General features: G+C 67.3%; 60 protein-coding genes and 1 pseudogene (1 of these 61 cut by a window edge). 25 read left to right on the plus strand and 36 right to left on the minus strand.

The window, feature by feature from the left end; genetic code table 11:
* Positions 1-537, minus strand: a 537-nt coding sequence (locus A5787_RS25470; RefSeq protein ID WP_156764137.1) for a PE family protein, incomplete at its 3' end; no start/stop codon positions are given.
* A 242-nt stretch (positions 538-779) separates the two neighbouring features.
* Here A5787_RS25470 and A5787_RS25475 point away from each other — a divergent pair.
* The gene (locus A5787_RS25475; protein WP_066972277.1) at positions 780-1457 is read left to right on the plus strand and encodes a DUF427 domain-containing protein; all 678 of its coding nucleotides are present in this window, start codon (positions 780-782) and stop codon (positions 1455-1457) included.
* 70 nt (positions 1458-1527) lie between these two features.
* Here A5787_RS25475 and A5787_RS25480 read toward each other — a convergent pair whose 3' ends face one another.
* From A5787_RS25480 to A5787_RS25490, 3 genes are read right to left on the minus strand one after another with little or no spacing between them, the layout of a single operon-like run.
* Positions 1528-2679 carry an acyl-CoA dehydrogenase family protein gene (locus A5787_RS25480; protein ID WP_066972280.1) on the minus strand — a complete coding sequence of 384 codons (1152 nt, stop codon included), beginning with the start codon at positions 2677-2679 and terminating at the stop codon, positions 1528-1530.
* Positions 2680-3594, minus strand: coding sequence for an LLM class F420-dependent oxidoreductase (locus tag A5787_RS25485; RefSeq protein ID WP_066972283.1), 915 nt, complete (start codon positions 3592-3594; stop codon positions 2680-2682).
* Between the two features lie 15 nt (positions 3595-3609).
* A complete protein-coding gene (locus tag A5787_RS25490) occupies positions 3610-4500 on the minus strand; it encodes an acyl-CoA thioesterase II (protein ID WP_066972286.1) in 891 nt (296 codons plus the stop codon).
* 97 nt (positions 4501-4597) lie between these two features.
* Here A5787_RS25490 and A5787_RS25495 point away from each other — a divergent pair, with 97 nt between their 5' ends.
* From A5787_RS25495 to A5787_RS25510, 4 genes are read left to right on the plus strand one after another with little or no spacing between them, the layout of a single operon-like run.
* The gene (locus A5787_RS25495) at positions 4598-5089 is read left to right on the plus strand and encodes an SRPBCC family protein (RefSeq protein WP_066972289.1); all 492 of its coding nucleotides are present in this window, start codon (positions 4598-4600) and stop codon (positions 5087-5089) included.
* A 51-nt stretch (positions 5090-5140) separates the two neighbouring features.
* Positions 5141-5968: an SMP-30/gluconolactonase/LRE family protein gene (locus tag A5787_RS25500; protein WP_066972292.1), complete on the plus strand. Its 828-nt coding sequence runs from the start codon at positions 5141-5143 to the stop codon at positions 5966-5968.
* A gap of 19 nt (positions 5969-5987) precedes the next feature.
* Positions 5988-6821 carry a thioesterase family protein gene (locus A5787_RS25505; RefSeq protein WP_066972295.1) on the plus strand — a complete coding sequence of 278 codons (834 nt, stop codon included), beginning with the start codon at positions 5988-5990 and terminating at the stop codon, positions 6819-6821.
* Positions 6822-6852: 31 nt separating this feature from the next.
* Entirely contained in the window at positions 6853-7392 is a 540-nt protein-coding gene (locus A5787_RS25510) for a TetR/AcrR family transcriptional regulator (RefSeq protein ID WP_066972298.1), read from the plus strand.
* An 82-nt stretch (positions 7393-7474) separates the two neighbouring features.
* On the opposite strand, the gene A5787_RS25515 is transcribed toward A5787_RS25510, so the two are convergent.
* The 4 genes and pseudogenes from A5787_RS25515 to A5787_RS25530 all read right to left on the minus strand — a co-directional run bounded on the left by A5787_RS25515 (position 7475) and on the right by A5787_RS25530 (position 11234).
* Positions 7475-8824: an FAD-binding oxidoreductase gene (locus A5787_RS25515; RefSeq protein ID WP_066972302.1), complete on the minus strand. Its 1350-nt coding sequence runs from the start codon at positions 8822-8824 to the stop codon at positions 7475-7477.
* A gap of 127 nt (positions 8825-8951) precedes the next feature.
* Positions 8952-9269: pseudogene (locus A5787_RS25520) on the minus strand (WhiB family transcriptional regulator); the annotation flags it as partial.
* Between the two features lie 106 nt (positions 9270-9375).
* A complete protein-coding gene (locus tag A5787_RS25525) occupies positions 9376-10116 on the minus strand; it encodes a glucose 1-dehydrogenase (protein ID WP_066972305.1) in 741 nt (246 codons plus the stop codon).
* Positions 10117-10133: 17 nt separating this feature from the next.
* Positions 10134-11234 carry a diacylglycerol kinase gene (locus A5787_RS25530; RefSeq protein WP_066972308.1) on the minus strand — a complete coding sequence of 367 codons (1101 nt, stop codon included), beginning with the start codon at positions 11232-11234 and terminating at the stop codon, positions 10134-10136.
* A 104-nt stretch (positions 11235-11338) separates the two neighbouring features.
* On the opposite strand from A5787_RS25530, the gene A5787_RS25535 reads away from it, so the two are divergent.
* A complete protein-coding gene (locus tag A5787_RS25535) occupies positions 11339-12238 on the plus strand; it encodes an alpha/beta hydrolase (protein ID WP_066972311.1) in 900 nt (299 codons plus the stop codon).
* A 133-nt stretch (positions 12239-12371) separates the two neighbouring features.
* A complete protein-coding gene (locus tag A5787_RS25540) occupies positions 12372-13838 on the plus strand; it encodes a PE-PPE domain-containing protein (protein ID WP_066972464.1) in 1467 nt (488 codons plus the stop codon).
* A gap of 12 nt (positions 13839-13850) precedes the next feature.
* Here A5787_RS25540 and A5787_RS25545 read toward each other — a convergent pair whose 3' ends face one another.
* Complete coding sequence (locus tag A5787_RS25545; RefSeq protein ID WP_066972314.1) at positions 13851-14474, minus strand: TetR/AcrR family transcriptional regulator; 624 nt, start codon at positions 14472-14474, stop codon at positions 13851-13853.
* Positions 14475-14635: 161 nt separating this feature from the next.
* On the opposite strand from A5787_RS25545, the gene A5787_RS27550 reads away from it, so the two are divergent.
* Positions 14636-14761, plus strand: a complete 126-nt coding sequence (locus A5787_RS27550; protein ID WP_108637325.1) for a hypothetical protein — start codon at positions 14636-14638, stop codon at positions 14759-14761.
* A 13-nt stretch (positions 14762-14774) separates the two neighbouring features.
* Here the strand turns inward: A5787_RS27550 and A5787_RS25550 are convergent, their stop codons facing one another.
* Genes A5787_RS25550 through A5787_RS25565 form a run of 4 tightly spaced genes read right to left on the minus strand, consistent with a single transcriptional unit; the run spans position 14775 to position 18150 of the window.
* Positions 14775-16199: an NAD(P)(+) transhydrogenase (Re/Si-specific) subunit beta gene (locus A5787_RS25550; RefSeq protein ID WP_066972317.1), complete on the minus strand. Its 1425-nt coding sequence runs from the start codon at positions 16197-16199 to the stop codon at positions 14775-14777.
* On the minus strand, positions 16196-16534 hold the full coding sequence (locus A5787_RS25555) for an NAD(P) transhydrogenase subunit alpha (protein WP_066972320.1): 339 nt from the start codon (positions 16532-16534) through the stop codon (positions 16196-16198). Before A5787_RS25555 ends, A5787_RS25550 begins: the two co-directional genes overlap by 4 nt.
* Before the next feature lie 2 nt (positions 16535-16536).
* Entirely contained in the window at positions 16537-17631 is a 1095-nt protein-coding gene (locus tag A5787_RS25560) for a Re/Si-specific NAD(P)(+) transhydrogenase subunit alpha (RefSeq protein ID WP_066972322.1), read from the minus strand.
* 57 nt (positions 17632-17688) lie between these two features.
* The gene (locus tag A5787_RS25565; protein WP_066972467.1) at positions 17689-18150 is read right to left on the minus strand and encodes a nuclear transport factor 2 family protein; all 462 of its coding nucleotides are present in this window, start codon (positions 18148-18150) and stop codon (positions 17689-17691) included.
* A 149-nt stretch (positions 18151-18299) separates the two neighbouring features.
* On the opposite strand from A5787_RS25565, the gene A5787_RS25570 reads away from it, so the two are divergent.
* The 4 genes from A5787_RS25570 to A5787_RS25585 all read left to right on the plus strand — a co-directional run bounded on the left by A5787_RS25570 (position 18300) and on the right by A5787_RS25585 (position 23972).
* Positions 18300-19520, plus strand: coding sequence for an acyl-CoA dehydrogenase family protein (locus A5787_RS25570; RefSeq protein WP_066972469.1), 1221 nt, complete (start codon positions 18300-18302; stop codon positions 19518-19520).
* A complete protein-coding gene (locus A5787_RS25575; RefSeq protein WP_066972325.1) occupies positions 19513-20346 on the plus strand; it encodes a tyrosine-protein phosphatase in 834 nt (277 codons plus the stop codon). Before A5787_RS25570 ends, A5787_RS25575 begins: the two co-directional genes overlap by 8 nt.
* Positions 20347-20447: 101 nt before the next feature.
* Positions 20448-22103 (plus strand): PE-PPE domain-containing protein, encoded by a 1656-nt coding sequence (locus A5787_RS25580; RefSeq protein ID WP_066972329.1) that lies wholly within the window; start codon positions 20448-20450, stop codon positions 22101-22103.
* A 171-nt stretch (positions 22104-22274) separates the two neighbouring features.
* Positions 22275-23972, plus strand: coding sequence for a PE-PPE domain-containing protein (locus A5787_RS25585; RefSeq protein WP_066972332.1), 1698 nt, complete (start codon positions 22275-22277; stop codon positions 23970-23972).
* A gap of 1 nt (position 23973) precedes the next feature.
* Here A5787_RS25585 and A5787_RS25590 read toward each other — a convergent pair whose 3' ends face one another.
* The 8 genes from A5787_RS25590 to A5787_RS25625 form a co-directional block, all read right to left on the minus strand.
* Positions 23974-24942 (minus strand): NADPH:quinone oxidoreductase family protein, encoded by a 969-nt coding sequence (locus A5787_RS25590; protein WP_066972336.1) that lies wholly within the window; start codon positions 24940-24942, stop codon positions 23974-23976.
* A 4-nt stretch (positions 24943-24946) separates the two neighbouring features.
* On the minus strand, positions 24947-25807 hold the full coding sequence (locus A5787_RS25595) for an SDR family oxidoreductase (RefSeq protein WP_066972339.1): 861 nt from the start codon (positions 25805-25807) through the stop codon (positions 24947-24949).
* 54 nt (positions 25808-25861) lie between these two features.
* The gene (locus A5787_RS25600) at positions 25862-27301 is read right to left on the minus strand and encodes an aldehyde dehydrogenase family protein (protein ID WP_066972342.1); all 1440 of its coding nucleotides are present in this window, start codon (positions 27299-27301) and stop codon (positions 25862-25864) included.
* Between the two features lie 146 nt (positions 27302-27447).
* On the minus strand, positions 27448-28374 hold the full coding sequence (locus A5787_RS25605) for an SAM-dependent methyltransferase (RefSeq protein WP_066972345.1): 927 nt from the start codon (positions 28372-28374) through the stop codon (positions 27448-27450).
* On the minus strand, positions 28375-29316 hold the full coding sequence (locus tag A5787_RS25610; RefSeq protein ID WP_066972348.1) for a class I SAM-dependent methyltransferase: 942 nt from the start codon (positions 29314-29316) through the stop codon (positions 28375-28377). It lies immediately after the preceding gene.
* Positions 29317-29335: 19 nt separating this feature from the next.
* The gene (locus A5787_RS25615; protein ID WP_066972352.1) at positions 29336-30277 is read right to left on the minus strand and encodes a class I SAM-dependent methyltransferase; all 942 of its coding nucleotides are present in this window, start codon (positions 30275-30277) and stop codon (positions 29336-29338) included.
* Between the two features lie 82 nt (positions 30278-30359).
* Entirely contained in the window at positions 30360-30995 is a 636-nt protein-coding gene (locus tag A5787_RS25620) for a TetR/AcrR family transcriptional regulator (protein WP_066972355.1), read from the minus strand.
* A 2-nt stretch (positions 30996-30997) separates the two neighbouring features.
* Positions 30998-31960, minus strand: a complete 963-nt coding sequence (locus tag A5787_RS25625) for a pirin family protein (protein WP_066972472.1) — start codon at positions 31958-31960, stop codon at positions 30998-31000.
* Between the two features lie 156 nt (positions 31961-32116).
* Here A5787_RS25625 and A5787_RS25630 point away from each other — a divergent pair, with 156 nt between their 5' ends.
* On the plus strand, positions 32117-33514 hold the full coding sequence (locus A5787_RS25630; protein ID WP_066972474.1) for a chloride channel protein: 1398 nt from the start codon (positions 32117-32119) through the stop codon (positions 33512-33514).
* Here the strand turns inward: A5787_RS25630 and A5787_RS25635 are convergent.
* Both A5787_RS25635 and A5787_RS25640 read right to left on the minus strand, forming a co-directional pair.
* Positions 33511-34059 carry a Dps family protein gene (locus tag A5787_RS25635; RefSeq protein ID WP_066972359.1) on the minus strand — a complete coding sequence of 183 codons (549 nt, stop codon included), beginning with the start codon at positions 34057-34059 and terminating at the stop codon, positions 33511-33513. The two genes, A5787_RS25630 and A5787_RS25635, sit on opposite strands and share 4 nt — an antisense overlap.
* Positions 34060-34133: 74 nt before the next feature.
* A complete protein-coding gene (locus A5787_RS25640; RefSeq protein WP_066972362.1) occupies positions 34134-35045 on the minus strand; it encodes a DNA-3-methyladenine glycosylase in 912 nt (303 codons plus the stop codon).
* A gap of 86 nt (positions 35046-35131) precedes the next feature.
* Here A5787_RS25640 and A5787_RS25645 point away from each other — a divergent pair, with 86 nt between their 5' ends.
* A complete protein-coding gene (locus A5787_RS25645) occupies positions 35132-35539 on the plus strand; it encodes a nuclear transport factor 2 family protein (RefSeq protein ID WP_066972366.1) in 408 nt (135 codons plus the stop codon).
* Positions 35540-35542: 3 nt separating this feature from the next.
* Here the strand turns inward: A5787_RS25645 and A5787_RS25650 are convergent, their stop codons facing one another.
* From A5787_RS25650 to A5787_RS25660, 3 genes are all read right to left on the minus strand, one after another.
* Positions 35543-35923 carry a DUF427 domain-containing protein gene (locus tag A5787_RS25650; protein WP_066972369.1) on the minus strand — a complete coding sequence of 127 codons (381 nt, stop codon included), beginning with the start codon at positions 35921-35923 and terminating at the stop codon, positions 35543-35545.
* Positions 35924-36084: 161 nt separating this feature from the next.
* The gene (locus A5787_RS25655) at positions 36085-37116 is read right to left on the minus strand and encodes an NAD-dependent epimerase/dehydratase family protein (protein ID WP_066972372.1); all 1032 of its coding nucleotides are present in this window, start codon (positions 37114-37116) and stop codon (positions 36085-36087) included.
* Positions 37113-37619, minus strand: a complete 507-nt coding sequence (locus tag A5787_RS25660; protein WP_066972477.1) for a nuclear transport factor 2 family protein — start codon at positions 37617-37619, stop codon at positions 37113-37115. The genes A5787_RS25655 and A5787_RS25660 overlap by 4 nt, the downstream gene beginning before the upstream one ends.
* Positions 37620-37702: 83 nt before the next feature.
* Here A5787_RS25660 and msrA point away from each other — a divergent pair, with 83 nt between their 5' ends.
* Positions 37703-38218 (plus strand): peptide-methionine (S)-S-oxide reductase MsrA, encoded by a 516-nt coding sequence (gene msrA, locus A5787_RS25665; protein ID WP_066972375.1) that lies wholly within the window; start codon positions 37703-37705, stop codon positions 38216-38218.
* A gap of 11 nt (positions 38219-38229) precedes the next feature.
* Here the strand turns inward: msrA and A5787_RS25670 are convergent, their stop codons facing one another.
* Positions 38230-39555, minus strand: coding sequence for a cytochrome P450 (locus A5787_RS25670; protein ID WP_066972480.1), 1326 nt, complete (start codon positions 39553-39555; stop codon positions 38230-38232).
* A 129-nt stretch (positions 39556-39684) separates the two neighbouring features.
* Here A5787_RS25670 and A5787_RS25675 point away from each other — a divergent pair, with 129 nt between their 5' ends.
* Entirely contained in the window at positions 39685-40302 is a 618-nt protein-coding gene (locus tag A5787_RS25675) for a TetR/AcrR family transcriptional regulator (RefSeq protein WP_066972378.1), read from the plus strand.
* A gap of 36 nt (positions 40303-40338) precedes the next feature.
* A complete protein-coding gene (locus A5787_RS25680) occupies positions 40339-40551 on the plus strand; it encodes a molybdopterin-binding protein (RefSeq protein WP_066972381.1) in 213 nt (70 codons plus the stop codon).
* A gap of 118 nt (positions 40552-40669) precedes the next feature.
* Here A5787_RS25680 and A5787_RS25685 read toward each other — a convergent pair whose 3' ends face one another.
* The gene (locus A5787_RS25685; protein ID WP_066972384.1) at positions 40670-41515 is read right to left on the minus strand and encodes a hypothetical protein; all 846 of its coding nucleotides are present in this window, start codon (positions 41513-41515) and stop codon (positions 40670-40672) included.
* A gap of 285 nt (positions 41516-41800) precedes the next feature.
* Here A5787_RS25685 and A5787_RS25690 point away from each other — a divergent pair, with 285 nt between their 5' ends.
* The 4 genes from A5787_RS25690 (at position 41801) to A5787_RS25705 (ending at position 44596) form a co-directional block, all read left to right on the plus strand.
* Entirely contained in the window at positions 41801-42220 is a 420-nt protein-coding gene (locus A5787_RS25690; RefSeq protein ID WP_066972387.1) for a hypothetical protein, read from the plus strand.
* 441 nt (positions 42221-42661) lie between these two features.
* Positions 42662-43498 (plus strand): SH3-like domain-containing protein, encoded by an 837-nt coding sequence (locus A5787_RS25695; protein ID WP_066972390.1) that lies wholly within the window; start codon positions 42662-42664, stop codon positions 43496-43498.
* A 64-nt stretch (positions 43499-43562) separates the two neighbouring features.
* Positions 43563-44228: a thiocyanate hydrolase subunit gamma gene (scnC, locus tag A5787_RS25700; RefSeq protein WP_066972483.1), complete on the plus strand. Its 666-nt coding sequence runs from the start codon at positions 43563-43565 to the stop codon at positions 44226-44228.
* Entirely contained in the window at positions 44225-44596 is a 372-nt protein-coding gene (locus tag A5787_RS25705; protein WP_066972393.1) for a thiocyanate hydrolase, read from the plus strand. Before scnC ends, A5787_RS25705 begins: the two co-directional genes overlap by 4 nt.
* A 131-nt stretch (positions 44597-44727) precedes the next feature.
* Here A5787_RS25705 and A5787_RS25710 read toward each other — a convergent pair whose 3' ends face one another.
* Positions 44728-45618: an alpha/beta fold hydrolase gene (locus A5787_RS25710; RefSeq protein WP_066972396.1), complete on the minus strand. Its 891-nt coding sequence runs from the start codon at positions 45616-45618 to the stop codon at positions 44728-44730.
* 33 nt (positions 45619-45651) lie between these two features.
* Positions 45652-46887, minus strand: a complete 1236-nt coding sequence (locus A5787_RS25715; RefSeq protein WP_066972399.1) for a sulfotransferase — start codon at positions 46885-46887, stop codon at positions 45652-45654.
* A 28-nt stretch (positions 46888-46915) separates the two neighbouring features.
* Between A5787_RS25715 and A5787_RS25720 the strand changes: the two genes are divergently transcribed.
* Together A5787_RS25720 and A5787_RS25725 are read left to right on the plus strand one after the other, a co-directional pair.
* The gene (locus A5787_RS25720; protein WP_066972402.1) at positions 46916-47491 is read left to right on the plus strand and encodes a TetR/AcrR family transcriptional regulator; all 576 of its coding nucleotides are present in this window, start codon (positions 46916-46918) and stop codon (positions 47489-47491) included.
* Positions 47488-48591, plus strand: a complete 1104-nt coding sequence (locus A5787_RS25725; RefSeq protein WP_066972405.1) for a DUF1214 domain-containing protein — start codon at positions 47488-47490, stop codon at positions 48589-48591. Before A5787_RS25720 ends, A5787_RS25725 begins: the two co-directional genes overlap by 4 nt.
* Here A5787_RS25725 and A5787_RS25730 read toward each other — a convergent pair.
* From A5787_RS25730 to A5787_RS25745, 4 genes are read right to left on the minus strand one after another with little or no spacing between them, the layout of a single operon-like run.
* Entirely contained in the window at positions 48588-49628 is a 1041-nt protein-coding gene (locus tag A5787_RS25730; RefSeq protein WP_066972408.1) for an LLM class flavin-dependent oxidoreductase, read from the minus strand. The two genes, A5787_RS25725 and A5787_RS25730, sit on opposite strands and share 4 nt — an antisense overlap.
* On the minus strand, positions 49628-50152 hold the full coding sequence (locus tag A5787_RS25735; RefSeq protein WP_197507408.1) for an SRPBCC family protein: 525 nt from the start codon (positions 50150-50152) through the stop codon (positions 49628-49630). The genes A5787_RS25730 and A5787_RS25735 overlap by 1 nt, the downstream gene beginning before the upstream one ends.
* Before the next feature lie 54 nt (positions 50153-50206).
* A complete protein-coding gene (locus tag A5787_RS25740) occupies positions 50207-51313 on the minus strand; it encodes an acyl-CoA desaturase (RefSeq protein ID WP_066972412.1) in 1107 nt (368 codons plus the stop codon).
* Between the two features lie 27 nt (positions 51314-51340).
* Complete coding sequence (locus tag A5787_RS25745; RefSeq protein WP_066972414.1) at positions 51341-52435, minus strand: flavin reductase family protein; 1095 nt, start codon at positions 52433-52435, stop codon at positions 51341-51343.
* Between the two features lie 70 nt (positions 52436-52505).
* Between A5787_RS25745 and A5787_RS25750 the strand changes: the two genes are divergently transcribed.
* The gene (locus tag A5787_RS25750) at positions 52506-53180 is read left to right on the plus strand and encodes a TetR family transcriptional regulator (protein WP_066972417.1); all 675 of its coding nucleotides are present in this window, start codon (positions 52506-52508) and stop codon (positions 53178-53180) included.
* A 31-nt stretch (positions 53181-53211) separates the two neighbouring features.
* Here A5787_RS25750 and A5787_RS25755 read toward each other — a convergent pair whose 3' ends face one another.
* On the minus strand, positions 53212-53568 hold the full coding sequence (locus A5787_RS25755) for a hypothetical protein (RefSeq protein ID WP_066972420.1): 357 nt from the start codon (positions 53566-53568) through the stop codon (positions 53212-53214).
* A 46-nt stretch (positions 53569-53614) separates the two neighbouring features.
* Positions 53615-54220: a GNAT family N-acetyltransferase gene (locus tag A5787_RS25760; protein ID WP_066972423.1), complete on the minus strand. Its 606-nt coding sequence runs from the start codon at positions 54218-54220 to the stop codon at positions 53615-53617.
* Positions 54221-54273: 53 nt separating this feature from the next.
* On the opposite strand from A5787_RS25760, the gene A5787_RS25765 reads away from it, so the two are divergent.
* Positions 54274-54964, plus strand: partial view of a F420-dependent hydroxymycolic acid dehydrogenase gene (locus A5787_RS25765; protein ID WP_066972426.1) — the 5' portion only. Its footprint extends 401 nt past the window's final position; only the first 691 of its 1092 coding nucleotides appear in the window; the start codon lies at positions 54274-54276; the stop codon falls past the right edge of the window.

Consider the following 54964-nt stretch of genomic DNA (forward strand, 5'->3'; position numbering starts at 1 on the left):
GGCGCCACCCGCCCCGCCGAGGCCGCCGTTGCCGACCAGCCCGGCGGCCCCGCCGGCACCGCCGGCGACCCCGGGGTTGTCCGTTTGCGAAAAGCCGTTGCCGCCGTTGCCGGTCAAAAACCCGCCGGGCGCACCGTTGGGGTTGGCCGCCGTCCCGTTGGCGCCGTCACCGATCAGCGGGCGCCCGAACAACAAATTGGTGGGTGTGTTGATAGCCGCCAAGATGTCTTGCTCCACGGTCTGCAACGACGGCACGTTGGCCGCCTCGGCCGCCGCATACGCCGCGCCCGCGCTGCTTAGTGCCCGCACGAACTCGGCATGAAACGCCGCGGCCTGGCTGCTGAGCGACTGAAAGGCCCGCGCCTGACCGGCGAACAACGACGTGATGGCGGCCGATATCTCGTCACCGGCAGCAGGCACCATGCCGGTAATTGGGGGCGTCGCAGCCGCATTCGCCGCAATCAGGTCCGAGCCGATGGTAGACAGATCCGTTGCCGCCCGGGCCAGGAACTCCGGAGCCGCCGCCAGATATGACATCGCTTCCTCCCACCGGGCCGTCGACACATCGACAAATCGGAGACATATCGGATGCATGTGAAGATACGTGGCTTTCCACCCGATATTTCAGCGTTCCGCCAAACGCGTGCGCCGCTAAATAAATAGCTGTTAGTTACACTATGCGAAGCACTTGTATTGCGAAGAGAACTAATGACGGAGCAGCGATCCGTGTCAGTGCTAAACGAACGGAAACCGTTGCGGCCCTTGGGAAGGTGGAGCCCATGAGCCTGGTAGCCGGACGCGGTCCGCTCAGCAGCGATCCGGCCGGGCGGTTTTCGCCCGCGATACCCTCCGAGGTCGTCTACATCGAGCCGCACCCGCGGCGCGTCCAGGCTTTCGTCGATAACCGCGCGGTGATCGACACCGAGCGGGCGCTGCTGGTGCACCGGCGGGGCTGCCCGCTCAGCTACGTCTTCCCAGCCGGCGAGGTGGGCGGCTTACCCGCCGCGCCGGAGCCCGAAGCCCCGGGCTTCGTCCACGTGCCCTGGGACGCCGTCGACACCTGGCTGGAGGAGGGCCGCGAACTCGTCCATTACCCGCCGAATCCCTACCACCGGGTCGACTGCCGATCGACGAGGCGCAGCCTGCACGTCAGCGTCGCCGGCACCGCGCTGGTGGATACCGACGACACGCTGATCCTGTTCGAAACCGCGCTCGAGCCCCGCCTTTACGTCGACCCGAAACACGTGCGCACCGATCTGCTGCGGCGTTCCGAGACGTCGAGCTACTGCAACTACAAGGGCTTCGCAACGTATTGGTCAGCCGTGCTTGACGACCTGGTCATCGACGATGTCGCGTGGAGTTATGAAGACCCGCCCCCGGAGAGTCTGCCCATCAAGGGGTTTCTGAGCTTCGACGCCGCCCGGGCGGCTGTGACGGCCCAACTACCGCCCGCCTAGTTCCGCGAAAGTGCAACTGGCGACACATTTCCCGAGTACCGCCGTCGGCAGTCACACTTTCGCGGTCAGGTCAGCCGCCGTAGCTAGGGCGGCCGAGCCCCAGGGCGTGCTGCGCGATCATGTTGCGGAACACCTCAAGGGTCCCGCCGTAGATCCCGAGCGGTAACGAAAGACGGTAAAGGTGTTCTGCCGCACCGTCGCTCGCGGCGCCCTGGGCGTCGGTGGGCAGCGCCGACGCCGCGCCCAGGATGTCCATCAGGTCCGGCGTGATGTCGCGCATCGTCTGCGCGATCGCCACACGCCCGAACATCCCGGGACTGGACAGCGCCGCCTCCATCCGCGCGACGGCGCGCCCGAGCCGATATTTCACCGATTCGTCGTCCACCTCCGAGACGATTGCCGCGACCGTGTCGACCACCTCGGCCATGAGGTCGCCGTGGCCCGCCATCGCCGCAACGTATTGCAGGCCATGGTCTTCCGGGTCCACCATGCCGTGCTCGGAGTCCAGCGCCGCGCGCATCACCGTCCAACCGCCGTTCACCTCGCCGATGCGGTGGAGGTCGTCGACGCGCACGTCGCTGTAGTAGACGATGTTGGTGCGGTCGCCGTCCAGCGTGCGGATGCCCTGGATCTCGATGCCCGGCGAATCCAGGGGGACCAGAAACATGGTCAGGTTCTTGTGTTTCGGGCCCTGCGGGTCGGTGTTGGTGAGCAGGAAGACGTACCGGGCGTTCTGCGCGTTCGAGGTGAACATCTTGGAGCCATTAATGATCCACGCGTCACCGTCCCGCACCGCACGGGTCTTGCAGGTGGCGACGTCGGAGCCGCCCTCCGGCTCGGTGTACCCCAGGCACAGCCGGATCTCGCCGGACAGCACGCCGGGCACGACTTTGCCGGCCAGCTCCGGCGCGCCGAATTGCTGGACCAGCCGCGCGACGACGGACGTGGTGCCCCAGTGGTACCACGGCGTGTGGGCCCGGGCGATCTCGAGCTGGAAGATGCGCCGGCGAACCGCGCTGAACCCACCGTCGGCCTCCGCCTGCCAATCCGAGGCCAGATACCCGGCCTCGCCGAGCGCCAAATGCACTTGCTCGTCGAAGTTTTCGCCGAATTCGAGCTGCCGGGCGAGCACCTCGTCGGTGACGTGCTTGGCGATGAAGGCCCGGGTCTCCTCAAGAAATTCCTGGTCCTGCGCGGAGAGTTCGACGTGCGAGAAGTCCATTTACATCGCATCGATGACTAGGGTGCGGAACCGGTCGAGGGTGTCGAGCGCATGGGCCACGCTGTCGCCGGGCAGCCCGACGCTCACCCACGTCACGCCCACTGCCGCAAGCTTTTCCAATCCATCGAGGTATGCTGCGGCGTTGAAATCGTCGGACGCGGGGCTGCCGCCTTCGAAGTTGGTGAAGGTGACGTCGATCGCGGACCAATCGCGGCCCGCCGCGTCGCAGCGCCGTCGCAGATCGTCGATGCCCTCGGTGAGGCGCTGCACGGAGTCGATCACCGCGGTGCCCGCGGTCTGGGCCAGCTGCGGCGGAGCGGGAAACGGGCACCAGCCGTCGCCGTACTGCGCGACGCGCTGGCGCGCGGCCGTGGTGTTGCCGCCGATCCAGATCGGCGGGCAGCTGGCCGGCCGCGGGTGCGCGGTGATGCCCCGGGCGGTGAAATGCTTTCCCTCGAAGGTGATGTCGTCACCCGTCCAGATCGCCCGGATCACCTGCAGCGCTTCGTCGAACAGCTCGGCGCGCTCGTCGTAGTTCACGCCCAGCGCCGCGAATTCACGCTTGAGGTAACCCACGCCGACGGCGAGCGTGAAGCGGCCGCCCGAAAGCAGGTCCAGCGAGGCCCCGGACTTGGCCACCACGAACGGGTTTCGATACGGCAGCACCACGATGTTGGGGATCAACCGCAGCGTCGTCGTCCTGGGGCCCGCATAGCCCAGCGCGACAAAAGGATCCAGCGCGTCGTGCCCGCCGGCCTCCAGCCATCGCTGCGACGGCGCCGGGTGGTCGGTGAAGCCGAACCCGTGAATCCCGGCCGCCTCGGTGGCCGCCGCGACCGTGGCGATGCCCTGCCCGCTCACCAGCTCCGGGTTGTACGGATGGCTGTGCATCGGGTGGGTGATGGTGAAGCGCATGAGGGCGACCAGACGCTAGAACCGCGCGCGGGAATCGATAGCGGTGTCGCTGGTGCGCAGCGGACGGATCAGCGCCTCCTGGGCAAACGAGCACAGCAGCTCGCCGTCCTCGGAGTGCACGGTGCCGCGCACGTACGACATTCCCGCGCCGACCTGGGTGCTCTCGTGGGTATAGAGCAGCCAACCCGCCCAGCGCACCGGCTCATGGAACGCGACGGAGATGCTCATCGGTGCGGTGGACACGGTCAGGTGCGCCTGGGCGGTGCCGATGCCCGGATGCGCGCGCATCGTGGTGGAAATCCCCAGGTGGCCGGTGAAGTACGCCAGCAGCGCCTTGGCCAGATCGTCCCGGCCGGGGATGGGTTCGTAGCGCAGCCACGCGTAGAGCTCCGGCGGCCCGACCTCCTCGGGGCTGTTCACGTCGACGACGTCGACGAGGCGCAGTTCACGTCCGACCATCGGCATCGGCGAGTGGTGGGCATCCGCGGGCCCGGCCACGTCGGGGCGCGGCAGGTGGTGGCGAATGACGTCGTCGGTCGGCACGTCGGCCAGCACGGTGATGCTCAGGCAGCGCCGACCGTTCTGCTGCACGGCGACCACCGCGGTCGCGGTCGACCGGCCCTCGGCCACCACGTCGAGCACCAATTCGATTGGCGCCCCAACGGTGACCGCGCGGGAAAACACCGCGTGCGCCGAGCGCACGGACTTGTCGGGGAATCGTTTGGCCACCGCGACGATCGCCTGGGCGAGCACCTGGGTGCCCTCCACCACCTGCCGTTCGTCGCCGACGGCGATACCGGTGTCACCGGTGAACCGATCTTGCCCGTCGGCCTGCACGTCGAAGAGATCCAGCAGGCCCTGCACCGTCCATTCGGTCTGCTCTGATTCCTCGGAAGCTTTAGTCAAGTCGGCTCCATTTCTCGCGCTGGCAGCTCACGGCTCAGCGTGACACTTTGAGTAGGATTTGTAAAGCTTGGCTAACAGACACAGGGAGGCAACGCAATTGGGCATCGTGACGAGCACCTCGGAGACCGCCTTCGGCCATCCCGCCGAGGCGGTGTACGACTTTGTGACCGATCCGGCGAATTGGACGAAGACCTACCCCGGCAGCGCGCACATCGACAAGTTGCCGGAGCTTCCGCTGAATGTCGGTGACACCTGGGAGGAGGCGGGTCCGGACGGCGAGCGGATCTTCAGCTGGCACCTGGCCATCGCCGACCGGCCCTCGCTGTTCGTGTTCAATTCGGTCGGCCGCCTCGGCCACGACCGCGACGGGAAGGGCGGGCTCGAGGGCCGGATCACCGTCACCTACCGGTTCACCAGGCCGGGCCGGGACATCACCCTGTTCTCCCGGACCATGACGATCGAGGCCCACAAGCACGCCCCGTTGCCCGACCAACTGTTCCAGCAGGCCAACCCGGCGCGCATCGACGCCTATCACGAGGCCGTGGCGCGCGAACTGGGCGAGATTGACACCGGCGCACGTCCTGCATGACACTTCTGCGATGTTTTGTAAGGCAGAAGGTTTGTCGAAGGGCCCGGCCGGATGATCCCGGAGCCCCTGGCCAACGGCTTCTGCTTCGGTGAGGGCCCACGCTGGTTCGAGGGACTGCTGTGGTTCTCCGACATGCTCGGCGAGGCCGTCCACACCGCCGACATCCGCGGCTCGCTCACCACGTTGCCTCTGCCCGGGCGCTCGCCGTCCGGCCTGGGGTTCCGTCCCGACGGTTCACTGCTGATCGCCTCGACCGAAGACCGGCAGGTGCTGCGCTACGACGGCGAAACCGTCGTCCCCATAGCTGATCTCGCGTATCTGACACCGGCAAATCTGGGTGACATGGTCGTCGACGACGTCGGGCGCGCCTACATCGGATGTCAGGCGTTCTCCGGCGGCGCGATCATCCGCCTCGATCCCGACGACGGACCCACCAGTGCCACTATTGTCGCCGAGAACCTGGACTTTCCCAACGGCATGGTGATCACCCCCGACCGAAAGACGTTGGTCGTCGCCGAGTCGACCGCCCGCCGGCTGACCGCGTTCACCATCGACGCGACCGGCGGGCTCGGCGACCGCCGGGTCTTCGCCGACGGCCTCGACGGGCCGCCCGACGGGATCGCACTCGACGCCGAGGGCGGGGTGTGGACGTCGATGACGCTGGCCCACCAGTTCGAGCGGATCACCCAAGGCGGCGTGGTGACCGACCGCATCGACATGGGCGAGCGGGTGGCCATCGCGTGCGCCCTCGGCGGCCCCTCGGGCCGCACGCTGTTCTTGCTGTCCAGCACCGACGCCTATCCCCGGCGCCTGATCGGCACCAAGCTGTCCCGGCTGGACGCCGTGACGGTACAGACGCCCGGCGCGGGCCTAACCTGACACCCCGAGAGGTGCACGAGTGACGGATTCCTATTACGAGCTGATCGACGACACCGACCCGCTGGGCGAAAAGTTCGGGGCCACCGACCTGGCGCGCGGCACCTGGTCGGCGGCGATCCAGCACGGCGGGCCGGTGTCGGCGCTGCTGGTCCGGGCGCTGGAACGGTGCGACCAGCGCGACGACACCCGGCTGTCCCGGGTCGTGATCGACCTGCTGGGCGGGGTGCCGGCCGAGGGTGACCTGTGGGTGTGCTCGCAAGTGCAACGCGGCGGCAAGCAGATCGAATTGGTCAGCGCCGAGATGCTCGCCCCGGGACCCGACGGCGAACCGCGCCCCGTGGCCCGCGCCAGCGGATGGCGCCTGCAGCAGCAGGACACGCGGGCGATTGCGCACGCCGCGGCCCCGCTGCCGCGACCGCGGACCGAGGCCCGCAACCGCAACCTCAAGGCGAGGGAGTGGGACCGCAACTACGTGCACAGCCTCGAGTGGCTCTGGCTGACCGAACCGCTGAGTGAGGGCCCGGGCGAATCCTGGATCAACCCGACCGTGGACCTCGTCAAAGGCGAGACCATGACGCCGCTGGAGAGGCTCTTCGCGGTGGCCGACTGCGCCAACGGCATCGGCAGCAAGCTGGACATCACCAAGTGGACGTTTCTCAACACCGATCTCGCCGTGCACGTGTTCCGGATCCCCGACGGCGACTGGATCGGCATTCGCGCGGAGACCAGCTACGGGCCGGACGGCATCGGGACGACGATCGGCACCCTGTTCGACGAGCGCGGCGCCGTCGGCGCGATCCAGCAGTCCGTGCTGGTTCGGGCGCGACCCGGCCGGGAAACGAAAAAACCGTGACACCTTGGCGATACTTCGTAAAGTTTCTGTTATGAGCCAACCGGCCCAAGCGGCAGAGGTCGACACCTCGACGCGCCAGCGCATCCTCGACGCCACCGCCGAAGTACTCGGCCGCAACGGCCAGACCAAGCTCAGCCTGTCCGAAGTGGCCGCCCAGGCGGGGGTGTCGCGCCCCACGCTCTACCGTTGGTTCGCGTCCAAAGAGGAACTGCTGTCGGCGTTTTCGCAATACGAACGGCAGGCCTTCGAGAGCGGCTTGGTCAGGGCCACCGCCGGACTGAAGGGAGTCGACAAGCTCGACGCCGTGCTGCGATTCATCGTCGAGTTCCAGCATTCGTACTCGGGCGTGCGCATGGTCGACGTCGAGCCCGAGCACACCGTCGCCCAGTTCGGCCGCGTCATCCCCGAGATGCGCGCCGGCCTGCAACGGCACCTCTCCGGACCCAACGCCGCGGTGAAGGCTGCGACCGTCATCAGGATTGCGATCTCGCACTACATCGTCCGAAGCGACGATGCCGATCAATTCCTGGAGCAATTGCGTCACGCGGTCGGGATCAAGGGCTCCAGCTAGCCCCATCCTCCGCGAGCGCGCGTGTTTGTACGGCGACACGCCGTATCGCGCGTACAACTGCGCGCCCTCGCGGCATGACGGTTCAGTCGAACAGCACCGCGGCGTTGAGATAGCCGGTCGGGTCCAAGGCCGCCTTGACCGCCCGCATCGCGGCGATGTCGGCGGGCTCCCGCGACATGCCCAGGTACGGGCGCTTGCGACTGCCGACGCCATGCTCGGAGCTGACGTTGCCCCCGCACCGCGCGATGAGGTCCATCATCGGCTCGTACAGATCCCGCTCCCGCTCGGCCGGGCAGCGCAGCACGTTGAGGTGCAGGTTGCCCTCGCCGATGTGGCCGAACAGCACGGGCAACGCCTCGGGAGCATGCGCGCCGATCAAATCGGCCGCCCGCGTTGCGAATTCATCTACCGACGACAACGGCAACGACACATCAAACTTCAGCGGCGGCCCGTACACACCGAGCACGTCGGCGAGGGCTTCCCTGACGCGCCACAATCGTTGCTGCGCAGCGACGTCCACGCCGACGGCGGGTTCGCCGCACAGCCGCACGCCGTCCAGCAGCTCGGCGAGGCGATCGGTTTGGTCGTGGTCGGCGGCCAGCTCCACCAGCAGCAGCCAGGCGCCGGCGACCGGCGCGCCGACCCCCAGGTGTTCGGCGGTCAGCGCCGCGGCCCGGCCGTCGATCAGCTCCAGCGCCGCGATGCCGTCGACGTCCCGGAAGGAGCGGCCGGCCGCCACCAGCGCCTCGAGGTCGGCGAACCCACAGACCGCCGTCACCCGATGTGTCGGCGTGGGGTGCAACCGCAGGTCCAGCGCGGTGATCACGCCGAGGGTGCCCTCGGCGCCCACGAACAGCGCCGGCAGGTCGTAGCCGGTGTTGTCGCTGCGCACCCGGCTGTGGCGGCGCATCAGCGAACCGTCGGGCAGCGCCACCTGCAGGCCGACGACTTGCTCGCCCATGTTGCCGTAGCGGACCGTCCGCAGGCCGCCGGCGTTCGTCGAGGCCATGCCGCCGACGGTCGCCGTGTCGCGGGCGGCCAGGTCCACGCCGAACACCAAACCCGCTGCGGTGGCGGCACTTTGGACGGCTGCCAGCGCGGTGCCGGCGCCGGCCTCGACGCGGCGCTCCACGGTGTCGACGTCCCCGACTGCGCATAGCCGTTCGGTGGACAGCAGCACGTCGTCGTGCTCGGGGACGGTGCCGGCCACCAGCGAGGTGCGGCCGCCCTGCACCGTCACGTGCGCCCCGGCGTCGCGGCACACCCGCAGCACCGCGGCGACCTCCTCGGCGGAGCCCGGCCGCACCAGCGCGCCGGCCCGCCCACGATAGCGGCCGGTGTGGTCGACGCTGCGGCCGGCCAGCACGTCGGCATCGGTGATGACGTGGTTGGGACCGACGATCCCTTTCAGGTCCCCAAGGCTGCCGGGCATGCTCGCGGTTATAGCACCGCCCGGACTAGAGCCAAAAGAGCGACATGTCTTCCGCACCGGATGCCACGGCCGGACGCCCCCCGATCCGCAGCATTCGGCGCAATTCAGCCGACTCCACCGTGCGCAGGAAGTTCGACCACGACGCCACCTCGGGGTGCCGCTGGAGTAGGGCTCGCCGCTGGCGCTCCGTCATGCCACCCCACACCCCGAATTCGACATTGTTGTCCAACGCTTCTGCCGCGCACTCCCGCATGACCGGGCAGTGCCGGCAGAACGCCGCGGCCTTGCGCTGGGCGGCACCCGCGACGAAGAGGCCGTCGCCATCGGTGGCGGTGCACAAGGCTCTCGATACCCAGCGAGCGGGGTCGTCCTCGTCCGCGCTGCGGACCACTCCATGGACGCCCGTACCGTACGGTCTTCGACCGGCGAGGGTTGACACTGACATGAGCTGATCCCTTCTTCCGGCCCGAGCCCCCCCGCAGGTCAATGCGTTATTCCCCGCGATAGCGCGACTTAAACACGCGTCGAATACGGGAGGGGCCGGGGAAGGTTCAGAACGCCTTGTGCGGCACGTCGGTGACCAGTCCGCCGTCCATGACGAACTCGCTGCCCGTCGTGTAGGACGACTCGTCGCTGGCGAGGAAAAGCACGAACGTCGACACTTCGCGCGCCTCACCCGGGCGGCCCAGCGGGACGGTGACCATGTCCTCGGGCAGCTTCGCGGTCATCGGGGTGCGGATGAAACCGGGGTGTATCGAGTTGACCCGGATGTTGAACGGCGCCAGTTCCAGCGCCGCCGACTTGGCCAGGCCGCGCACCGCCCATTTCGACGCGACATACGGGTGCACCGCGGGCGCGCCGCGCAGCCCCTCGATCGACGACACGTTGATGATCGAGCCGCCCCCGGCCTCGGTCATGGGATCGACGGCCACCCGCATGCCCAGGAAGGTGCCGGTCAGGTTGACGTCAATCACCTTCTGCCACTTGCCCAGATCGAAATTCCTCAGCTGCCCCAGCGCCACGATGCCGGCGTTGTTGACCAACACATTGAGCTTGCCGAATTCGCCGGTCGCCGTCGCGACCGCGGCGTCCCACTGGTCGGGCTGGGTGACGTCGAGGTGGACGTAGCGCGCGGCCTCGCCGAGCTCGTCGGCCAGCGCCTTTCCCTCGTCGTCGAGGATGTCGCCGATCACCACCTTGGCGCCCTCTTCCACGAGCATCCGGGCGTGCGAGGCGCCCATCCCCCGGGCGCCACCGCTGATGAGCGCCACTTTGCCGTCTACCCGTCCCACTGAGGGGCTCCTTTCGGTTACGTAACTACCAGGTTGTTCGGTGCGTACAGACCTTTGCCGGTGACCAGCGGAAGGTCGAGCGTGGTGCGGATGCCGGGCGCCGCCGCGATCACCGAGGGGATGGCGTTGACGATGCGCCCGGCCGCGCCGACGATCGCGGCGTGGTTGTGGTCGCCCTTGCGGCTGCTCGGGACGATGTCGACGGCGTAGGACGGTTCCCCGGTGATCTCGACGCGATAGGAGCCGCCGCCGGAAGCCGGCTGCGGCCAGTCGGGCCTAAGGTCGGGGCGCAACCGGGTGATGTGCTCGACGACGATGGCCGGGCGGCCGCCGGACATGCCGCGGATCTCGAACTGCAGCGCGGCCATGGTGCCCTTGGCCACGGGCCCGACCGCGATCTCGAAGTCCTCGGGCGCCGGTTCGCGCTGGCACGAGTCGGTGATCTCGTCGATCTCGATGCCGAGGCCGGCGGCCAGCTGACGGATCGCCGTGCCCCAGGCGATGCTGAGCACCCCCGGCTGCAGCAGCATCGGCACCTCGTCGAGGGGCCTGCCGAACCCCATGTAGTACATGACCTCGGCGCCGTCGTACGTGGCGTAGTCGGCGATCTCCATACAGCGCACCTGCTCGATCCTCTGGCAGGTGCCCGCCAGCGCGAACGGGATCAGGTCGTTGATGAACCCGGGATCGACGCCGGTGATGAAGACGCTCGAATTTCCTTGCCGCGCGGCGTCTTCGACCCGAGCGATGTACTTGTCGGGCATCACACCCCACGGGTATTGCAGCAGGCCCGGCGCCGACCCGACGACGTTGATCCCGGCGGCCAGGATGCGCATCACGTCGGCCATCGCGTCGGGCAGGCGGGTGTCGCCCATCGCGCAGTAGACGACGCACTCCGGCTCGGTGGCGAGAATGGCGTCGAGGTCGGAAACGGCGCGGACGCCCGCGACGGTCGCGGCGCCCAGGCCGACGCCGCATAGCTCCCCGGCGTCCTTGCCGACCTTCTCCGGCGTGGAGACGCAGACGCCCGTCAGCTCGAACTGCGGGTTGGTGATCAGTTCGGCGAGGGCCAGCCCCCCGACATTTCCGGTGCCGACGTGCGCGACGCGGATGGCCATCAGAGTCTCCGTCCCTCGAACGCTCGAAACGTTTCTAGACAGTAGTCCACTACTTCTCAGGCGCCTACCGGACCCGACATCGCACAGGGCAGAATTGGAACGCTGTGGACCCACAACGCGAGGACGTCCAATTCGCATCCGGCGACGACCGGATCAGCGCATGGCTCTACCGGCCCGTGAGCAGTGATCCGGCGCCGCTGCTGGTGATGGCGCACGGCCTGGGCGCGGTGCGCACCATGCGGCTGGACGCCTATGCCGAACGATTCAGCGCCGCCGGCTACGCGTGCCTGGTGTTCGACTACCGCAACTTCGGCGACAGCGGGGGCCGGCCGCGCCAATTGCTCGACATCAAGATGCAGCTCGCGGACTGGGCGGCGGCGGTCGCGTACGGGCGCACCCTGGAGGGCATCAATCACGATCGAATCGGCTTGTGGGGCACCTCGTTTGGCGGCGGCCACGTGATTGCGACGGCGGCGCGGCTGCCGGGCATCAAGGCCGTCGTGGCCCAGTGCCCGTTCACCGACGGTGTCGCGTCCGCCCGCACGCTGAACCCGGTGATCTTCGCGCGGATCGGTGCCCTGGCGGCGCGCGACCTCATCGCGGCCCGGTTCGGCCGACCGCCGGTGCTGGTGGCCGCGGCGGGCAAGCCGGGTGAGGTCGCGCTGATGAACGCCCCCGACGTGTACCCCGGCTACCTGCGGCTGGTCCCCGAGGGCCAGTCGGTGCCGAACGAGGTCGCCGCGCGGTTCGCGTTGAAGGTCATCACCTACCGGCCGGGTCGGGCCGCCGCGAAGATCGGCTGCCCGATCCTGTTCTGCGTCTGCGAAGCCGACTCCGTGGCTCCCCCGGTCCCCACCCTGCGCTATGCGGCCAAGGCTCCGCGCGGCGAGGTCAGGATGTACCCCGAGGGCCACTTCGAGATCTATGTCGACGACGCGTTCGAGCGCGTGGTGGGCGATCAGCTCGCGTTCCTCGACAGGCATTTGAAGAACGCGCAAATGTAGCGCGGGCAAACTTGCGCCAAACGCCAGATTTCCTCGCGGGACGGCTCTAGTCTCGGTCAGTACCTAATACCCACGGTCGCGGGTAAGTCCGTGTGACAGGGCGGGGTCCCGGCCTGTGGGGAAGGACGGGGAGATGTCGCAGTTAATCAGCACCCCTGAGACGCTGGCCTCGACGGCCGCCGACGTGCAAAACATCGGGTCGGCGATCAACGCCGCAAGCGCCGGCGCAGCGGGACAGACCACCGGTTTGCTGGCGGCGGCCGAGGACGAAGTCTCGGCGGCCATCGCGAATCTCTTCGGCGCCTACGGCCAGCAATACCAAGCGGTCCTATCGCAAGCCGCCACGTTCCATACCGAATTCACCCAGGCCCTGGCGGCCGCGGCGAGCACGTATGCGCAAGCCGAGGCCGCCGGCGCGGCGCTGCTGGGGCAAACGGCTATAACCGGCGGTGCGTCCACGGGCACCAGCTCTGTGTCGGTGGTGCAGTTGGCCGCCGGGGACCCGCTGTATGCGTTGATCATGGGCGGCACCAACAACCCGGGCCCCGACCCCAAATATGTAACAAGCGTCTTCAACGCATTCATCAAGCCGAATCCCCTTTTCTCCTCCGCAATACCGCAGGGCCTTTTCACCCCCGAGCAGTTCTGGCCGGTGACCCCACAACTCGGCAGCATGACGTTCGGCCAGTCCGTGGCCAAGGGCGTCACGTTGCTGAACAACGCGCTCCTGGGACCCACCGGGGTAATCACGCAGGGCAACAGCGCCGTGGTTTTCGGCTACTCGCAAAGCGCCACCATCGCCACCAACGAGATCAATGCGCTTTTGGCGGCCGGCTCAACCATCCCTGCCAACCAGTTGTCTTTCGTGCTGATCGGCGATCCCAACAACCCGGTCGGCGGCCTCCTCGAGCGCTTCCCCGGTTTCTACATCCCCTTCCTGGATGTGGCTTTCAACGGCGCAACGCCGCAATCTCCATGGCATACCAGCGTTTACACATACCAATACGACGGCATCGCCGACGCCCCGCAATACCCGCTGAATCTCGTCTCAGACCTGAATGCGTTCATGGGCTATTTCTTCGTCCACGGCCAGTACCCCCTCTTGACGGCCACTCAGGTGGGCACCGCCGTTCCGTTGCCGACGAACGGCGGAAATACCGACTACTACATGTTCATGACGCAGAACCTGCCGTTGCTGGAGCCGATCCGCGCCATCCCCTACGCCGGCCCGCCGATCGCCGACATCTTCCAGCCGGATCTGCGGGTGCTCGTCGACCTCGGCTACGCGGACTACGGAGCCGGCGCCAACTACGCGAACATTCCGACCCCGGCCGGACTGCTGGACATACCGAATCCCTTCACGGTCATCCCCGACCTCGCCCTGGGCGCGGTGCAGGGTCCCTACGGCGCCGCGGTCGAAATCGGGGTCGAGTCGGGGCTGCTGTCCCCGTCGTACTTCCCGAACACTTACCCGTGGGTTCCGTCGATCAATCCCGGCCTGAATATCTCGCTCGGCCAGTCGAGCACGACACTGCTGTCGGTGCTCAGCGGCGCGGCCGGGAACGTGCTGCACCTCATTCCGCCGCCCAACTTCCCCTGACGCTTGCTCCGACTACGGTCCGAGCGGACAACTGTTGCGGACCGACTCGTCGCGGATCAGTCCCCGCAGCAGCGCGGTACTGAACTCGGCCGCGATCTCCTTGGCGCTGCGCCGCCCGCTGGGCCGCAGCCATCGGTAGCTGCCCAGGGTCATCCCGATGTAGCCCAGGGCCACCACATGCGAGTCGCACTCGAAGAACTCCCCGCTGGCGATGCCGCGGTCGATGAGCCCGTGCACGTGCTCGTAGACCTGGGCCTCCTTCTCGCGGACCTCGGCAACCTGCTCGCTGGTGAACCATTCGGTGATGTAGGGCTGCTCCTGGAAGTAGACGGCGGCCCGCTCCGGATTGGCCGCGATCCCGGTGAGCAGGCGGACGGTGTACTGGTAGAGCGCCTCGCGGGCCGTCCACGACGGATCGTCGTGCACGGCAGCCAGCGTGCCCTCGGCCGCCTGGCGGTAGATGTCGAACAGGATCAGCGACTTGCTGGCGTAGTAGTGGTAGACGGTCGCCTTGTTCAGCCCGATCACATCGGCGACGTCGTCCATCCGGGTGCCGTGATAACCGCGGGCCGCGAACAGCTTGGTGGCGACAGCCAGCAACTCCTCGCGGCGGGTCAGCCCGTTCTCGGATGGCATTCGTACTCTCTATCGTCGCTGCCGTGGGCCGCGGTCGGGCCCGGATAAAGCAAAGTATCAATCAACTGGTTGGACAGTTTAAGGCCACGGCCGTCTGTCGCACCGGCGCCTGGGCGACTACGATGGTGTGTCGAACTGGTCGCAAGTCGAGAGGTGGGGACATGGATCCGAGTCCGGACTATGACATGAGCGACGAGATCGAGTTCTTCTTCAAGTACGTGCCGTGGGGTCTGCGCGGCGTGGTCGACGGCAACGGGTACCCGCCGCCGGCCTACCCGCCCGTCTAACCGCCCGTCGCCCTTAGAGCGCCTTGAGTTCCTCGGCGACCTCGGTCACCGACTTCTTCGCGTCCCCGAATAACATCGTCGTGCCGTCGGCATAGAACAGCGGGTTGTCGATGCCCGCGAACCCCGAGTTCATCGACCGCTTGAGGACGATCACCGATTTCGCCTTGTCCACGTTGAGGATTGGCATCCCGTAGATCGGGCTGGACGTCTCGTTGCGGGCCGCCGGGTTGGTGACGTCGTTGGCGCCGATGACGATCGCGACATCGGTGCGCCCGAACTCGTCGTTGATGTCGTCCATGTCCTTCATGGCGTCGTAGTCGACCTCGGCCTCGGCCAACAAGACGTTCATATGACCGGGCATGCGGCCGGCGACCGGGTGGATGGCGTACTTGACCGGCACGCCCTTGTCCTCCAGCAGCGACGCCATGTCCTTGACCGCGTGCTGGGCCTGCGCGACGGCCAGGCCGTACCCCGGAACCACGATCACCTGGTTGGCGTAGGCCATCTGGATCGCCGCGTCGGCGGCCGAGGTGGCCTTGACGTGCTTGTCGCCGCCGGCGTCGCCACTGGGCGCCACGCCGCCGCCGCCGAATCCCCCCGCGACGATCGCCGGGATCGAGCGGTTCATCGCCTTGGCCATCAGGTTGGTCAGGATCGAACCGGAGGCGCCGACGATCATGCCCGCCACGATCATCGCGGTGTTGTTCAGCGCCAGGCCGGCCGCGGCGGCCGACAGCCCGGTCATCGCGTTGAGCAGGGAGATGACCACCGGCATGTCGGCGCCGCCGATGGGCAGCACCACCATCAGGCCGAGTACACCGGCGGCGGCCAGCAGGCCGATCATCCACCACAGCGACACCCCCCCGGTGCCGGGATGCGCGCCCAGGCCGATGACCACCGCGGCGGTGACCGCGCCGGCCAGCAGCAGCAGGTTGATCGGTTGCTGGGCCCTGCCGAAGCCGATCGGTGATCCCGAGATGATCTCCTGCAGCTTGCCGAACGCGATGATCGACCCCCAGAACGAGATCGACCCGATGATCGCGGCGAACACCGACGCCACCACGATGTGCACGGTCGGCGACTCGCCATGCTGGAAGGCCGAAAAGCCATTGGTCTCAATGAATTCCGCGAGAGCGATCAGCGCGACCGTGCCGCCGCCGACGCCGTTGAAGAACGCCACCAGCTGCGGCATGGCGGTCATCTTCGTCAGCCGGGCCGGCGGCACGCCGAGCACGACGCCCACGACGAGGCCGGCGATGATGAGCACCCACGACTCGGTGTGCCGGATCTTGATCAGGGTCGCGGTAACCGCGATGGCCATGCCCACCGCGGCGATCAGGTTGCCTCGCACCGCCGTCTTCGGGCCGGTCAGGCCCATCAGGCCGTAGATGAAGAGCGCGAACGAGATGATGTAGAGAACGGTGACGAGGTAGTTCATTTCGCCGCCGGCGCTTCCGCCTTGTCGGCCTTCGCGGCCGACGCTTTCTTCTTGCCCTTGAACATGCCCAGCATCCGGTCGGTGACGATGAAACCGCCGATGACGTTCAGCGTGCCGAAGACCACCGCGACGAACAGGATGATCTGCACGGCGAGCGACGGGTGCTCGACCTCCCCGAAGACCACCAGCGCGCCCAGCACCACGATGCCGTGGATGGCGTTGGTGCCCGACATCAACGGCGTGTGCAGGGTATTGGGCACCTTGGAAATCACCGCGAACCCGACGAATCCGGACAGGACCAGGATCGCCAGGTTGGCCAACAGCTCGTCATACATGTCTAAGAGTCCTCCCTCGCCCGGGTAACGCAGGCTGCGGCGACGACCTCGTCGTCGAAGTCGGGCGCCAGCTTGCCGTCGGTGATCAACAGGTCGAGCAGCGCGGTGATGTTCTTGCTGTACAACTCGCTCGCGTGCTCGGGCATCGTCGCCGGCAGGTTCAGCGGCGCGGCGATGGTCACGTCGTGCTTGACCACCGTCTGTCCGGGCTCCGTCAGCTCGCAGTTGCCGCCCGTCTCCCCGGCCAGGTCCACCACCACGCTGCCCGGCTTCATCGCCTCCACGGCGGCGGCGGTCACCAGCCGCGGCGCCGGCTTACCCGGCACCAGGGCCGTGGTGATCACCACGTCGAAACCGCTGATCGCCTTTTCCAGCGCCTGCTGCTGCTGGGCGCGCTCCTCGTCGGTGAGCTCGCGGGCGTACCCGCCCTCGCCGGCCGCATCGATCCCGACGTCCAGCCATTGCGCGCCCACCGAGCGCACCTGGTCGGCCACCTCGGGGCGCACGTCGTAGCCGGAGGTGCGTCCGCCCAGCCGTTTGGCGGTGGCCAGCGCCTGCAGGCCGGCGACCCCGACACCGAGCACCAGCACGGAGGCCGGCTTCACGGTGCCCGCCGCCGTCGTCAGCATGGGGAAGAACCTGGTCGACTCCGAGGCCGCCAGCAGCACGGCTTTATAGCCGGCCACGTTGGCCTGCGACGACAGCGCGTCCATCACCTGCGCCCGCGAGATCCGCGGGATGGCCTCGAGCGCGAACGCCTGCACACCGGCATCGGTGAGCGCGCCGATCAGGTTGTCGGGGTTCCGGGGAGCGAGGAAGCCGATCAGCGTCTGCCCGCTGCGCAGGCGGCCGACCTCGGCGGCCGTCGGCGGTGCGACCTTGACGACCACGTCGGCGGTCCAGGCGTCGCCGATGTTGGCCCCGGCTTCCGTGTAGAGCTCGTCGGGAAGCAGCGCGCCTTCGCCCGCACCCGCCTCGACCACCACGGCCACGCCGCTGTCGACCAGCGACGCGACCGCCTTGGGGACCAACGCGACGCGCCGCTCGTCGGTCCCGGACTCGGCGACCACCCCCACCGTCGTCTGCGCATCTGTCATGGCGCCTACATCCACTTCCTTATGTCTTTGGCTTGCCGCAGACACCCTATAGGTCCGCTACCAGAGCGGAATCTCTTGCCCGTGCTCCGACGCCGGGCGCGGGCCGAAGTAGCGGCGCTCGGACTCGTCGATCGGCACGTCGTTGATGCTGGCCTCGCGGCGCGCCATCAACCCCGACGGGCTGAATTCCCACAGTTCGTTGCCGTAGCTGCGGTACCACTGGCCGTCGTGATCGTGGCACTCGTACTGGAACCGCACGGCGATGCGGTTGTCGTGGAAATCCCACAGGCTCTTGCGCAGCGAATAGTCGAGTTCGCGCTCCCACTTGCGGGTCAGGAACGCGACGATCTCGTCGCGGCCCACGACGTGTTCGCCGCGGTTGCGCCACTGCGAGTCGGGCGTGTAGGCGAGGCTGACCCGTTCGGGATCGCGGGTGTTCCAGGCGTCCTCGGCGGCCTGCACCTTGTGCATCGCCGTTTCGGAGGTGAACGGGGGGAACGGGGGGCGGGATTCGGTCATGACGTACATCGTGCTCGGCCGCAATCGCGACACATAAACGTCTGCGACGACACGCCGCCGCCGCTCGCAGCCGTTAATATCTCGCGTGCTGGCGGCCTGCAACAACGCGGCACGCCACGTGTCCTATCGTGACGGTCATGGACTTCGCGATGTCGGCCAAAGCCAGCGACTACCACAAGCGACTGTCCGACTTCATGATCGAGAACGTCTTCCCGGCCGAGGCCGCATACGACAAACACCGTCACGAGGCCGGCCCGAATGACCACACGGTTCCGCCGGTCATCGAGGACCTCAAACGCAAGGCCAAACAGCAGGGACTGTGGAACCTGTTCCTGCCGGCCGAGTCCGGCCTGACCAACCTCGAATACGCGCCGCTGGCCGAACTGACCGGCTGGAGCCTCGAGATCGCGCCCGAGGCGCTCAACTGCGCCGCGCCCGACACCGGCAACATGGAAACGCTGCACCTGTTCGCCACCGAGGAGCAGCGCAAGCAGTGGCTGGAGCCGCTGCTGGCCGGCGAGATCCGCAGCGCCTTCTCGATGACCGAGCCGGCGGTCGCCAGCAGCGACGCCCGCAACATCGAGACCTCCATCCAGCGCGACGGCGCCGACTACGTCATCAACGGCCGCAAGTGGTGGACGTCCGGCGCGGCCGACCCACGCTGCAAGGTCCTCATCGTGATGGGTCGCACCAACCCCGAGGCCGCGAGCCACCAGCAGCAGTCGATGGTCTTGGTGCCCATCGACACCCCCGGCGTGACCGTCGTCCGCTCGACCACCGTCTTCGGCTACCAGGACCAGCCCGGGCACTGCGAGATCATCTACGACAACGTCCGCGTTCCGGTCACCAACCTGCTCGGCGAGGAGGGCGGCGGCTTCGCGATCGCCCAGGCCCGGCTGGGCCCGGGCCGCATCCACCACTGCATGCGCGCGCTCGGCGCCGCCGAACGCGCGCTGGCCCTCATGGTGGACCGGGCGAACAACCGGGTGGCGTTCGGGCGTCCACTGGCCGAGCAGGGCGTGGTGCGCGAGGCAATCGCCAAGTCCCGCAACGAAATCGACCAGGCCAGGCTGTTGTGCGAGAAGGCGGCGTGGACGATCGACCAGCACGGCAACCGCGCCGCGCACCTGCTGGTCTCGCAGATCAAGGCGGTGGCGCCGCAGGTGGCGTGCGACGTCATCGACCGCGCGATCCAGGTGCACGGCGCCGCCGGCGTCAGCGAGGACACGGTGCTCGCCCGGTCGTACGGCTGGCACCGGGCCATGCGACTCTTCGACGGTCCCGACGAGGTGCACATGCGGACCATTGCGCGCGCCGAGATCGGCGGGGAGAAATCCGGGTTCGCCGCGGCGGTCACCGCGCATGCCTGAAGCCGTCCGAGAACTGTCCGGCGCGTGGAACTTTCGTGATGTCGCCGACGGTGTTGCCGCGCTGCGGCCCGGACGGCTGTTCCGGTCCGGCGAGCTGAGCCGCCTCGACGACGAGGGCCGGGCAACGCTGCGAAGGCTCGGGATCACCGACGTCGCCGACCTGCGCGCGTCGCGGGAGGTTGCCCGCCGTGGCCCGGGGCTGGTGCCCGACGGCGTCGAGATCCACCTGCTGCCGGTTCCCGACTTGTCCGACCAACCCGAGGATGAGCAGACCGACGGGGCCGCGCCGCACGAAGAGGCGTTCCAGCGGCTGTTGCGGGGCGAATCCGACGGCTCCGAGGAGTCGGTGAACGAGACCGCCGTGCGCTTCATGACCGACGAGTACCGCCAATTCCCGACGCGCAACGGGGCGCAACGTGCGCTGCACCGCGTCGTCACGCTGCTGGCCGCCGGGCGCCCGGTGCTCACGCACTGCTTCGCGGGCAAGGACCGCACCGGCTTCGTCATCGCGACGGTGCTGGAGGCCGTCGGCGTCGATCGCGACGCCATCGTCGCCGATTTCTTGCGCAGCAACGACGCCGTACCCGAGCTTCGGGCGCATATCTACGAAATGATCCAGCAGCGCGGCGACGCCGAGCTCACCCCTGAGGTGGTGACCTTCACCGAGGCGCGGCTGTCCGACGGGGTGCTCGGCGTCCGCCCGGATTACCTCGCCGCCGCCCGCCAAACGATCGACGACGAATTCGGTTCGCTGGGCGCCTATCTCAAGGACGCCGGTATCACCGAGGCCGACGTCGACCGCATGCGCGGCGCGCTGCTCGGCTGAGGCGACCGCCGTCGGCCGCGCGCGGGACGCAAACGCCGGACAGGATAGCCAGAGCACCTTACGCTGACGGGGTCCGTCTTTGGCAGGGAAAGGTGGGGCCGATGTCGTATGTGATCGCTGAGCCGCTGGCGCTGGCAACGGTCGCGACGGAGATCGAAGGGATTGGTTCGGCATTCAGTGCCGCGACCGCCGCCGCCGCCGCTCCGACATCGGGCGTGGCGGCAGCGGCCGGCGACGAGGTGTCGGCGGCCATCGCGGACGTATTCGGCTCGGTCGGCAAGGAGTATCAGGCCGTCGTCGCGCAGTTCGAGGCGTTTCACAGCCAGTTCCAGCAGACGCTGGCGTCCGCCGGACTCGCGTACGCGGAGACCGAGAACGCCATCGCGAGCACCCTGGGGCTGGGAGCGGCTGCGCCTACGGCGGCGGTGCCAGCGGCCACGATTCCCCCGTTCCCGGCCAACATGGTGTCGATATTCATCGGCGGCACCGGGGTGCCCATCCCGTCACAGTCGTTCGTCACCCGGGCCAACAACCTCTACGTCCGTTCGCTGAACACCCTGGAAGCGCTGTACACGCCCGAGCAGTTGTACCCGCTGACCGGCGTGAAAAGCCTGCCCCTCAATCAGTCGGTCGCCGAGGGCGTGACGATTCTCGACAACACGCTGTACAACACGATCCATGGCCAGGGGCAATCGGTCACCGTTTTCGGCATTTCGCAGAGCGCCATCATCTCCTCGCTGGAGATGCAGAACATCGCCAACGGCACGTCCCTGTTCGGTGCGAACCCGCCCCCCGTCAACATGCTCAACTTCGTGCTGACCGGCAACGAGGTGAACCCCAACGGCGGCCTGCTGTCGCGGTTCCCGAACTTGTCGCTGCCCGCCCTGGGCCTGGATTTCTACCCCGCGATGAACGCGAACACGCCCTACCACGTGGCCAACTACACGCTGGAATACGACGGGTTCGCCGACTTCCCGCGGTATCCGATCAATGTCCTTTCCGACCTCAACGCGGTCGCGGGCATCGTCTTCGTGCACACCACGTACCTGGACCTCACCCCCACCCAGGTCAATAACGCCATTCAGTTGCCGACCTCTCCGGGTTACACCGGCAACACCAGCTACTACATGATTCCCACGACGGACCTGCCGCTACTGAAGCCGCTGGGTGCCATACCGGTCATCGGCAAGCCCCTGGTCGACCTGCTCCAACCGGACCTGAGGGTATTGGTCAACTTGGGCTACGGTCCCGACCCCACCCTCGGGTACTCGACGAGCTACGCGGACGTGCCGACGACGTTTGGTCTGTTCCCGGATGCCAACCCGGGCACCGTCTTTAACGCGCTGGCCACCGGCACCCAGCAGGGAATCCACGACTTCTCGCTCGACATGCAGCAGATCGCGTCGCAGCCGCCGGCCCTGCCGCAGTTCACCCTGCCGAGCGCGCCGGGACCGACGACCCTGCCCAACTTCCCGCCGCCGCAACAGGTCTTCGACACTGTCAACAGGATCGTCTCGACCGACTACGCGGTCGCGCTTCCGACCGCCGACATCGGCTACTCCCTCGCCACCGAGCTGCCCTTCTACGACTCCGAGCTTTTCCTCAGCCAGCTCGGCCAGGGCAACCTCGTCAACGCGATCGGCTATCCGATCGCCGCCGACGTCGGGTTGGGGACGGTAGCGGGCGGCGTCGAATTCCTGACACTCGTTTCGGCCCTTTCGAGCAACGTCAAGGACATCCAGAGCCTGATTCCCTAACGCGCCCTGTTCCAGGCGGATTGACCCAAAGACAACGGCGCAAAACGCAACAAGAAGATCCGATCACTCCTAAGCTGACTGCGTGCCGGTTCCAGCGACGCGCCTGGTCATCGGGTTGGCGTCGTCGGCGGGATCAACACGCGTGCCCCTCTGTTCGGAAGGGAAGAAGCGATGACGACCTTAGTTGCGCAGCCCGAGATCTTTGCGACGGCCGCACAGGATGCTTCCTCGATCGGTTCGGCAATCAACGACGCCCGGGCGGCCGCCGCCGGCTCCACGACCAGTCTCGCGGCCGCGGCCGAAGACGAGGTGTCGGCGATCACCGCCCAGTTCTTCGGCTCGTTCGGCCAGGAATATCAGGCGCTGCTCCAGCAGGCGGCCGCGTTCCACGGTCAGTTCAGCGCGACGCTGGCCGCGGCCGGAAACGCTTATGCGCAAACCGAAGCGCAGATCGCCGGCACGCTCGGGCTCACCGGCGCTGCGAGCGGCCTGCCGTTCACGGCGGTAACGCAGGCGGCCGACCCAGCTGTCGATGCCATTTTGATCATGACCGGCAGCGGCACCGCCAATCCTCCACCGAGCTACGTCGCCAGTGTCAGCGCCACCTACCTGAAGAATTTCACCAGTGCTCTCACGATCCCCGTGACCACAGCCGAAGGGTTGTATCCCTTCACCGGTGTCAAAGACCTGACGCTCGATATCTCGCTCGCCCGCGGCGTCACGTCGCTGAACAACGCGATCACTGGCGTGCTCGGCCCCGCACCCAGCGCAAAAGTCGTTTCCGTTTTGGGCTATTCGCAGAGTTCGATCATCGCCTCAATGGAAATGCCGAACCTCCTCGCCCAGGGTTACCACTCGTCCAACGCCTTCTTCACCCTGCTCGGCGACCCGGCCAACCCCAACGGCGGCCTGCTTTCGCGCTTCCCGGGCCTGAGCTTCCCGAGCCTGGGCGTCAGCTTCGGCACCTCCACGCCCAGCAATGACTTCCCAACCACCATCTGGTCGCTGGAATACGACGGTTTCGCCGACTTCCCGCGGTATCCGATCGATATCTTCTCGGACCTCAACGCCCTTGCCGGCATCGTGTTCATCCATGGAAGCTACCCGCATCTGACACAAGCGACGCTCGATACTGCCCTGACGCTGGGACAGTCCGGGAACCCCTCCATGACCACGTACAACATGATCCCCACCGAGAACCTGCCATTGCTGGCGCCGCTGCGTTTACTCCCGGTCATCGGCAACCCGCTCGCGGACCTGATCCAGCCGGACCTGAAGCTCGTCGTCAACTGGGGCTACGGCGACCCGAACTTCGGCTGGTCGACCAGCCCGGCCGATATCCAGACCCCGTTCGGATTCCTGCCGCCGCTGAGCGCAACGACCGAATTGGTGTCGCTCTTCCCCGGCGCCACCGCGCAGGGAGTCAGCGCCTTCAGCAACGACCTGTCGAGCCTGGCGGCCTCCCTTCCCGGAGCCGCCACATCGGGCTTCGCTCAGCTGACGTTGCCACCGTCCGCGGCGCTTCCGACCACGCCCACGGGCATCATCCAGGCCATCGAGTCCGCCAACACCAACATCGTCGGCACGTTGACGGGCGATTTCTCGACCGCCTACGGGACCCTTCTCCCGACCGCGGACATTGCGACCGCCATCGCAGTCACCCTCCCGTCGTACGACGTCAACCTGTTCCTCGACGGCATCACGCAAGCGATCAACGGCGATCCGGTCGGGGGGCTGATCAACGCGTTCGGCCGTCCGATCGCCGCCGATGTCGGATTGGTCACCCTCGCAGGCGGTTTCGAACTCATCAACTTCGTGAACGCGGGCGAAACGATCTTCACTGGGGTACCGAACCCCGGCCCCCAGTGATCTAGGGCTCCAACACCACCTTGCCGAGCACCCCGCCGTCGGCCAGGCTCTGCAGCGCAACCGCGCCCTCCGACAGCGGATAGCGCTGCGGCGGAGGCGGTTTCAGCCCGAGGAACACCAATTGGCTCAGCCCCCAGGAGAACAGGGCGGCCGAGCCCGGAACCTTGTTCAGGTACTCGCCCCACGCGACGCCCACCACGCTGACGTTGCGCAGCAGCAACCGGTTGACCTTGACGGTGGGAATGCCGCCGGCGGCGAAGCCGATCACCAGCAGCTTGCCGTCGATCGCCAGCACGCGAACCGCGTCGTCGAAGGCCGGGCCGCCGATGGGGTCGACCACGATGTCGACACCGCGGCCCTGGGTGTAGTCACGCACCCGGTCGGCCCAGCCGTCGACCAGTGGCACCACCAGGTCCGCACCCAGGGAAGCGACATAGTCCGCGGCGGCCTCGCGGTGCACGACGGCCAACACCTTTTTCGCGCCCATCGCCTGCGCGACCTGGATCGCCGCCGTGCCCACCCCGCCGGCTGCGCCCAGCACCAGTACCGTGTCGCCCGGCCGCATCCCGGCGCGGCGGGCCAGCGCGAAGTACATGGTGTTGTAGTTGACCAGCAGCGAAACCGCCTCGGCGTCATCGAGTTCCGCGGGACTGCGCATCACGTTCGGCACCGGAACGGCCACCTGCTCGGCGTAGGCGCCCAGGATGCCGAACGCCGAAACCCGCTCGCCCACCCGATAACCCGACCCCTCCGGCGCCGAGCGCACCACGCCCGCGGCTTCCATGCCCGGGACGAACGGCGGGGGCAGCTTCAGCTGGTACTCGCCCTTGGCCAGCAGCAGGTCGGGAAAACACACCCCGGCGGCGCGGACGTCGATGACGACGTGGTTGCCGTCCTCGACGACGTCCTCGATATCGGTGAAGACCATGCCGTCCGGACCGGACAGCTCTTGCACCACACAGGCTTTCATGGTCCTACAGCTTGAAGCCGGCCTTTTGGGCTGAGGACAGGTCGGTGATTTCAGTCCAGTGCGAGGCGATGTCGTCCACTGACGGTGGCTTGTCGAAGTTGATGCCCTGGTTCTCGAAGAGCGCGACTCGCTGCACCTTGCCGCCACCGACGACGAAAACCGATGCGCTGTCGGGGCATTCCTCGGTGCACAGGTAAGCCACCACCGGTGCGACGTATTCGGGGGTGAGCTTTTCGAGCACCTCCTTCGGAAGGATGTCCTCGGTCATCCGGGTGGCCGCGATCGGGGCGACCGCGTTGGCCTTGATGTTGTACTTGGCCCCCTCCAGCGCCAGCGTGTTGATCAGGCCGACCAGGCCGAGCTTGGCCGCCCCGTAGTTGGTCTGCCCGAAGTTGCCGAACAGACCGCTGGTGGAGGTGGCGACGACCACGCGGCCGTAGCTCTGCTCACGGAAATGCGGCCAGGCGGCGCGGACCACGTTGTATCCGCCATAGAGGTGCACCTTGAGCACGGCGTCCCAGTTCTCGGACGTCATCTTGTGGAAGGTGCCGTCGCGTAGGATCCCGGCGTTGCTCACCACGCCGTGCACGGCGCCGAATTCGTCGAGCGCAGTCTTGATCATGTTCTCGGCGCCCTCGGGGTCGGCGACGCTGTCGTAGTTGGCGGCCGCCCGGCCCCCCGCGTCCTTGATCTCCTTGACCACCTCGTCGGCCATGTTGTGGCCGGCGCCGGTGCCGTCGCGGGACCCGCCGAGGTCATTGACGACGACGCTCGCACCCTCCCGGGCGAGGGTAAGGGCGTATTCGCGACCCAATCCCCCACCGGCTCCGGTGACGACGATGACGCGATCCTGCACTCCAGGCATCAGGTTCCTCTCTCCTGTTCAAAGGACTTGGGTGATAAGGGAATTGGGGTCGTGTCAGAACATCCTGCGAGCCATCTTGAAGGCTCGCGCGGTGTACGGCGGGTAGATGAACTGCGACAGGTCCGGCCGGGTCGGCTTGGTCAACACCGACTTGCGGTGGCTGAACTCCTCGAAGCCGTAGCGGCCGTGGTAGGCGCCCATGCCCGATGCGCCGACGCCGCCGAACGGCAGCTTGGCCGTCGACACCTGGAAGGCCAGGTGGTTGACCAGCATGCCGCCGGCCGGCACCTGCTTGATCACCCGCTCGCGGGTTTCGCGCGTCTTGGTGAACAGGTAGGCGGACAGCGGCTTGGGCCGCGAGTTGACGAAACGTATTGCGTCATCCAGGGATTGGACGGTGATCACGGGCAGCACGGGCCCGAAGATCTCGTTCTGCATCAGCGGGCCGCCCGGATCGGGGTCGAGGACAACCGCGGGCTGGATGCGCAGGCTGGACGGGTCGCATTTGCCACCGACGACGACCTTGCCGTCGCCACCGGAGAGATATCCGCTGATGCGGTCGAACTGGCGCTGGTTGACGATCCGCATTCCGTCGGGCTTGTCCGACGTGAACTTCGTGATGGCGGCGCCGATCTTGCTGACCAGCTCGTCGCGAATCTTTGCGTCCGCCAACACGTAATCTGGTGCGACGCAAGTCTGCCCGGCGTTGAGCAGTTTCATCCAGGCGATCCGCTTGGCCGCGACATCCACGTCGGCGTCCGCCGCCACGATCACCGGGCTCTTGCCGCCGAGCTCCAGCGTGCACGGGGTCAGGTGGGGTGCGGCGCCTTCGTACACCTTGCGGCCGATCTCGGTGCCCCCGGTGAACAACACGCGGTCCAGGCCCTGCGCGATGAGCTCCTGGCTCACCGAACCGTCGCCCTCGACCACGGCGATCGCGTCGTTGTCGAGATAGCGCGGCACCAACTCGGCCATCAAGTGTGCGGACGCCGCGGCGATCTCCGACGGTTTGAGAATGACGGCGTTTCCCGCGGCGATCGCGCCGACCGCCGGACCCAGCGTGAGATAGAACGGGTAATTCCACGCGCCGATGATCAGCACGGTGCCATAGGGCTCGTATTCGATCCAGCCGCGGCCGGGTAGCTGCGGCATTTCGAGCAGCTGATACTTGCGGCGCGTCCACCGGCGCACCCGCTTGGCGGCGAACTTCGCCTCCCCGGCGGTGGTCGCAACGTCGGCGATGAACGACTCGAACGGGCTGCGGTCCAGGTCCTCGGCAAGAGCTGCGGCGATGGCAGCCTCGTTCTCTTCCATCAATTTCGCCAGCTGCAGCAACTGGCGCCTGCGCCACTCGATGTCGCGGGTGCGGCCGGTCGCGAAGGTCTTGCGAAGCCGAGCCACCGTGGCCGGGATATCGCTCGGCCTCGGCTCGGTCTTAGCGGGCGTACCGTTCGTGGATTCCGATGTCTTCGGTGCAACCGATTCGGTGGTCATCGTTGTCCTTCCCGAGCAGAGTTGCCCGCTGCAATGCGGGTGGCCGCTCATCGGTGTTAACCGCGATCCTAACCATCCGGTTGGGAGAGCAATAGGAAGGATCCGCCCCGACCGGATCCACTCGATCCGGCGGGCGGCATTTCAGGTCAGGGTTTGGCGGCCGTCACAAAGCTGTTCGTGAACGGACTGTCCTCCGACTGTGGCGCGCGGCCGAGCCGCAGCCCCTCCTCGAGCGCACTGGTCGCGCGAGTCGCCCAGCCGTGCACGGCGAACCAGTCCGCGCAGTCGGGGCGGCCCTCGTCGTCAAACCACAGGTCGAAGGGGTTGAACGAGGTGTCCTGGCCGCGCGCTTCGCGCTTGGCCCGCAATTCCTCCCACTTCCGCTGCGCCTCGCGGCGCTTCTCCCGGTCGACCCCGAAGATTTCGACCGCCACCCGGCTGCCGGATCCGCTCAGCGTGTCGATCGCGGCGAACATGCTCTGCTGCGCGGCGGCCGGCAGAAACGGCAACAACCCTTCGGCCAGCCAGGCGGTCGGACTCGTGGCATCGAAGCCGGCGTCGCGCAGCGCCTGCGGCCAATCGTGGCGAAGGTCCACCGCCACCGGCCGCCGGTCGACGACCGGGGCGGCCCCGTAGGCGGCCAGCGTCTCGGCCTTGTACTGCAGCACCTTGGGCAGATCGATCTCGTAAACGACGGTGCCGACCGGCCAGTCCAGCCGGTAGGCGCGCGAATCCAGGCCGGCGGCGAGGATCACCACTTGGCGAACGCCGGCGGCCACCGCCTCGGCGAAGTACGCATCGAAGAAATGGGTGCGCACCGCCTGGTAATTGATCATGTGCCGGGAGTCGACGGTGAAATCCGCAGAATCATCGTCCGACTCCGGCGTCCACCAGGCGGCGACCTGCTGCCGAACCCCCTCGAGTTCGGGAGCAGACACCAGCACCCCGGCGAACCGGTCGGAGATCAGCGGCTCGGCGCTGGCCGTCTCGGCAGCACGGGCCAGCGCGACCATCACCGCGGTCGCGCCGACGCTGGTGGCGATGTCCCAGGAATCGTCCGCGGTGCGCGGCATTTACAACCGTTCGGCGATGACGAAGTCGGAGAACGCGTCCTTGTCGTCGGCCAGCGGGACGTTCTCGATGTAGCGGCCCAGCCGGCGCATCGCATCGACCGAGTGCTCCGCCGTCGCGCGCCAGCCGTGTTCGTTGAGCCAGTCGGTGACGTCCGCGCGGTTGTCGTCGCGGTACATCAACTCGCCGACGTCGACGGTCTCCTCCAGGCCGATCTCGTCGGCCACCTTCTTGAACCGTTCCCGCATCTGCTGTCGCCGCTCTTCGGCGTGGTTGGGCGCGGTCTCGGCCGAGACCCGGCTGCCGGCCGGGCTCAGCTCGCCGATCAGGGTGAACAACCGGTCCTGGGCCTCGCCGGGCAGGTACATCAACAGCCCCTCGGCCAGCCACGCGGTGCGCTGGGTCGGGTCGAAGCCCGCGGCCCGCAGCGCCGCCGGCCAGTCCTGACGCAGGTCGATGGCCACCTCGCGGCGATCGGCGGAAGGATTCACGCCGTTGTCGGCCAACGTGGTGGATTTGTAGGCCAACACCTCGGGCTGGTCGAGCTCATAGACCGTGGTGCCGGCCGGCCAGTCCAGCCGGTAGGCGCGGGAATCCAGCCCCGACGCCAGGATCACGATCTGGCGGATCCCGGCAGCGACGGCGTCGGTGAAGAAAGTGTCGAAGAAGTGCGTCCGCACCGCCTGGTAGCCACGCATGTGGTGCAGGTGGGCCGCGGAATCCTCGTCGAGCGCCTCGACCCTGGCCGCGATCTCGGGATCCAGCATGGCCTCCCACAAGACGCCGGCGCCGGCGTTGCTGACCAGCAGCCGGGCGTATGGGTCACGGATCAGCGGGTCGGGTCGCTCGGTTTCGACGGCGCGGGCGGCGGCCACCATGACCGCGGTGCTGCCGACGCTGGTCTTGATGTCCCAGGTGTCGTCGTGGGTGCGCAGTGAGCTCATCGGGGGTTGCTCCTCTATATCAGGTGTTCGGCTGGCCGAGACGCGCTCGCAGCAATGTGCTGCGCACGGCCTCGTCGGACAGGTCCTCGGGCACCGCGCGGCCCAGCCGGGCCATCTCCTCGCGGTTGTTGACACATTCCACGTGCCAACCGTGGTCGGACAGCCACTGGACGGCATCCGTGCGGTCGGGCTCGTGATAGGTCAGGGCTTCGACGTTGACGTCGAGGCCGAGTCGTTCCCGCATTCGCAGCCAGCGCTGGGAGTTGCTCCGGGAGTTCGTCCCGAACGCCTCGACGGCGATCCGGCTGCCCGGCGCGCTCAGCGCGGTGACCAACTCGAACAACCGGTCCTGGGCCTCGCTGGGCAGGTAGGGCAGCAGGCCCTCGGCGAGCCATGCGGTCGGCATGGCGCGGTCGAACCCGGCGGCCGCCAGGACCGCCGGCCAGTCGTTGCGCAGGTCGATCGGAACGGGGCGCCGGCTAGCGGTGGGGGCCGCGCCGCGCTGTTCGAGAATTCCGGTCTTGTACTCCAGCACCTTGGGCTGGTCGATCTCGTACACCGCGGTGCCCGGCGGCCACTTCAACCGGTAGGCCCGCGAATCCAGCCCCGCGGCCAAGATCACGACCTGGCGAATTCCGGCGCGGGCGGCATTCTCGAAGTACTCGTCGAAGAAATGGGTGCGCACGGCCTGGTAGTCGATGCCGAGGCGATGCGCGCGTTGCCCGTGCTTGTCGCCGTCCAGCCAGGCGAGCTCCGGATCGGTCAGCCGCGCCCACGCCGGACCGGCCGACGACACCAACGTGTGGGCGAACTCGTCGCGGATCAGGGGGTCCGGCCCGGCCGTCTCCGCCGCTCGCGCCGCGGCGACGCCCAACGCGGTGGCGCCGACCAGTTCGGTGATGGCCCAGCTGTCCCCGGTAGTCCGTAATGAAGGCGGTAATGAGGCATCGACATCAGTCATGGCCACACCATGCTACCGAATAAGTTAGTTAGCCTATACGCTTTGTGCGCAACTTCACTGCGCTTGAACGGCGCCGGACGGGTCAGGTCTCAGGGCGCCAGAGAGCGCCTTCCAAGAGCTGGCGCAGCATGCCGGTGACGCCCAACATCGCCTGGTAGCTGCGAACGTACCCGGCATAGAGACCCACACCGCAGATCACGACGAGCAACGTCTCGACCAACGCCGACGGGTCGGTGCCGGGGATGACCTCGCCGCGCTCGATCGCATCGTTGACGACGCGCATCAGGAAATCGCGACTGAGCGTCACGGAATCGTTCTCGGCTGGCCGCAATTCCGGGTGCCGCTGAAATTCCAGCACGGCGGTGATTAGAAACGCCGATCCGGCGGGATTTTCGGAATTTGCGCGCACCGCGGCGGAGATGAACGCCGTCAGCCGCCCTATCAGCGTGGTCTCACACTCCGCCTGTTTGATGCCGGCCCCGATCACGAATTTGTTGGTCTCATCCAGTACCTCGCGAAACAGCACCCGTTTGCTGGAGAAGTAGTGGTTGATCGCGGGCCGGGTCAGGTCGGCCTGGGCGGCGATCGCCTGGAACGTCGCGCCGTCGTAACCGCGTTCGCTGAACACCAGACGAGCGGCCTGAATAATGCGCCGACGCGTCTCGTCCGCCTTGGCGGCGGGCGGGCGCCCCGGCTTGCGACTCGCCGTTGCCGACATTGCTAAATTGTGCCACCGCCACGGTGCGGCATTAAGGCATTTGGCGGAATGGTGCCGAACTTTCCGGCTTGGTAGTCCTCCAGCGCCTCGACCAATTCCGCGCGACTGTTCATCACGAAAGGCCCGTAGTGGAATACCGGCTCGCGAATCGGCCGCCCGCCCAGCAGCAGCACATCAATTGCCTCCCGATGGGCCCCCACAATAATGCGATCGCCCGGCCCGAGCACGGCCAATTGCCCTGAGCGAATCGGGTGGGAGACGGGACCGACGTATCCGGTCCCGGACAGCACGTATACCAGCGCATTGAAATCGCGCCGCCATGGGATGTCGAGCCGAGCGCCGTTCGCAACCGTTGCATGCGCCAACGTGATCGGCGTGTGGGTGATGCCCGGTCCGCGGTGGCCGTCGATGTCGCCCGCGATGATGCGGACCAGGGCCCCGCCGTCGTCCGAGGCGAGCAGCGCCGCGTCGCCGCGCTCGATCGCCTGATACCGGGGCGGCGCGAATTTGTCCGTCTTCGGCAAATTCACCCAAAGCTGGATGCCGTGGAAGACCCCACCGCTTTCCACCAGTTCGACCGGCGGGGTCTCGATGTGCAGGATGCCCGAACCGGCCGTCATCCATTGCGTCGCGCCATCGGCGATCAGGCCGCCGCCGCCGTGGGAATCCTGGTGGGCGAATTTGCCGTCGATCATGTAGGTGACGGTTTCGAAGCCGCGGTGCGGATGCCAATCGGTGCCCCTGGGCTCGCCCGGCTGGTAGTCGACCTCGCCCATCTGGTCCATGTGCACAAACGGATCCAGGGCGGCGGCGCCGACCCCGGCGAATGCACGGACCACCGGAAACCCCTCGCCCTCGTAGCCCCGGGGGCCTGTGGTGATCGATCGGACGGGCCGTTCGGTGTCGCCGGGGCCCGCGGCGCCGATGCGCGGCAGCGTGAGCGTGTCTGCGGTTACGGCAGGCATGTCTACCTCCTTCATAAAGTGCTGACCGATATAACCGGACTCTGGTCCGGTTATTCCCTGGCGTTGCGGGTCTGCCTAAGATGACGTGGTGCTTGGGGTCAGGTCGGCGCCGTGAGCGAACCGAAGGACGACGAACCCCAGCCCGCGCAGTCCCCGGTGGCCGCGGTGGCCACCGGTTCCGCCGCCGGCGGACGATTCGGGGCCTCGATCCGCAAGTCGGGCTACCTGCAGAAGTGGCTGCTACTGGGCGTCACGATCGGTTTCATCGCCGGCCTGGGGGCCGTCGTCTTCTATTTCGCCCTGAAATACACCGCCGAGTTCCTGCTGGGCTACCTCGCCGGCTACCACCTTCCGACGCCCGTCGGGGAGGGCGGCAGCCACGGGTCGGCGGGCTTTCAGCGCCCGTGGGCGCTCCCGTTGGTGACGACGGGGGGCGCGTTGCTGTCGGCATTCATCGTGGCGAAACTGGCCCCGGAGGCCACCGGTCACGGGACCGACGAAGCCATCCAGGCGGTGCACGGTGATCCCCGCGCCATCCGCTTCCGGGCCGTGCTGGTGAAGATGGTGGCCAGCGCGCTGACCATCGGATCGGGCGGTTCGGCCGGCCGCGAAGGCCCGACGGCGCAAATCTCCGCCGGCTTCTCCTCGTTGCTCACCCGACGGCTGCACCTGTCCGACGAGGACGGCCGGACGGCGGTGGCGCTGGGCATCGGCGCGGGCATCGGCGCGATCTTCGCCGCGCCGCTCGGGGGCGCGGTCCTGGCCGCCTCGATCCCCTACCGCGACGATTTCGACTATCGCTTCCTGCTGCCCGGCTTCATCACCTCGGGGACGGCCTATGCGGTGCTCGGGGCGTTCCTGGGCTTCGATCCGCTGTTCGGCTACATCGATGCCGAGTACCGCTTCGAGAAATCCTGGCCGTTGCTGTGGTTCGTGGTGATCGGTCTCGCCGCGGCGGCGGTCGGCTATTTGTACGCCCGCACCTTCCACACCACGGTGCGGCTCACCCAGCGCCTGCCCGGCGGGTCCGTGCTCAAGCCGGCGCTCGGCGGACTCCTCGTCGGCCTGTTGGGACTGCTGATTCCCCAGATCCTCAGCAGCGGCTACGGCTGGGCACAGCTGGCCGCCGATCGCAGCTCGCTGATGGCGATCCCGTTGTGGATCGTCGTTGTCTTGCCGATCGCCAAGATCGTCGCCACGTCGCTGTCGATCGGCACCGGCGGCTCCGGGGGGCTGTTCGGCCCCGGGATCGTCATCGGCGCCTTCGTCGGTGCGGCGGTCTGGCGGCTGGGCGAGCTGTCGGGCCTGCCCGGCGTGCCGCACGAACCGGGCATCTTCGTCGTCGTGGGGATGATGGCGTGCTTCGGCAGCGTTGCGCGTGCACCGCTGGCGATCATGATCATGGTCGCCGAGATGACCGGTTCGTTTTCGGTGGTGCCCGGGGCGATCCTGGCCGTCGGGATCGCGGCGCTGGTGATGTCGCGCACCAACGTCACCATCTACGAGGCACAGCGGCTGAACCGGGAGGCCGCGGCCGCCGAGCGCGCGCGCTAGGAAGCGCTGCGCGCGCTGCTCGCGGCGTCCCGTTCGGTGGACGAGCCCTCGTGGGTCAGCTGTCCGCCCGCGCTCTCCAGGTGGGCCCGGACGAACCACTGAAACTTCTCCAGGCGACCCGCCTGACCGATCAGCAGGTCCTGGGTGACGGGGTCGAGTTCCTCGGTCTCCTCGATGTATTTGCGGATGTCTTCGATGACACCGGTGTAGACCAGGTCCAGCGCGGCCAGGTGCGCCTGGACGCAGTCGCGGCCCACCGAGTAGTCGTCCCAAGTGCGGTCCTTGAGGATCGCTCCCGGCGTGCCCTGCGGTGACGCCCCCAGGGCCGCGATGCGCTCGGCGACGTCGTCGGCAAAGCCGCGGACCGCCTCGACCTGCGGGTCGATCATCTCGTGCACGCCAATGAAGTTGGGGCCCACCACGTTCCAGTGGATGTGCTTGAGCGTCAGGTGAAGGTCGTTGTATGTGCTCAGTTGCTTTTGCAGCAACTCGGTAAGCCGCGCTGCCTGTTTGTCGGTCAGTCCCGGAATGGTGAACTGTGTCATCGATCCCTCCCTGGTTCGCACACGGTCACGTCTTTTCCGGTGGGTTACCCGATGGCGGTTGCCGGAAACGCGGGCTAAAGCTCGCTGATGTGCTGCACCGGCAGCCGAGGCCCCCGTCGGGGTTCGTATGCCAGCCCGCTGGCTTCGAGGAGCCGCACCACTCGATGGCGGTGCGGTCGCATCGGTTCGAGCAGTTCGAGCATCGCCGCGTCATCGACGGGGCGGCCCAGCAATGTCCAGCCGATCATCTTCGGGACGTGGTAGTCACCCACCGACACGGCATCGGCGTCACCGAACGCGCGCTGGGCGGTCTCGGCCGCGGTCCACTCACCGACCCCCGGCAGTGACGTCAGCGCTTGGCGGGCCTGCTCCGCCGGCCGCGACGCCAGTCGTTCCAAAGAGGGCGCGCGGCGCGCGCAGCCCACCACGGCCTGCGCCCGCCTCGGGTCCACGTTGGCGCGATGAAACTCCCACGACGGGATATGCCGCCACGCCTCGGCCGACGGCGGCACCCGCATCCCGTCCGGGGCCGGCCCGGGCGCCGGCGTGCCGTATTTGGACACCAGCAGACGCCACGACCGGAACGCGTCGGCACCGGGCACCCGCTGCTCGATGATCGCCGGGATCAAGGCTTCCAGCACCAGTCCGGTGCGGCCCAGCCGCAAGTGCGGGACGCGCTGGTGCGCGGCGGCGACCGTCGGATCGCTTGGCACGAAGTTCGAGGCGTCGTCGTCGGCGCCCAGCATCGCCGGCAGCATCTCGATGAATTGCTGTGCGCCGCCGCCCCACGCCACGCAATGGGCGGCGTTGGCGGCCGCGCGGGTGATCCGTGCGGTGACCGGGCCGGTGGGCAGCAGGCTGGTTCGCCAGATGGCGCCGTCACCGGGAATCCGGAAGCACGGATCTCGCGGACCCCGGCGCAGCGGCGCCAGGGTATGCCCGAAGCTGGCCGCCCCGGGGAACGTGACAGTGCGTGCGCTCTGCACCCGATAACCCTGCAATCTCTAGTCCCGGCCGGCTTTACCGGCCGGGCGTTTGACCGTTGCCGATTTCCCAAGACAATATTGCGAATGTGATGACGCCCTTCGACGGCCCGCACACCGAACTCGCGTGGATGTTCCTGCAGAGCATCAGCGAGGGCGGCGACTTGGACGAGGGCTTCACCCTGTTGAGCGACGACTTCACCTACTGGAGCGTCTACACCAGGGTGTCCTTCGACAAGGACACGCTGCGGCGGGCGATCGACTGGCGCAAGCGGACCCTGGAGCTCACCATCGACCTGCTCCGCTGCGTCTGCGAGGGCGACACGGTGGTGGTGGAGGCGCACGCGTCCGGGACAACCACCGAAGGCGTCGAATACGACAGCCCCTTCGTGGCCATCTTCGAACTGTGCGAGGGGATGATCGTGTCGATGCGCGAATACAGCGACACCCGCGCGGCGGCGGAGGCGCTGCCCGGGTCGTCCGCTCGGGCCTTCTGAGCGCTACTGAGCCGAGACGCTGATCTCCGCCTTGTTCGGGTAGAAGGCGACGTGCCCGGCGATCGCCGCGACGGCGGGGTAGGGCTGCTCGTACGTCCAGATCACGTCGGTGACGGTGTCGCCGGCCGAGGTGGTCACACTGTAGTAGCTGGCGTCCCCTTTGAACGGGCAGTGCGTGCTGGTGTCGGTGCGTGTCAGCCGGTCGCCCACCACATCATCCATCGGAATGTATTGCACCGCAGGCAAACTCGCCTCACGCAACTCCAACGCCGCGGTGGTGTCGGCGACGAGTTCGCCGTTGACGCGGACCTGCACCCGGCCCTTCGTGGGCTCGATGGTGATCGGATGCCCGGCGCTGGGTTCTTTGATTTCGGGGTGGCTCATGGTTCCTCCTCGGACGCGGATAGAGCGTGCAACAACAGCCTGCACCCAACGCTTCCCGCCGCAGCCGCTCAGCGCGGTTTTGCTTAGCGCGAAATTCTGGTGGCACGCCGTCGCCTATGAGGCTGGTCGTGCCACCACGGTCCGCCAACTGAAAGCCGGGACTACTCGGCCCGGGCGGTCTTGTCTTTTCGAGGGCTCTGCGCGCCCTTCAACGCGGCCCAGAACCGGGCCGCCTCGCGGATGGATTCCTCCACCGGGCGCGGCTGCCAGCCCAACTCCCGCTTCGCCTTCCCACTGTCGACGGGAGCCTCGGCGCGCATCATCCGCACGGACGTGAGGCTGAGTTCGGAGTCCTTGCCGGTGAGCCGGGCCCGCAGGGTGCCGAACCCGGCAAGGGCATAGAGCACCGGCACCGAGATCGCGCGTTGCGGCGGCGGCACACCGGCCTCGTCGGCCGCGATACGCACGACGTCGTTCAGCGCGAACATCCGCTCCGAGACCAGGTATCGCTCGCCGATGCGGCCGCGCTCGGCGGCCAGAATCATCGCGCGGGCGGCGTCGTCGACCCCGACGACCTCCAGCTGGATGCCGTTCATCAGGAAGGGCAGCTTGCCGAACACCGCGCCGGCGATGAAGGCGCCGTGCGGGGTGCCTCCCCAGTCCCCGCTGCCGTACGTCGTCGAGACGCACATCGCGACGGCGGGCAGGCCGGCTTCGGCCACGTACCGCATCACCAGGTCTTCGGCTTGGACCCGGGATTGGACATAGGGAGTCAGGCCGCGCGCGTCGATGATGTCTTCTTCGGTCGCCACGTGACCGTGTCGCCGGCCCACGGTCGCATAGGTGCTGGTGAAGACGAACCTGCGCAGGTCGGGTTGCTTGACGGCGACATCGAGGACGTTGCGCAGGCCCTCGACGTTGGTGCGGAACAGCGGGGACGGGTCGCGCAACCAGGCGCGGGTGTCGACGACGCAGTAGTAGACGTCGTCGACGCCGTCCATCGCCTCGCGCACCGCGTCGGTATCGAACACGTCGCCGTGGAATCGGGTGAGCTCGAGATCATCGATGGCGCGGGTGTTGGCGGTGGGGCGCACCATCGCGCGTACCTGCGCGCCGTCGGCGACGAGCTGGCGGGTCACATGTGAACCCAGAAAGCCGTTGGCGCCGATGACCAGCTTGGGTTTCGCGCTCACTGAGCCCCTCCGTATTGCTGCATCCAGCGCGCGGCGTCCTCGTCGAGCGTGCCCAGGGCTTGCGCCTTCTGGCACCACTTCAGCCCCGCGCGCAGGAAGCGCAGTGGGTTGTAGATGTCCTCTTCACGGCTCCACTGGCCGTCGCCGGCGTACGTGATGATCGTGATGTTGGTCGCGGTGATGACGCTGCCGTCGCCGGGGTCGCGCATGGGGTTGTCCAGCTCGAGGATGACCCGTCCCGTGGACTCGTCGATGACCGACCACAACGTCGGGAACGCGACCATGTGGCTGCCCGGGAAGGTCGTCATCGTTTGCTTGATCCACTCGCGCACCTCGTCGCGGCCGCGCATGGTGCCCGCCGCGTGCTCGATGTATTCGACGTCGGGCGTGTACTGCTCGACCCAGGCGTCCCAGTCCCGGGTGTCGGCGGCCCGGGCGACCGTCGCCTCGAACTTCTCGAATGCGGAAGCCAGCTCGCTACGGGAGAACGCGGGCGTGGTCATTTTGCGGCACCATTGCAGCTCATCGGCGGAGTGTAGCCTGGGCTCCATCTGGGTGCGGCTGTAGCCGATCAGAAAGGCAAGCAATGACAGATCCTCAAAAGGCGCTTCTCGCCGGCGGGTGTTTCTGGGGCATGCAGGATTTGATCCGCAAGCAGCCCGGTGTGATCTCGACGCGCGTCGGATACAGCGGCGGTGACGTCCCCAACGCGACCTACCGCAATCACGGCACTCACGCCGAGGCCGTCGAAATCGTCTACGACCCGGCCGTCACCGATTACCGCACGCTGCTGGAGTTTTTCTTCCAGATCCACGATCCGACAACGAAAGACCGGCAGGGCAACGACAGGGGCGCCAGCTACCGCTCGGCCATCTTCTATCTGGACGACGAGCAAAAGCGGGTCGCGCTGGACACCATCGCCGACGTCGAGGCGTCGGGCCTATGGCCCGGCAAGGTCGTGACCGAGGTCAGCCCGGCCGGTGATTTCTGGGAGGCCGAGCCGGAGCACCAGGACTACCTGCAGCGCTACCCCAACGGCTACACCTGCCACTTCGTGCGTCCCGGTTGGAAATTGCCGCGCCGCGCCACCGCCGGGCAGTAGCACCCACCGACTCAGCGGCGGTGGACCACGATGCGGCCGCCGTCCTTCGGGGTGAACGCGACGCCGCGGCTGTGCCACCGTTCGCCAGGTTCCGTGGTGGTCTCGATGGTGAAGTTGCGCAACACCGTTCGCAACACCACGTCCATCTCCATGTTGGCGAACGCCGCACCCACGCAGCGACGGGTCCCGCCGCCGAACGGAATCCACGCGAACGAGGATGGCTTGCTTTCGATGTAACGCTGCGGGTCGAAGCGTTCGGGCTCGGGAAACACGCTGGCGTCGTTGTGGATCTGCGCGATGCTGATGATGATCGAATCCCCGCGGGGGATGACCCACTCACCGAGTTGAAAGACCGGCGGGTAGACGCGGCGGGCGGCGAAATCGATGACGGTCCGCGCCCGCTGGACCTCCAGGATCGTCGCCTGGCGCAGCTCGGAGCCGCCATCAGGGGCACTATCGGCCTCTTCGACCAAGGCGGCCAGGACGTCCGGATGGCGGCTCAGCCGTTCGAAGGCCCAGCCCAGCGTGGAGGCGGTGGTTTCGTGCCCGGCGGCCAGCAACGTCAGCAGCTCGTCGCCAATGTCCTTGCGGGACATCGCCGAACCGTCCTCGTAGGTGCTGCGCAGCATCAGTGCCAGCACATCGGTCCGCTCGTCGAAATGGGGATCGGCGCGCTCGGCGTCGATCAGCTTGTCGACGACGACGTCGTACTGGCGGCGCCACTCGTCCAACCGGCCCCACGGGCTCAACCGGCCGTAGTTACGTTCGGGCTTCGGTAGCGCCGCCATGCGCGAACCCAGGGTGACCCACGGCGGGATCAGCCGGCGCAGCTCGTCGAGCTCGGCGCCCTCGGCCCCGAACACCGCGCGCAGGATGGCGTTGAGCGTGATGTGCATCATCGACGGCAGCGTGGCGAAGGGTGCGCCTTCCGGCCAGCCGGCCGACTCCCGCAGGGTCTCCTCTTCGATGATCCGCTCGTAGTTCTTCATGCTCTTGCCGTGAAACGGCGGCGCCAGCAGCCGCCGCCGGCGGCGGTGATCGTCGCCGTCGAGCGCGAACACCGAGCCGGAGCCGAACAGCCGGCTCAGGTTGGGCTGGATGTTCCCGAGTTCTTCCGGGCCGGTGGTGAAAACCTGCTTGGCCAGCCGCCAGTCGCCGACCACCACCACGCGGCCATAGATCGGGATGTTGACCGTGAACACGTTGCCGTGGCGGCGCGCCAGCCGCTGGATCATCCACCGCCGCGAGACCGCAAAGAATATGCCCTGCAGCAGTTTCGGCATCCGGGTGGCCGGCGGCAATCGGACGGCCGGCGGGGCGGTGACGACGTCGCTCATGGCGGTGATGCTCCCCATTTCTCCCCGATTCCGGGGGTTGGTACGGCGGTGTACCAAAACCTTTCCCGTTACGGTACTCTGTGGTACCAGACCTGACAAGGTGCCGTGTTCACGAAGGGGGCGCCGCCTGTGACATCAACGGTCGACGCCACGGTCCTCGCCGACCCCCCGGACGAATCGGATCCTTTTCGGCTCCGGCTGCTCGACGGTCTCGCCGCCGCGATCGGCGAGCGCGGTTACCGCGCCAGCACCGTCGCCGACGTGGTCCGCCACGCCCGCACGTCGAAGCGCACGTTTTACGACCAGTTCGCCAGCAAGGAGGAGTGCTTCCTCGAGTTGCTGCGCGCCGACATCGAGAAGCTCGGCGAGAGCATCGTCTGCGCGGTCGATCCCGAGGCGGACTGGCACCGACAGATCCGGCAGGCCGTCGAGGCCTATGTCGGACACATGGAGGCCCGCCCCGCCATCACCTTGAGCTTGATTCGCGAGCTCCCGTCGCTGGGCGCCGTCGCCCGCCCGGTCCAGCGCCGCGGCGTGCAGTTGCTGTCCAGCCTGCTGATCGACCTCAGCGCGAGCCCGGGGTTCCGCCGCGCGGAGCTGCCGCCGTTGACCGCGCCGCTGGCCGTGATCCTGCTGGGCGGCCTGCGGGAGCTGACCGCGCTGTCCGTCGAAGACGGCCGGCCCGTCCGCGAAATCGTCGAACCGGCCGTCGACGCCTCCATAGCCTTGCTGGGCCCGCGAAGTTAGGCTCATCGCGGACCCCAACCAGACTGGAGGATTGCGATGCGGCTGTCGACGCGGAACCAGCTCAAGGGAACCATCACCGAGGTCGATCTCGGCAGCGTGATGGCGATCGTCAAGGTGAAGCTCGACGGCGGCGACCAGATCGTCACGTCCTCGGTCACCAAGGACGCCGCGACCGATCTTGGGCTGGCCGTCGGTCAGCCGGCGACCGTGTTCATCAAGTCCACCGAGGTCACCATCGGCGTTGACTAATCAGCGCCGCCCGGAGTCGACACTGACCTAGTCGGCCCACTTTCGTGTCATAGGCGCGACATGCGATTGAGCCGCCTTCGGCAACAGGCGATTTGGTGACGCCGAAGCGGTTACGCACCTAGGCCCCATCAGGTCGGCCGGCAGGCTGATGACGCCGTCGCCGCGACGCCCTGCGCCATGGCTGAGCCGTGACGTCCCTATCTTTGCCCATCGACCGCGCAAGCAGGTATATGACGAGGCCGGGCAAAATGGTGCCGACGAGGACGGTCGCGCTCACTCTGGCGGCATTCGCCAGGTTGGAGTCCGGCGAGATGGTCTCGAACCAAGCTAACGCGGTAGCGAAGACCATGGCGATCACGGCGTACCCGACAACGAAGGTGGTCGCGCGAGACAAGCGAACCAGGCTCTCGGGTTTGGGATCGTCGGTCAGGCTCGACCTGCGTATCCGCGCCACCGTTTGAGCCGCGAATATCGCCCCCACAACTGCTCCGACGGCCATGATCGACACATCGCCTGCCGCAGGCGAGCTCGGAAAGACAGTGAGCAGGTAACTCACCAGCGCGATGCACAGCCGGTAGATTCCCACGAACACCATGCCGCCGGCCAGAAGACCGCCGAGTCGCATCAGGTACGTGCGTTGCTGCAACGAAAAATTCTCCCTGAGGGCCAGCAGCCAGACCAAACCGCAAATCAACGCCACGCTGCCGACCGCGAGCATTCCGCCGGCGGTTATCGCCTGTCCCCAGCCCAGCCGACACAACCCTCCGGTCAACGGTTTGGGTAAGCCACTGAGTTGCGCAAACAAAAAGCTGTCCAGCCCCATCGTGAAGAGGCCCGCGGAGAACAAGCCAATCGTGTGGGTGTCCTTCGCCTTTCCGCTGGCAAACAGAATGGACAGTGCCGCAAACTGAAATCCCGCGAGGAGCCCGGCAAGGGAGGCATAGGTGGGCGCCGAATCTACCACGCTCCACAAATTTGTGCAGTCAACCCCTCGCCCCCCACCCCCTGCGAAATAAACTCTGCGGCGAAATTAGCACGGTAGGACGATGATCCGCGGTCGAAAATCGTTGCGGCTCGTTCAACACGGGCGCAATTGGCGTATCCTCTTTGACCCGACTGAACGGGAACGCGCTGCCCGACGCACCGAATCGCCAGTGAATACCGGGGTTTTCGGTCAGCACGCCGCGTCGCCGCCGGACGAATACCGTATTCCTGTCTGGGCATTGCCGCGCACCTATTTGGGCATCAGTTGCTGACCGATCACGGAGCGGCGATTGCGGGGGCGATCCTGTACCTGTGCGTGGGAGCGGCCGGATATCCGGTCGGTGCCCTGCTCAGCATCATGCTCGTCGACCGCGTCGAACGACGGATCGCTTCGCTGTCGTCGACGGTGGTGTGGTTTATCGGGACGCTGTTGATTGTTGCGGTGTCGGCCCAGTCGCCATTTCGGCCGGAAGTTTCCTGGCCGCCGTCGCTTTGGGCTCGTACCTTCAAGTCGCCTACACATTCACAGCCCAAACTTCCCCACCCGCTGGCGGGCCCCTGGATTCGCTCTGTCCGACGGGCTGGGCGATTCGCCGCGATCGGCTCGACAGGTCTGTGTGCCGGTCTGGTCGCTCTGCTGGGCCCGAACGCGACCGGGCGGCGACTAGAGGAGATTTCCGCGTAATCGGCTGTCACCGCACGAGACGGTAGCGCTGCGTGGCAAGCAGGTCCTCGGCCGACGGGCGTGGATCTGCCGGTCGTAATCTCAGCGCCGGTACGGGATTCGACGCGCGCCGCGTCCGAGGCCGGCCGCAGCCCGGTGCGTGGACCGGCGTCGCGCCTATAGCTCTGCTACCTCTACCCTGACCCGTCGCGCCGGGCTAGGGTGACACTGCGGAGGCGGACCGAGCCGCCGTTGGGGGCGCGAGGTCGCAATTACTACAGGTACTACAGGCCGATGTGGTTGTGCGGGAGGTCCGTTGGACGGTCGCCGGTGTTCCGAGCGCGACGAGGGTCGATGGGTGAGCGATCTTTATTGCGCATGGCACGGTGCGCATGCTGTCGCGGTCGTCCAGGGCGGACATAAATCGACCTTATTGGTTGACCTGCAAACGAAAGGGTTTTGATGGGTACGGCCGCGGAGCGTGCAGCGCAATTGGATCTCGTCGCCCGACTCAAGTCGGCATATCCGGAGCTTCCGGACGCACCGACACCCGACATGCTGGACCACCGGCGTATTACCGCGTACCTGAAGCCGGTCCATGACGTGGGCGGCGAGCCGGATGTGCCGATGAGGTACGAGAACAAGCAGTATGAGCTGTGGGAACACATGACCTATGTCATCTGCGAAGTACTCGCTTGGCGAGGGATCTGGCTGTCTGAAGAGCGTCGCCGGATAGGCAACGTCGACGTCGGTCGGGCCGAATATCTGGGGCTGCCCTACTACGGCCGCTGGCTGTTGGCCGTCGCCCGTGTCCTCGTGGAGAAGCACCACATCGGGCTGACCGAACTAAGCGAGCGGATGGCCGACGTCCGCAGCCGCTACGAGGGGGGCCTCGCCGGAAAGACGTTGCAGGCGTCCCCGAAGTCCGAAGGCGACGGGTCGGAGGTCAAACGCAACAAGCACCACAAACGCGCTGTGGGAAAAGGCGATCCGCAGGTCTATGCCGGTCAGGCCGGGCACCCGAGGTTCAAGGTCGGCGACGTGGTGGTGGTACGAGAGCTCCCGGTGATCTTCTACACCCGCACCCCGGAGTACGTGCGCGGCGCGACAGGCGAGATCGCGGCGGTGGCCTACGAAAGCCCGGCCGCCGAGGATGAGACCTGGGACCGCCCCGCGACACCGGAATGGTTCTACGTCGTCAGGTTCAACATGTCCGAGCTGTGGTACGGCTACACCGGAACCTCCGATGACGTCATTCAGACCGAGATTCCCGAACACTGGCTGCAAGCCGCTCATTGAGAGCCGCGGAAAGGAATTTCGCGTGACTGACCACGACCACGACCACGAGCGCACAGTCGCGCCGATGGTCGACGAGATCACCGACTTCGAAGTTCTCGAGATCGCTCTGCGTGAATTGTGTATTGAGAAGGGCATTTTCACTGCCGAGGAACATCGCCGCTTCACCGAGTTCGCCGAACAGATCGGCCCCACTCCCGCGGCACGTTTGGTGGCCAGGGCGTGGCTGGACGCCGAGTTCAAGGAGCTTGCGCTCGCCGAACCGATGACGGCCAGCAAAGAGGTCGGTGTCGACTGGATGGAGCCGACCGGTTTCGGCACGCCCAGCGACTTCACCGCGTTCAAGATCCTCGCCGACACGCCAACGGTGCATAACGTGATCGTTTGCGCGTTGTGCTCTTGCTATCCGCGGCCGATCCTCGGCAACTCGCCGGAGTGGTATCGCACGCCTAACTACCGCCGGCGCATGGTCCGCTGGCCACGTCAGGTTCTCGCGGAATTCGGGCTCTACCTCCCCGACGAAATCTCCATCCACGTACAGGATTCCAACCAAAAGCACCGGTTCATGGTGATGCCGATGCGTCCCGACGGCACCGACGGCTGGGACGAAGACCAGCTCGTGGAAATCATCACCCGCGACTGCTTGATCGGTGTCGCTCTGCCGAAGGCCGGCGTCACCTCCAACGTGATCACCGACACCCGTCCCGCGATCCACCCGGGGACCACCGGATGAGCGCGGCGTCAGATTCTGGCGCACTCAGCGACGCGTATATCGCGGCCCTCGAGGAAATCGTCGAGCGCAATCAAGTCTGGCCGCGAATGGCGGCCAAGTACGGCGTCGAGAATCCCGTGCCGCCGTGGAAGACCAGCCTCGACGGCCTCTGCGACGCCCTCGATCGCGCCGCATGCGACGCAAACATCCCTAGTTTCAAAGAGCGGCGCGATGAGGAAGACGCGCTGTCCGCGACCGTCTACGCGAACTTGCCCTACCCGGAGAACCAACTCCTGGCGCTGGCGCACTCCCTGGTGGTGCGCGGCATCCTGGATGAGGCCGAACTGCGACAACGGCTCGTCAAAATCCGCGCGAGACTCGAAGCCTGACCGGCACTCCTAGCTCACGGGCGCCAGTCGGGTGCGTGCGCGCTCGCCCAACCTTCGCGCGCGGCGTCCAGCGCACCGATACCGCGACACTGAAACCACGCATACGACACGCCGAAAAGCGCCGCAACGGTTTATGTTTCGGCGCGCAGGAAGGACCTGAGTCGGTCGAGAACCAGCTCGGGCCGCTCCTCGACGATCCAGTGGCCGGCGCCCTCGACGACCTCGACGTCGAAATCGGTGATGCGGTCGGCGTATCCGTCCAGCAGATCGACTGTGAGCACGGGATCTTTCGTGCCGCACAGCCAGCGGACCGGCACCTCCACGCGGGCGTCGTTGTATTCGCCGCGCAGCCAGCTGAACAGCTCGGTGCTCAGGAAGGTGCGATACCACCGCGAGCCCGCCAACGCGTGCCCGGGCTGGCGCATGCACTCGATGTAGAAGCGGACGTCGTCCTCGGGCACCAGGTAGTCCCCGCCGACCCACGAGGCCAGCATCCGGTAAAACCGGGCCTTCGGATCGCCGACCACGCGCGGGCCGATCACCGGCAGCGCTATCGGGACCTGGTACCAGAACCGCCAGACGTTGCGCAGCAGCTTGATGTTGGGCTTGGTCCATGGCGCGGAGGTGTTCATCCCGAAAAATCCGGTGACCTTCTCCGGATGGCGCAGCATCATGGTGAACGCGACCGGACCGCCCCAGTCGTGGGCGGCCAGTTTGACGGTCGCGACGCCCAACCGGTCCAGGACCGCGGCCAGGTCGTCGGCCATGTCGTTCTTGAGGTATCGGGACGGTGGCGCCGAGCTCCACCCCGCGCCCCGCAGGTCGGGGCACAGCACGCGGTAGCCATCGGCGGCAAGCGGACCGATCAGTTCGTGCCACTCCCACCAGTTCTGGGGAAAGCCGTGCACCAGCATCACCGCGGGCCCATGGGCGGGACCCGCGTCCGCGACGTGGATGGTGACACCGTCCCCGAGCTCGATGTACCTGTGTTCGACACCGTCCAGCGCGGGCATTGCGACCATGTGTTGAGAAGGTACTCGATGCCTTAAAACCGACTAACCCAGGAACCGCTCCACGTAAGGCGCGAAGCGTGCCCGCAGGCTGTCCTCCGTGAGCCCGAACATCTCGTAAGACGTTTCGACGTTTCCCAGCCGACCGCGCTGGTGGCCCGACAGGTAGTCGGCGACCGCCCCGCGCGCCGGTTCGGTGAACGGCTCGCCGGCCAGGGCGTATACCCGCTCGGCGACGCCGAGTTCGTCGGCCATGAAATCGTCGAAGCGAATGTCGACCGAGCGTTCCGGACCGATCGTGTCGCGGTCGCGGACGAGCGCCGCCAGCATCCGGTCGAGCCGCTCGACCCAGTAGCCCGCGATCTGCGGCACTGGCACTGGCGAGCGGTGCATGCGCGCCGAGTAGGTGATCATCGCGATCATCGAAAGCGCCACGGGGACCGGGTCGCGGTGGGTGAACACGACGATGCTGCCGGGGAACACGCGGTCCAGCACCGGCACCTGCTCGAGGTGCTGGGGCGACTTGAGCAGCCAACGCCGGCCGCCGCGCAGGAACTGCATGGCCTTGAGTTGCCGGGCGAGGTATTCGTAGTGCGGCGTCTGGTCGTGGGACTGGTAATAGTCGCGCCAGCGCGGCACCTCGGCCAGCGTTTCGAAGAGCATCGTCGAAAAGTCGTTGGCCAGCAGCTGGATTTCTTCGTGCACGTGATCGGTGGTCATCTCGTGCATCAGCGGGAAATACGGCATCACGGTGTTGATCACCCCGACCCCGACGTCCATCCGCACCCGCCGCGGGTCGGGCTCGAGGCCCGCCTCCTGCGGCAGCGGAAACGGTTCGACACTCTCCCAGTACGGCATGGTGCGGAAGGTGGGCGCCGACGCCAGCAGGTTGTGCAGATGTGTGGTGCCGGTGCGGGGCAGACCGGCGATCACGATCGGCGGCACCAGCTCGATGTCGTCGATCTCGGGATGCCTGCCCAACAGGTCGGTGAACAGGAGCCGGTTCTTGAGCAATTGCAGCAGCTGCGCGTAGAAGTTGACCGCGCCCGCCGCGTGCAACCCGTCGATCTCGCGCAGCGCGGCGAGGTAGACATCGAGCCGTTCCCGATAGTCCTCCGGACCGAAATCGGCGAGTCCGGTATCGGCCGCGGCCCCGGTATGCAGCGCGTCGGCATCCAGCGGACAGTCCGGCGCCAGCGTGGCCATCATGTCCAGAATTTGCTGCGCCTCGGGGCTGAACCGGGGCTGGGCGAGGTCGTCAAGGCGAACGGCGTCGGTCACGGCGACTTATGTTACTCTCGGTTTCGTAATGGTAGTGGATTTTGGCCGACCCCGTGACCCACGCATCGACGGCGCGGTGCTGAGCGCGACCGTCGACCTGCTCGCCGAGACGGGTTATGCCGGGCTGCTGGTCTCCGCGATCGCCGAACGGGCCGGCACCAGCAAACCCGCGATCTATCGGCGCTGGCCGAGCAAGGCGCACCTCGTCCACGAGGCGGTGTTCCCGATCGGCGCGGCGACCGAGCTGCCCGATACCGGAACGTTGCCCGGGGACCTGCGCGAAATGGTCCGTCGCTCAATGGCTTTCCTGACGACACCGGCCGCCCGGTCGGCGCTGCCCGGCCTGGTCGGTGAGATGGCAGCGGATCCAACCCTGCATTCGGCGCTGCTGGAGCGGTTCGCCGGCATTATCGGCGGCGGCCTGGCCGAGTTGCTCGAGCGGGCCGCGGGCCGCGGCGAGGTCCGGCCCGACGTGACCGCCGCCGAGCTAACCGAGGCCATTGCCGGCATCACGCTCATCGGCCTGTTGACCCGCGTCGCCGAACTCGACGATGCGTGGGTCGATCGCACCACCGCCTTGCTTCTGAAGGGAATCAGCGCATGACGCACGAATCGACGGCCGCATGGAAAGAGCTACTGGCCGCCCTCGGTGATCTGGATCGCGGCTTCCTCGAAGGCGATCGGGCGGTGACCGATGACCGTCACATCGCCGACGGCTACCGCACGCTCGCCACCACGCTGGGCGTCGCCCTGGATGCCTATCTGTTCCCCGAACCCGGCCGACCGCAGTTCGTCGCGGTGAACACGCCGTTCCGCCGGGACCGCCGCTGGGGCGGCGACAATACCGACGCGTATTACTTCCTGTGCCCGGTCGATCCGAAGCGGCGCTACCACATCAGCGGCAATCGCGGTGACAGCGTGTACTTTTCGGTGACTGCCTACAACGAGCCGTCACCGGGGGCCTGGTCGGACCGGGTGGTATCGATAGTCCGCGACAGTGACCTCGCAATCGACGCCGACGGCAACTTCAGCTTCGAATTCCCCCCGACACCCGACGCGGACGTGCTGATGACACGCGACTATCAGGCCGACCCACTGACCGGCCGCCCGGTCGTCTGGCACATCGAGGCGCTCGACGAACCGGATCCGATTCGGCACGGCGACGCCGAGACGGCCGCGAGCCTGCGGGCGGCCGCCACCTGGCTGCGCACGATGTTCGCCATCGTCCCGCTGGCCGTCGGTGAGCGCGTTGACGACGAGCATGCGCTCGGGCACGAGACCGCCCATGCCGCAAACGAATTCGCCCACCCCTATCAGGTGCCGGACGCCAACTTCGGCTGGTCGGCGCGCGACGCGTGCTACTCCTACGGCAGCTTCGTGCTCGACGACGACGAGGCTCTGGTGATCACGCACCGACCGCCGGCGTGCCGATTCTGGAACATGGTGGTGTGGAACCAGTTCATGGCCACGTACGGCGCCGCCGATGCTCGCTGCTCGGTCAACGGGCACAGCGCCGTGCTCAACGGCGACGGCACGGTAACCGTCGTCTTGTCCCACACGACAACCGCCCACCCGAATTCGCTGACCACGCTGGGCTATCCGCGAGGCAACCTCGCCTTCCGCTGGTTCCTGGCCGATGGGGTGCCAGAGCGCCCCGAGGTGAAACTGGTCAAGCTCTCCGCGGCGCCGACAACCGTGGATTAAACCTCGCGGACCAGCTCGATCGCCCGGCCCAGGGTGCTCAGTTTGGCATCCAGTGTGTCCCCGGCGGGATACAGGCGCACGGTGTTGACGCCGGCGTCACGCCAGACGGCGAGCCGGGATCGCACCATCGCCTCGGTGCCGATGAGCGTGGTGGCCAGCACCATTTCGTCGGTCACCAGCCCTGCCGCGCCGTCGCGGTCGCCGCGCTGCCAGCGCTGGCGGACCTCGGCGGCCACGTCGGCCCAGCCCTGGCGGCTGTAGGCCCGGTTATAGAAGTTCGTGCTCGACGACCCCATGCCACCGAGGCTGAAGGCGAGCTCCTTTTTGCGGCCCGCCAGCGTGCCGCGCAGCTCGTCTTCGTCCGCGGCGAAGGCGACCTCGGCGCCCTGGCAGATGTCGATGTCGGCGCGGCCGCGGCCGGCGACCGCCAGCCCCTCGTCGAGGTGCGAGAAGTAGGCATCGTCGGCGCCCTCCGGCACGAAGCTGGTGCCCAGCCAGCCGTCGGCGATCCGCCCGGTCAGCCGCAGCATCGCCGGCGACAGCGCGGCCAGGTAGATCGGAATGCTGTGCTCGGCCCGGGTGGACAACCGCATGGGCACCACCTCACCGCCGGGCCGCGGGATTTGGAATTCCGTTCCGGAGTAGGAGATCTTGCCTCCGCCGAACGCCTGCCGCACGACGTCGACGGTCTCGGCGATACGCGCCAGCGGCCGGCTGAACGAGACGCCGTGCAGGCCCTCGATCACCTGTGGGCCCGACGCCCCCAGCCCCAGCAGGAATCGCCCGTTCGAGAGGTTGGACAGCGTGATCGCGGTCTGGGCGACCAGGACGGGCGACCGGGTGCCGACCTGCAGGATGCCGGAACCGAGCAGCATCCGGTCGGTCCGCGCCGCGAGGTAGCCCAGCGCCGACGGCGCGTCCGCACCCCACGCCTCGGCCACCCAGCAAACGTCGAGACCCAGCTTCTCCGCTTCGACAACGAGGGTGGCGACTTCGGTTGCGGCGCCGGATAACTCGACCGTCGTCGCCGTCCGCATCAACGCACTCCGCGTTCGGCCAGCCTCTTGAGCGCGGCGAGCGTCTTGGTGATCGCGGCTTCGAATTCCCGCATCCGCACGAACACGATCTTTTCTTCCTTGTCGGGCATCGAGTCGATGGCCACCGAGAGCCCCGAGCGTCCCGGACCCATCCGCATCCAGAAGCTCAGCAGGGTGCCACCGTCGCGGGGCTTCAGCCGGAATCGCCACGTCGCCGACGGGTTATCGATTTCGCCCACCGCCCAGGCGAATTCGCGCGGGCGGTCGCACGCGACGATCTGCGAGGTGGTGCTCCACTGCCCGAACGCCTCGTGCTCGTTATGGCCGACGAAGCGGGCGCCGGTCCGGGGCCGATCCGCTCCGTCCGCCCATTCCACGGCCTTCAACTCGTTGCTGAACGTCGGCATCAGCTCGATGTCGGAGACCAGGTCCCAGACACGCTCCGGGTCGGCGTCAATCCACGTCGAGGCCTCGACCGTCGGGGTGTCCGCGTAGCGCGCGCCGGTCCATTCCACGCACCTCATTGTCCCCCGCTTCGGGCCCGAGGCAATGCTCCGGTGCGAAGCGGGACAGAGACGTTATGCGGCGACCCGGGCCCGATCGGCGGGCTGGTCGGGGCTGGGCTTCCGCGTCCACGAGTCCGGGAAGGTCAGCTTGACGATCTTGCGGACGACGGTGCCGAACTGCTGCAGCAGCGGCCCCCGGTTGTAGGGGATGCCGTAGCGCTGGCAGATCTCCTGCACCTCGGGCGCGATCTCGGCATACCGGCGGGCCGGTATGTCCGGGAACAGGTGGTGCTCGATCTGGTGCGAGAGGTTGCCGGACAGCAAGTGAAACAGCTTGCCCCCGGTCAGGTTTGCCGAACCGAGCACCTGGCGGAAGTACCACATGCCGCGGGACTCGTCCTTGGTCTCCTCGACGGTGAACTCTTGGGTGCCGTCCGGAAAGTGGCCGCAGAAGATGATCATGTACGACCACACGTTACGCATCAGGTTGGCCGAGACGTTGCCCGCGAAGACGAACGGGGCGAACGGCCCGGCCAGCAGCGGGAAGGCGACGTAGTCCTTGAGGGTCTGCCGGCGGGTCTTTTTCCAGATCTCGCGCAGCACCTCTCGCTTGTCGGCGAGCCGGATCTCCCCGGTGCGGATGCGTTCGGTTTCCAGCTCGTGCAGCGCGACGCCGTATTGGAACAGCACCATCAACAGGAAGGCGTAGACGGGGTTGCCGATGAAGTACGGCGTCCAGCGCTGGTCCTCGCTCATCCGCAGGATGCCGTAGCCGATGTCGCGGTCCATCCCCACGATGTTGGTGTGCGTGTGGTGCATGTAGTTGTGCGAATGCCGCCATTGATCGGCGGGGCAAGCGGTGTCCCACTCGAAGGACCGGCCGGAGATCGCCGGGTCGCGCATCCAGTCGTACTGGCCGTGCATGATGTTGTGGCCAATCTCCATGTTGTCCAGGATCTTGGACACACCCAGCATCGCGGTGCCCAGCGGCCACGCCGGCGGCAGGAACAGTAGTGCCCGGCCGCCGACCTCGAGCGCGCGCTGCGCTTTGATGACGCGGCGGATGTAGTCGGCGTCCTTTTCGCCCAGGTCCGCCATGATGCGTTCCTTGATGGCGTCCAGTTCGCGGCCGAATGTGTCGGCCTGCTCGGGGGTCAGGGTGATCTTGTTGTCTGACATGGCATTTCTCCTCTCCATGGTTGAGAGTTAGAGGGATAGGTCGACGTCACCGACCGGGACGGACACGCAGATCTGCACGTCCTCGTCGGGTTGGGTCGAGACTGCGCCGGTGACCAGGTTGCGCACTGTTCCGGCGGTCTTGCGCCGGGTGCAGGTGTGGCAGATGCCCATCCGGCACCCGTTTTGCGGCGTCAGCCCGGCCGATTCGGCCTGCTCCAGGAGCGACCGGCCGTCGTCGACGACGTTGATCCCGCTGTCGGCGAACGCTATTCGCCCGCCCGACGGATCGGCCGGAGCGTCGAAGGCCGGCGGCACGAAGCTCTCGGTGAACACGTTGTTGCAGTGTTCCCGCACCGCCTCGACCAAAGCCGTTGGCCCGCAGACGAACACCGCGTCCGGGTTGGGCAGGGCGGCGGCCAGGTGCTCCGGGCCGAAGCGGCCCACCAGGTCCCCGGCGCCGGAGCGGGTGTAACCGTGCAGAACGCGGACGCCGGACCGATCGTGGTGGGCGGCCAGCTCGTCGCGGTAGCACGCCTCGTTCGGCGTGCGGGCGTAGTGCACGAACGCGACCTCGCCCTCGTGGCGCTCGGCGATCAGCGTACGCAGCATCGCCATGACCGGGGTGATGCCGCTTCCACCGGAGACGAGCAGGATCCGGCGCGGCCGCACCGCGGGCAACACGAAGTCGCCGCCGACGCCGGCCAGGCCGACCACCAGGCCGCGGTGGGCCCGCTCGTACAGGTAGCTCGACACCAGCCCGCCGTCGTGGTGGCCGATCGTCAGCTCGAGGGTGGCGCCGCCTTCGGCGTTGGCCGGTGAGTAGCAGCGGGTGTGCCGGCGACCGTCGATGTCGACGGTGAGGTTGACGTACTGGCCGGCTTGGACGGTGTGGTTGGACATGAAGGTCGCGTTGGGGGCGAGGGTGAGGGTGACGCTGCGCGGCGTGGTGCGGCGCACGTCGATGACCTTGGCGCGGGCCTCGCCCAGCGTCCAGGTCGGCGCCACCAGCTCGGTGTAGCGGTCCACGCCGTGCGGACCGGTGAGCAGGTCTAGCAGGTCTGAACCCAGCACTCGCCTCCGCAAGGTTTGCGCGAGATTCCGAGTCGCTGTTTGAGTGAACATATGTACACCGTGCGACTACACGGCCCTGGTCGTCAAGGGTTTAGCGCCTGTTTGTGGTAGGGTTCACACAGTGAACAGCCGTGCTCCCAGCTCACGGCCGCATCGGTCGGGCCGCGAGCGCGCGCGCGACAACCCCTCTCGCGAGGAGCGCAAGGAGGCCACGCGCCGCGCAATCATCGCCGCGGCCCTCAAGCTGCTGCAGGACCGCAGTTTTTCCAGCCTGAGCCTGCGCGAGGTGACCCGCGAGGTCGGGATCGTGCCGGCGGCCTTCTACCGGCACTTCGAGTCGATGGAGGCCCTTGGGCTGGTCCTGATCGACGAATCGTTTCGCACCTTGCGGGACACGCTGCGGGGCGCGCGCGCCGGCAAACTCGACCCGAACCGGGTGATCGAGTCGTCGGTCGAGATCGTCATCGCCAGCATCACGGAACGGCGCGAGCATTGGCGGTTCATCTATCGGGAGCGCTCGGGCGGGGTGACCGTCCTGCGCTACGCGATCCGCACCGAGCTGCGGCTGATCACCTCCGAGCTGGCCACCGACCTCGCCAGATTCACCGGCCTCAACGCGTGGAGCACCGAGGACCTGAACATACTGGCGACCCTGTTCGTCAACTCGATGATCGTCATCGCCGAGGCGATCGAGGACGCGCAGACCACGGAGGCGCTGGAAGACATCCGGCGAGCAGCGGTCAAGCAGTTGCGGATGATCACCATCGGGATCGCCGGCTGGCGGAGCAGTCCCTAAGACGACGCTCGCGGAGTGAACAACCGAGCACTCACCGCTCGGACTGCTCGTCGACAACCTCGTACAGTGAGTCGCCATCTTCGGGGGTTCCGTCGATCTGGCCGCGGTCGACCCGCCCGGGACCACCATCGTCGCTCGCCCCGGCCCCGACGGCGGCGTCATCGGAAACGTCCGGTTCTTCCTCGGCCAGCCGGTCGTCGAGCGATTCGCCTTCGCGCTCCTCACGCGCGGTCATCCCGAAGCGGTTCGCTTCGCTCCAGTCCTCGGGCGGGTCGACGACGATGTCGCCGTCATCGTTGCGCAGCTCGTCGGAGTCGGTGCCTTCGCTCGCGCTCAGGGTGTCACCCGGGCCGCCCTCGTCGGGAAAGTCGCCTGTGTTGCTAGCCATACGCAACGGTTGCCCCGGTGCCCCGCGATTAAACGCGGGCAACGCCTCACCGCGGCGTACGCCACATCGCCCAGATCGGTGGACCACCGTGGGGCAGCCGGATCTCCTGAGTGACCGTGAAGCCGAAACGTTCGTAGTACGGCACGTTCTCGGGCTTACTCGACTCGAGGTAGGCCGGACAATACTCGGCGTCGCAGCGGTCCAGCCGCGACCGCATAAGCGCCTGCCCGAAGCCCTGGCCGCGGACCGTGGGATCGCTGCCCAGCACGGCCAGGTACCAGTGTGGTTCTTCGGGATGCAAGTGCTTCATGAGTTCCTGCACTCCGCGCGCCCTCGCCGAACGCGACCCGAACACCCGGATGAAGCTCGGCATCATCGCAAACTCCTCGCGGCGCGAATGCCGCCAGCGATCGGGTGGGTCCCACAGCGCGGCCGCGCCGATGCCCGGGCCGTCGCAGGCCACCTCGACGCCGCCACCGGCCAGATGATGGTGGCGGGTCATCGCCGCGAACAACCGGGTCGCCTGCGCAGAGCGAGCGCGCTCGTCGGGAAGGATCCACATGATGACGGGATCGTCGAAGAAGGCCCGCGCCAGGGTGCGTGACAGATCGCGAACGTCGGCTTTGCGCGCGGGGCGCACTTGCGGGGTCACCCACGTCAGGCTAGTGGGTGGGTGGTCGGCCGTCAGATGGGTATCTTCACCCGGTGAGCGGCATGTCGCGGCGAGCGTTCGGGCGAATGGCCGCCGGCGCGGGAGCGCTCGGCCCCGCCGGACTATCGGAAGCCTGCGGCAAATCGGGATCCGACCAAAAGCCCACCGCTCCGCCGCCGGCGGGCAAGGGCGTGGGAATCGTGCTATCCCATGAGCAGTTCCGCACCGATCAGCTGGTGGCGCAGGCGCAGGCCGCCGAGCAAGCCGGCTTCCAGTACGCGTGGGCCAGCGACCACATCCAGCCGTGGCAGGACAACGAGGGGCACTCGATGTTTCCGTGGCTGACCCTGGCCCTGGTCGGCAAAAGCACCAGCCGCATCTCGTTCGGCACCGGGGTGACCTGCCCGACCTATCGCTATCACCCCGCCACGGTGGCCCAGGCGTTCGCGTCCCTGGCCATCCTCAGCCCGGGACGGGTGTTTCTGGGGTTGGGCACCGGCGAGCGACTCAACGAACAGGCCACCACAGACGCGTACGGCAACTACCACGAACGCCGCGACCGGCTGATCGAGGCGATCGAATTGACCCGGCAGCTGTGGAGCGGTTCACGAATATCCTTTGCCGGCCGCTATTTTCAGACGAATTCCTTGAAGCTTTACGACGTGCCGGCCACTGCGCCGCCGATCTTCGTAGCTGCCAGCGGACCCAAGAGCGCAAGAGTGGCCGGGCAATGCGGCGACGGCT

Origin of the sequence: Mycobacterium sp. 852002-50816_SCH5313054-b (assembly GCF_001667185.1) — a bacterium.
In the GTDB taxonomy this organism is placed as follows: domain Bacteria; phylum Actinomycetota; class Actinomycetes; order Mycobacteriales; family Mycobacteriaceae; genus Mycobacterium.

Excerpts from the sequence above, each read along its gene's own strand:
- A5787_RS25475 (WP_066972277.1), top strand. The coding sequence starts at position 780 with ATGAGCCTGGTAGCCGGACGCGGTCCGCTCAGCAGCGATCCGGCCGGG.
- A5787_RS25480 (WP_066972280.1), bottom strand. The coding sequence starts at position 2,679 with ATGGACTTCTCGCACGTCGAACTCTCCGCGCAGGACCAGGAATTTCTT.
- A5787_RS25485 (WP_066972283.1), bottom strand. The coding sequence starts at position 3,594 with ATGCGCTTCACCATCACCCACCCGATGCACAGCCATCCGTACAACCCG.
- A5787_RS25500 (WP_066972292.1), top strand. The coding sequence starts at position 5,141 with ATGATCCCGGAGCCCCTGGCCAACGGCTTCTGCTTCGGTGAGGGCCCA.
- A5787_RS25510 (WP_066972298.1), top strand. The coding sequence starts at position 6,853 with ATGAGCCAACCGGCCCAAGCGGCAGAGGTCGACACCTCGACGCGCCAG.
- A5787_RS25515 (WP_066972302.1), bottom strand. The coding sequence starts at position 8,824 with ATGCCCGGCAGCCTTGGGGACCTGAAAGGGATCGTCGGTCCCAACCAC.
- A5787_RS25530 (WP_066972308.1), bottom strand. The coding sequence starts at position 11,234 with ATGGCCATCCGCGTCGCGCACGTCGGCACCGGAAATGTCGGGGGGCTG.
- A5787_RS25540 (WP_066972464.1), top strand. The coding sequence starts at position 12,372 with ATGTCGCAGTTAATCAGCACCCCTGAGACGCTGGCCTCGACGGCCGCC.
- A5787_RS25545 (WP_066972314.1), bottom strand. The coding sequence starts at position 14,474 with ATGCCATCCGAGAACGGGCTGACCCGCCGCGAGGAGTTGCTGGCTGTC.
- A5787_RS27550 (WP_108637325.1), top strand. The coding sequence starts at position 14,636 with ATGGATCCGAGTCCGGACTATGACATGAGCGACGAGATCGAGTTCTTC.
- A5787_RS25550 (WP_066972317.1), bottom strand. The coding sequence starts at position 16,199 with ATGAACTACCTCGTCACCGTTCTCTACATCATCTCGTTCGCGCTCTTC.
- A5787_RS25555 (WP_066972320.1), bottom strand. The coding sequence starts at position 16,534 with ATGTATGACGAGCTGTTGGCCAACCTGGCGATCCTGGTCCTGTCCGGA.
- A5787_RS25560 (WP_066972322.1), bottom strand. The coding sequence starts at position 17,631 with ATGACAGATGCGCAGACGACGGTGGGGGTGGTCGCCGAGTCCGGGACC.
- A5787_RS25565 (WP_066972467.1), bottom strand. The coding sequence starts at position 18,150 with ATGACCGAATCCCGCCCCCCGTTCCCCCCGTTCACCTCCGAAACGGCG.
- A5787_RS25570 (WP_066972469.1), top strand. The coding sequence starts at position 18,300 with ATGTCGGCCAAAGCCAGCGACTACCACAAGCGACTGTCCGACTTCATG.
- A5787_RS25575 (WP_066972325.1), top strand. The coding sequence starts at position 19,513 with ATGCCTGAAGCCGTCCGAGAACTGTCCGGCGCGTGGAACTTTCGTGAT.
- A5787_RS25580 (WP_066972329.1), top strand. The coding sequence starts at position 20,448 with ATGTCGTATGTGATCGCTGAGCCGCTGGCGCTGGCAACGGTCGCGACG.
- A5787_RS25585 (WP_066972332.1), top strand. The coding sequence starts at position 22,275 with ATGACGACCTTAGTTGCGCAGCCCGAGATCTTTGCGACGGCCGCACAG.
- A5787_RS25590 (WP_066972336.1), bottom strand. The coding sequence starts at position 24,942 with ATGAAAGCCTGTGTGGTGCAAGAGCTGTCCGGTCCGGACGGCATGGTC.
- A5787_RS25595 (WP_066972339.1), bottom strand. The coding sequence starts at position 25,807 with ATGCCTGGAGTGCAGGATCGCGTCATCGTCGTCACCGGAGCCGGTGGG.
- A5787_RS25600 (WP_066972342.1), bottom strand. The coding sequence starts at position 27,301 with ATGACCACCGAATCGGTTGCACCGAAGACATCGGAATCCACGAACGGT.
- A5787_RS25605 (WP_066972345.1), bottom strand. The coding sequence starts at position 28,374 with ATGCCGCGCACCGCGGACGATTCCTGGGACATCGCCACCAGCGTCGGC.
- A5787_RS25610 (WP_066972348.1), bottom strand. The coding sequence starts at position 29,316 with ATGAGCTCACTGCGCACCCACGACGACACCTGGGACATCAAGACCAGC.
- A5787_RS25615 (WP_066972352.1), bottom strand. The coding sequence starts at position 30,277 with ATGACTGATGTCGATGCCTCATTACCGCCTTCATTACGGACTACCGGG.
- A5787_RS25620 (WP_066972355.1), bottom strand. The coding sequence starts at position 30,995 with ATGTCGGCAACGGCGAGTCGCAAGCCGGGGCGCCCGCCCGCCGCCAAG.
- A5787_RS25625 (WP_066972472.1), bottom strand. The coding sequence starts at position 31,960 with ATGCCTGCCGTAACCGCAGACACGCTCACGCTGCCGCGCATCGGCGCC.
- A5787_RS25635 (WP_066972359.1), bottom strand. The coding sequence starts at position 34,059 with ATGACACAGTTCACCATTCCGGGACTGACCGACAAACAGGCAGCGCGG.
- A5787_RS25650 (WP_066972369.1), bottom strand. The coding sequence starts at position 35,923 with ATGAGCCACCCCGAAATCAAAGAACCCAGCGCCGGGCATCCGATCACC.
- A5787_RS25660 (WP_066972477.1), bottom strand. The coding sequence starts at position 37,619 with ATGACCACGCCCGCGTTCTCCCGTAGCGAGCTGGCTTCCGCATTCGAG.
- msrA (WP_066972375.1), top strand. The coding sequence starts at position 37,703 with ATGACAGATCCTCAAAAGGCGCTTCTCGCCGGCGGGTGTTTCTGGGGC.
- A5787_RS25670 (WP_066972480.1), bottom strand. The coding sequence starts at position 39,555 with ATGAGCGACGTCGTCACCGCCCCGCCGGCCGTCCGATTGCCGCCGGCC.
- A5787_RS25680 (WP_066972381.1), top strand. The coding sequence starts at position 40,339 with ATGCGGCTGTCGACGCGGAACCAGCTCAAGGGAACCATCACCGAGGTC.
- A5787_RS25695 (WP_066972390.1), top strand. The coding sequence starts at position 42,662 with ATGGGTACGGCCGCGGAGCGTGCAGCGCAATTGGATCTCGTCGCCCGA.
- scnC (WP_066972483.1), top strand. The coding sequence starts at position 43,563 with ATGGTCGACGAGATCACCGACTTCGAAGTTCTCGAGATCGCTCTGCGT.
- A5787_RS25705 (WP_066972393.1), top strand. The coding sequence starts at position 44,225 with ATGAGCGCGGCGTCAGATTCTGGCGCACTCAGCGACGCGTATATCGCG.
- A5787_RS25710 (WP_066972396.1), bottom strand. The coding sequence starts at position 45,618 with ATGGTCGCAATGCCCGCGCTGGACGGTGTCGAACACAGGTACATCGAG.
- A5787_RS25720 (WP_066972402.1), top strand. The coding sequence starts at position 46,916 with ATGGTAGTGGATTTTGGCCGACCCCGTGACCCACGCATCGACGGCGCG.
- A5787_RS25725 (WP_066972405.1), top strand. The coding sequence starts at position 47,488 with ATGACGCACGAATCGACGGCCGCATGGAAAGAGCTACTGGCCGCCCTC.
- A5787_RS25730 (WP_066972408.1), bottom strand. The coding sequence starts at position 49,628 with ATGCGGACGGCGACGACGGTCGAGTTATCCGGCGCCGCAACCGAAGTC.
- A5787_RS25735 (WP_197507408.1), bottom strand. The coding sequence starts at position 50,152 with ATGAGGTGCGTGGAATGGACCGGCGCGCGCTACGCGGACACCCCGACG.
- A5787_RS25740 (WP_066972412.1), bottom strand. The coding sequence starts at position 51,313 with ATGTCAGACAACAAGATCACCCTGACCCCCGAGCAGGCCGACACATTC.
- A5787_RS25745 (WP_066972414.1), bottom strand. The coding sequence starts at position 52,435 with ATGTTCACTCAAACAGCGACTCGGAATCTCGCGCAAACCTTGCGGAGG.
- A5787_RS25755 (WP_066972420.1), bottom strand. The coding sequence starts at position 53,568 with ATGGCTAGCAACACAGGCGACTTTCCCGACGAGGGCGGCCCGGGTGAC.